Below are 43,166 nucleotides of genomic sequence, written 5' to 3' on the forward strand. Positions count from 1 at the left end.
ATTGGAGCGGGCGAAGAGATTCGAACTCTCGACCCTTACCTTGGCAAGGTAATGCTCTACCCCTGAGCTACGCCCGCATCCGTTGGGTGAGGCACGATGTATAAAGAAGGCCGCTGGGCTGCAAGAGGAAATTTGGGCGGATCCAGAGATTTTTCGGGCCGACGCTGGGGCAACCGTTTGGACGTTATCGCGTGGCGCGCCGGACCATGGCTTCGGTAACATCGCTGCGGTAGCAGAGCGGCGAGTGGCCCCCTGGGCGGCTGTAGGCGCTGCGCCTCCCGCATTTCCTTCCGGCGCGGTCACGGTTGTAGGGGCAGGGGCAGTTGCCGGGGTAACGCGCGATGCTGCGCTGGATCAGGGCGTCGCGAATGGCGTTAGGATTGGGGACAGAGGGTGCGGCCGTCGTCCTGGCCGAAGTCTGAAGCGCTTGGTAGGCCTTCGGAGTCGCAAGGTAATCGCGGTGGATCCAGACCTGATCTCCCAAGGGATGGGCAAGCTTCGCCCAGCGTCCCTCTGTGCCGATCACCTGCACCGTCATTCCCCGCCCGGCCTTGCCCAGGATGTTGGATTGCGTGTTCGGGCCGCTGCGTAAGCGCACACCTGAACCTGTGACGGTCATGGGCGTGGGGTTCGCAGGCGGATCAACGCGCGGTATCGACGGCCTCTTGACCGCAGCCGTAGATGGGGTGAGCACAGCGGCCTTGTCCGGCTCGACCATCTGTGACGGGGGCGGGGGCCTGTAAGGAGCCTTGGGGCGCGGTTCTGAAGAGGTATTTGCCCCTCGGGTGTCGTCGGTAGAGGTTCTATCCGGGGAAAAGGTCTCTCCGTCCGGAAGAAAGGCAACAATGATCAAGAGCGCGCCGATGCCCCAGATTAACTTTCCTCGCATGTGATGCTCCCCCCGGATCCCACGAACTCAAGGTTAACGCTTTTTGATCCTGTGGAAAGCAAAACTGCCGCCTCCAGGGCTGGAAGCGGCAGTGATATGGCTTAGTCTGATGGGGCGCTCAGACGCGGGAGAGGTGCACCTGGATATTGCCGCGCGTCGCGTTGGAGTAGGGGCAAACTTCATGCGCCTTCTCGATCAGCTTGTCGGCGGTCTCTGCCTCGACAGTGGGCAGATCGACCTTGAGCGTCACGGTCAGACCGAAGCCCTGGCCGTCCTTGCCGATGCCGACCTCTGCGGTCACGTTGGCGTCGTCGGACAGGTGGACCTTCTGCTTGCCGGCGATAAGGGTCAGGGCAGACAGGAAGCAGGCCGCATAGCCGGCTGCGAAAAGCTGCTCAGGGTTGGTACCTTCGCCGCCGGCTCCGCCCATTTCCTTCGGGGTGACCAGCTTGACGGAAAGCGCGTTGTCATCGGTGGAGGCCTGGCCATCGCGGCCTCCGGTAGCGGTGGCGCGGGCGGTGTAGATCGGTGAGATGGACATGGTCTTTCCCTTCTTATCGTGTGCGATTAGATCGTGTGCGATAAAATTGAGCGCGATTTGGGCCCACTTCAAGTCCACCAGCAGATGGAGTTGTAAAAAAATCGTGCGCGACCTATTTTCAACCCATGACAGAGACACCCCAGAAAATGCCCGCAGGTCTGCCCGATCGTCCCGTGCCCCCGGAGGGGCCTACGACAGAGGCCCTGATCTGCTTCAACCTTTATGCGGCTAGCCATGCCTTCATCCGGCTTTATTCACCGCATCTGGAGCGCCTTGGGCTGACCTATCCTCAGCTGCTCGTGCTGCTCTTGCTTCATCAGAAGGACGGCCAGAGGGTGGGAGAGCTTGGCGCAGCCCTGGCGATGGAGACGAATACGCTCTCGCCCTTGCTGAAGCGGTTGGCGGACACGGGTCTGCTGACGCGCGTGCGATCCGAAAAGGATGCGCGCAGCGTCGAGGTCAGGCTGACAACCGAGGGACAGATCAAGGCGGCTGCCGCAGCCGAAGTGCCCGCCTGTATCGCGCAGGAAAAGGGCATGACGGAAGACGGCTACCGCTGGTCGCTGAAGACACTTCAGGCGCTGCGCGGCTGGATCGAAGAGGCCGCCAGGGAAAGCGAGCGCTGAACCGGACAGTTACTGGTAGGGCGCCCGCCACCCGGCGCTCAGCGCTTCGGCCTCAGAGCAGAACCAGCGTTCCCCTTTTGAGGTTGTGATCCTGGTCGCCGCATAGCTGCGGGAATAGGGGGTATGGTAGATACGCTCACCCTTGCTGTTGATATTTCCCTTGATCGGGCAGTTCTCCGGCGTGGTTTGCGCGGCCGTGTTCCAGCGCTGCGCTCGGTAGTCCCATGGCATCTGCGGGGTGCCCTGCGCCCAGACGCCCCGCTTCGCGGCGCGCGCCTGGTCTTCGATCGGGACATAGGAGGTGGAGTATTTCCGGTAGGCGACGCCTAAACCGTTCGCCACGAGCGCGCCGCCGATGTCTTCCTTGTCGATGAAGCAATGGGCCAGCAGGCGGCCGTAGGCGTCGCGTTCTTCGCCCATGCAGTCGACGTCACGCCCGCCGATCATGCGCCCCACGAAATCCGCCGCCCATTTGCCGCAGGGCTGGCCCGTGCAGGTCTGCGCGCTTTCAAAGGCATCGACATCAAGCAGCCGAATGACCTCTCCGTGGATCTCCAGCGTGTCGCCGTCGACGACGCGGGCGCGGCCTTCGATGGTCTCGGCAGAGACAAGGGTTGGCAGCAGGGCGAGGCAAAGGAAAATAAGGTGAGTCATGGCGCCAACTTATCCGAACGTTAAGAAAGGTTAACGCCGAATGTGATGGCATGGTGAAGGACCGCCTTGCCGTGATCTACGGCGGTACGTCCTTGCAATAAAAAAGGGCGCGCCGGTTTCGGCGCGCCCTCTCTTCGATATAGGGAAAATCAATCCTCGTATTCGATCAGCAGGTCCTTGGCATCGATCTGCGCGGCAGGGGTCACATGGACCGCCTTGATGGTTCCGGCGCGATCCGCATGCATCCCGGTTTCCATCTTCATGGCTTCGATGGTCAGCAGCAGGTCGCCTTCCTTCACCTCCTGGCCGGCTTGAACCCCGATGGAGGCGACAACCCCCGGCATCGGCGCTGCAAGGTGGTTGGGGTTTGTCGGATCGGCCTTAGGACGCGCGGCGGAGCTGCCGGTGATCGAACGATCGGGTACCCGGATGACCCGGGGCTGGCCGTTCAGTTCGAAGAAGACGCGCACATCGCCATCCTCTCGGGTTTCCCCAAGCGCCTGTAGACGGATTTCCAGGGTCTTGCCCGGGTCGATCTCGACCGAGATCTGCTCGCCCTCATCCATGCCGTAGAAGAACGTCTTTGTCGGCAGGGCGCGGACCGGACCGTAAATGGCGTGGCGGGTCGCGTAATCGGTGAAGACCTTGGGGTACATGATGTAGGAATTCAGATCCTCATCGTCGATCTCCATCCCGTCCAGCGCGTCCGAGGCTTCCTTGCGCGTGGCCTCCAGGTCGATAGGGGGCAGGTGTTTGCCCGGGCGCTCTGTATTGGGTTTCTCACCCTTCAGGACCTTGTTCACCAACGCCTTGGGGAAGCCGCCCGGGGGCTGGCCCAGGTTGCCGCGCATCATGTCGATGACCGAATCCGGGAAGGAGATATCACGCTTGGGATCTTCGACCTCTTCACGGGTCAGGCCCTGGCTGACCATCATCAGCGCCATGTCCCCGACCACCTTGGAAGAGGGGGTCACCTTCACGATATCGCCGAACATCTGGTTCACCTGGGCATAGGTATGGGCCACCTCGTGCCAGCGTTCCTCCAGCCCCATGCTGCGCGCCTGGGCCTTGAGGTTGGTGAACTGGCCGCCGGGCATCTCGTGCAGGTAGACCTCGGATGCCGGAGCCTGCATACCGCTTTCAAAGGCAACGTATTGGCTACGCACGGTCTCCCAGTAATCCGACATCTGGCGGATCTGCTCGATATCCAGACCGGTGTCGCGATCCGTGTGCCGCAGCGCCTCGACGATGGAGCCAAGGGTGGGCTGGGAGGTATTCCCGGATAGCGCATCCATCGCGGCATCCGCAGCATCCACGCCCATTTCGGCCGCGGCCAGGATTGTTGCCCCGGCGATGCCGGAGGTGTCGTGGGTGTGGAAGTGGATCGGGATGGAGATCTCTTCCTTCAGCGCCTTGATCAGGACCCGCGCGGCGGAAGGTTTCAGCAGGCCCGCCATGTCCTTGAGGCCAAGGATATGCGCGCCGGCGGCTTCCAGATCCTTCGCCATGGCGACGTAATACTTGATGTCGTACTTGGCGCGGTCGGGGTTCAGGATATCGCCGGTGTAGCAGACCGTGCCTTCACAGATCTTGCCGGTTTCCACCACCGCATCCATGGCAACACGCATGTTCTCGACCCAGTTGAGGCTGTCGAAGACGCGGAAGACATCCATCCCCGTCAGCGCGGCCTGTTTCACGAAGCTCTGCACCGCGTTGTCGGGGTAGTTGGTGTAGCCCACGCCGTTGGACCCGCGCAGCAGCATCTGGGTCATGATGTTGGGGCATGCGGCGCGGATGTCGCGCAGGCGCTGCCAGGGATCTTCCTGCAGGAAGCGGAAGGCCACGTCGAAGGTGGCGCCACCCCAGCATTCCAGGCTGAACAGCTGCGGCAGGTTCGTGGAATAGACCGGGGCCGCGCGGATCATGTCGATGGACCGCATGCGGGTGGCCAGCAGGGATTGGTGCCCGTCCCGCATGGTCGTGTCGGTGATCAGAAGCTGCTTCTGCTCCAGCATCCAGTCCGCCACGGCCTTGGGGCCTTTTTCGTCCAGCAGCGTCTTGGTGCCTGCCGGCCCCTCCTCAGCCAGCTGGGCGGGCGGCTTGGGGGGCTTGAACCCTTCCGGCAGGGTCGCGCGGCCCTTGGTCTCCGGATGGCCGTTGACGGTGATGTCGGCGATATAGGTCAGCACCTTGGTGCCGCGGTCCTGCGCCATCTTGAAATCGAACAGCTCAGGCGTCGTGTCGATGAACTTGGTCGAATACTGGTTGGACAGAAACGTCGGGTGCTTCAGCAGGTTCTGCACGAAGGCGATGTTTGTGCTGACGCCCCGGATACGGAATTCGCGCAGCGCCCGGTCCATACGGGCGATGGCCTTTTCCGGCGTCTGAGCCTTTGCCGTGACCTTGACCAGCAGCGAGTCGTAATAGCGAGTGATCACCCCGCCGCCATAGGCCGTGCCCCCGTCAAGACGGATGCCCATGCCGGTGGCGGTCCGATAGGCCGTGATGCGGCCGTAATCGGGGATGAAGTTGTTCTGCGGATCTTCTGTGGTGATCCGGGTTTGCAGCGCATGGCCCGTCAGGCGCACATCGTACTGGCTGGCCTTGCCGGTGGCCTCTGCCAGGGACTTGCCCTCTGCAATCATGATCTGGGCCTGCACGATGTCGATGCCGGTGACCTCTTCTGTCACCGTGTGTTCCACCTGCACGCGGGGGTTCACCTCGATGAAGTAGAAGGACCCGGTGTCCATATCCATCAGGAACTCGACGGTGCCGGCGCATTCATAGTTCACGTGCTGGCAGATCTTCTTGCCCAACTCGCAGATCTCTTCGCGTTGCGCTTCGGAGAGATAGGGGGCAGGGGCGCGCTCAACCACCTTCTGGTTGCGCCGCTGGACAGAGCAGTCGCGCTCAAACAGGTGATAGATCGTGCCCTGCTGGTCGCCCAGGATCTGTACCTCGACGTGGCGGGCGCGGGTGATCATCTTTTCCAGGTAGCCTTCGCCGTTGCCAAAGGCGGCCTCGGCCTCGCGTCGGCCTTCCAGCACCTTTTCCTTCAGCTCTTCGGGGCCGTTGATCGGGCGCATGCCGCGTCCGCCGCCGCCCCAGCTGGCCTTGAGCATCAGCGGATAGCCGATTTCCTCGGCCTCCTTGGCGATGGCGTCGAAATCTTCGCCCAGGACCTCGGTCGCGGGAATCACCGGCACGCCGGCTTCGATCGCAACCTTCCGGGCGCTGGCCTTGTCACCAAGGGCGCGCATGGTGGCCGCTTTCGGTCCGATGAAGGTGATGCCCGCCGCGTCACAGGCATCGACGAATTCGGGGTTCTCCGACAACAGGCCGTAGCCGGGGTGGATCGCATCCGCGCCGGACATCTTCGTCACCCGGATGATTTCCGGAATGCTCAGGTAGGCAGCCACGGGCCCAAGGCCTTCGCCGATCTTGTAGGCTTCGTCCGCCTTGAAGCGGTGCAGGCCCAGCTTGTCCTCCTCGGCGTAGACGGCGACGGTCTTTTTCCCCATTTCATTGGCGGCGCGCATGATGCGGATGGCAATCTCGCCTCGGTTCGCGATGAGGATCTTTTGGAATTCGGACATCGGGACCTCGAATGACTTCTGTGATCCGTCAAGGAAACTCTATGCCGCGTCGCAGCGCAAGGGGCGTTTTGCAAAGTCAGGTTGAGCGGCGGTCCCTGAGGTGGCGAGGAAGTTGACGCATAGTCGCCTCAATTATCGTTCTGAAAAATAGGTGATTTCGCTAGGTTCCCCGCGCCGTCTTCTGTCGCGATGCGTGTGTGCTGGGCGCGCGCCCTGTGCCGTGGTGCAGCGAAAACCGTGCTTCCGGCAGGAAAGGATGGGCGACACTCAGGCAGGAACGGGCGTGTTCGCAGCCGCATCGGCAGATTTCGCGCGATAGCGTAGAGGGGTGAACACATAGTGAACGTCGCTCTTTCCCTTTTTCCGGCAAGCGGGTACTCTGCGCGGATGAGCAGCTATTCCGAAGATGACGCCTTCGAAGCGGCCGTGCCGCTGTCGCAACGGGCCATGCAGGCGCGCCCCGCGCCTTATCTTGACGAGTTGAACCCCGCGCAGCGCGAGGCCGTGGAGGCACTCGACGGCCCGGTCCTGATGCTGGCGGGTGCCGGCACCGGCAAGACAAAGGCGCTGACCGCGCGGATCGTCCACCTGCTGAACACGAACCGCGCCCGCCCGAACGAGATCCTTGCGGTGACCTTCACCAACAAGGCCGCGCGCGAGATGAAGACCCGCATCGGCCGGATGCTTGGCGAAACGGTAGAGGGGATGCCCTGGCTGGGCACCTTTCACTCAGTCTGCGTCAAGCTGCTGCGCCGCCATGCAGAGCTTGTGGGGCTGAAGTCGAACTTCACCATCCTTGATACCGATGACCAGATCCGGCTTCTCAAGCAGCTGATCCGCGCCAACAATATCGATGATAAGCGCTGGCCCGCACGGCAGCTGGCCGGGCTGATTGACAACTGGAAGAACCGCGCCTGGACACCGGAAAAGGTCCCCGCGTCAGAGGCTTCGGCCTACAACAACCGCGGGACGGAAATCTATGATCAGTACCAGCGCCGCCTGCGCGAACTGAACGCCGTCGATTTCGGTGACCTGCTTCTGCATGTCGTGACGATCTTCCAGACCCATGAAGATGTCCTGGACCGCTACCAGCGCTGGTTCCGCTACATCTTGGTCGACGAATACCAGGATACCAACGTGGCCCAGTACATGTGGCTGCGCCTTCTGGCAGGCGGGCACAAGAACATCTGCTGCGTCGGCGATGACGACCAGTCGATCTACGGCTGGCGCGGTGCCGAAGTGGGCAACATCCTGCGTTTCGAAAAGGATTTTCCCGGTGCCAAGGTGGTCCGGCTTGAACAGAACTACCGCTCCACCCCGCATATCCTTGCCGCGGCCTCTTCCGTCATTCGCGGCAACGAAGGCCGCCTGGGCAAGGAGCTCTGGACCGAATCTCAGGACGGCGAGAAACTGCGCCTGATCGGTCACTGGGACGGAGAGGAAGAGGCACGCTGGATCGGTGAAGAGATCGAGGCAATGGGGCAGGGCACCCGGGGCATGCGTGCCTTCGGGCTGGACCAGATCGCGATTCTCGTCCGGGCCTCGCACCAGATGCGCGCTTTCGAGGATCGCTTCCTGACCATCGGCCTGCCGTACCGCGTGATCGGCGGCCCACGCTTCTACGAGCGGCTCGAGATTCGCGATGCCATGGCCTATTTCCGACTCGTGGTGTCTCCGGCGGATGACCTTGCCTTTGAGCGGATCGTGAACACCCCCAAGCGGGGTCTTGGCGACAAGGCGCAGCAGAAGATCCAGGTCACGGCGCGGGAAAACGGCGTTTCGCTGCTGGATGGCGCGCGCATCCTGTTGCAACAGGGGGGAATCACCGGCAAGGGCGCGGCCCGGCTGGGGCTTTTCGTCGAACAGATCGACAGGTGGCATGAAATCGCGCGCTGGCACGGTCTGAATCAACCGGCGATCAACGACGATGCAGTGGTGCTGGATGACCGCCCAACGCCGCCAAAGGGGCTACTCAGCCATATCGAGCTGGCCGAGGTCATGCTGGACGAATCCGGCTACACGGAGATGTGGCAGAACGACAAGACGCCAGAGGCGCCCGGTCGCCTGGAGAATCTCAAGGAACTGGTCAAGGCGCTGGAAAGCTTCGAGAACCTGCAAGGTTTCCTAGAGCATGTCAGCCTGATCATGGACAACGAGAAGGAGCAGGAGGGAGAGAAAGTCTCCATCATGACGCTCCATGCGGCCAAGGGGCTGGAATTCCCCGCCGTTTTCCTGCCGGGCTGGGAAGACGGGCTTTTCCCGAGCCAGCGCAGCATGGACGAATCGGGCCGCAAGGGTCTGGAGGAAGAGCGCCGCCTGGCCTACGTGGGCATCACCCGGGCGGAAGAGCTTTGCACGATCTCTTTTGCCGGCAATCGCCGTGTCTTCGGGCAGTGGCAAAGCCAGCTTCCCTCGCGCTTCATCGATGAGCTTTCGGATGAGGACGTGGATGTGCTGACGCCCCCGGGCCTGTACGGCGGGGGATTCGGGGCGGCTTCCGGCGGTGTGCAAAGCACCGTGGACACCCGTGCCTCCGAGGCGAACGTCTACAATTCCCCCGGTTGGAAGCGGATGCAGGCCCGGGTAAGTCAGCGCCCGATGTCCCAGCCCCGCGAGTCGCGGCAATCGGTGATCGACGCAGAGGCCATCAGTGCCTTTGGCGTGGGCGACCGGGTCTTCAACCAGAAGTACGGGTACGGAGAGGTCATCGGGATGGAAGGCAACAAGCTGGAAGTGGCCTTTGACAAGGCGGGCACCAAGAAGGTCGTCTCCAGCTTCGTCTCTGCGCCGAACGATATTCCCTTCTGACGCCTGGTCGAGCGGCCTGCGCACCGGACAGATCGACAGGGCTGGGGCCATGCCCCGGCCCTTTTTGCATGCGCTGGCCCTGTTCGGACCGGGATTTCAATCTGCCGAGACTCCTCCGGGCGACCCGAGGCCCCTCGGGGCAGACTTTCCATTTCCTGAAAACAAAAAAACCGCGGTGCCAGGGAGGAGGAGAGGCACCGCGGTTCATTTCACGATCACCCAGGGAGGAGGAGAGGGTGACCGATCTGAGGCCAGTGTCCGGCAGGGCCAGGGAGGAGGAGAGGCCCTGCCGGTCTTGGCATCACCGCTCAGGGAGGAGGAGAGAGCGGCGAATATATGGGAGTGGGGTCCTGATGGACCGAACTCCGGGAATAGGCCCGGTGGTGCCAGGGAGGAGGAGAGGCACCACCGGAAAACACGACCGCTCAGGGAGGAGGAGAGAGCGACCGATCTTTTGCCAGTGTCCGACAGGGCCAAGGAGGAGGAGAGGCCCTGTCGGTCTTGGCATCACCGCTCAGGGAGGAGGAGAGAGCGGCGAATTCTTTGCGAAGCGTGACCCTGCTTCGGGGATAGGTGCGACGATGCCAGGGAGGAGGAGAGGCATCGTCGCTAGTCTCAGTGGCCCTGGGAGGAGGAGCGGGCCGACTGATCTCTTTGTTTCTTACGCCGCGTTGCGGTAGGCTTCCTGGTGTGCAACGTGGCGGATCTCGCCACGGCTCAGGCCCAGGTCGCGCAGTTCGCGGTTGCTCAGGTTCTGCAGTTCTTCCAGGCAGTTGCGGTACACGCGGTAGCGTGCGACGCGGAAAGCCAGGTTGGAAACGAAGCGCGCGAACGGGTTGTTCTGGTGGGCCACTTGGCCGTGAAGTTCGGTTGCCATCGTCATTGCTTCGACCTTTCGTCTCGTATCTCTTGGCGAGCTCGCCTTCGGGGCCTTCCCGTCTGGGCTGGTCAGTCTCGGTGCCGACCGTGTCGCTGTTGTTGAAGCCAATTTAGCCAATTGCTGCGTTTGCACAACGGACGGTTCAGCAACGCCGCTATGCAGAAAGTGCATAAGAAGTGTTGACCTATGATTAACGATTTTCCGGTCCGCCCTGCTCGGGGTCGCATCACGCCGGGCGGAGCGACCCTGCCTTTCCCGGCTGTCAGCCTTGCTCCCGGCGGGAAAAATGCGCACCTATGCCCGGTAACAGAAGGAGAGCGACGTGACCGTGACGCGAGAAGAGATCCTGTCGGAACTGAAACGCCTCAGCCTGCCGGGCGGTGGCGACCTTGTCTCTGCGGACATGATCCGGGCGCTGGCCGTGGATGGCGGGCAGGTGCGTTTCGTGATCGAGGCGCCGGACCCGGATACCGCCCGCAAGATGGAGGGCATCCGCTCTGCCGCGGAGGAACTGGTGGCCGCGCTTTCCGGGGTCACGAAGGTGAATGTCGCCCTGACCGCCCATGGCCCCTCTGCACCCGCCCCGCGCAAGTCGCCTGGCCCCGCCGCGGGAGAGGCGCCCTCTCTCAAGGTCGGTGGACATCCCAAGCCGCAGACCGAACCGATGAAGCCCGCTGGTGTCAGCCGCATCATCGCTATTGCCTCCGGTAAGGGTGGGGTGGGGAAATCCACCGTCTCTGCCAACCTGGCCGTTGCCCTTGCAAAAGAGGGCAAGAAGGTCGGGCTGTTGGATGCCGATATATATGGCCCCTCCCAGGCGCGCATGATGGGCGCGACCAAGCGTGCGGCTTCCGAAGACGGCACGCGCATCGATCCGCTGCATCTTCATGGGGTCACGGTCATGTCGCTCGGCATGATGCTGGAAGAGGACAAGGCCGTCATCTGGCGTGGCCCGATGCTGATGGGCGCTTTGCAGCAGCTGCTGACTCAGGTGAACTGGGGTGAGCTCGATGTGCTCGTCGTCGACCTGCCGCCGGGTACAGGGGACGTGCAGTTGACGCTTTGCCAGCGCTCGGCCTTGTCCGGCGCCATCGTGGTCTCCACGCCGCAGGACGTGGCGCTGCTGGATGCGCGCAAGGCGATCGACATGTTCAACACCCTCAAGACGCCGATCTTCGGGCTGATTGAGAACATGTCGACCTACGTCTGCCCCCATTGTGGCGAAACAAGCCATCCCTTCGGCCATGGCGGCGTGGCTGCCGAGGCGACGAAGATGGGTGTGCCGCTGCTTGGCACCCTGCCGCTGGACCTGGAGACACGGCTTTCCGGTGACAGCGGCGCGCCGGTGGCGCTTGGCGACGGGCCCCAGGCCCAGGCGTTCACGCAACTTGCGCAGGGTCTCATTCAGGGCGGCATCGTCTGATAACGCACGGATACGTGGGGTTGAGGCAGGAATATCACGGTTCGGGGGATTCTGCTCCGGCCGTGGTGCCTCTGCGCCGGTGTCCGGCTAACAAGATCTGGTGGCTGGCCTCCTGTCCCCGGGCGGGGTGAAACAGTCCTTTTCGGCCCTGAACGTTCTGAAGGCAGGATTTCAGAAAGGTTCACACGCCGGATCACGGGCGAATCACTTCTCTGTTTTCGTCGGGAACCGGCGGGAAATGGATCGGAAGGCGCCTCGAAGGGCCTTCGCGCGGCCCGAAAATTCCATCGCTGAAAATTTTTTGGGAAAGCCTGGTCCGTCGTGGGACGGGCCGGCCCAAAGTCCCTGAATCACAAGATATGGTGGCCTACCGTTGCCTTTTCGCAAGGTGAGGTGGGGTATTTTCTTTATCCCCCTTGATCCCAACCCCGCTATCGGACTCGGAATGCGACTCGTCCCACCGCTTCCCGCGAATTAACAGTTGATCCCCATCCAGTCCCATGCCATCCAAGGCTTACTGATGAGGACAGGAAGCCCGAGGCGCTAAGACCTCAAAACAAAAGGCTTTCCTGGCAGTGGTTCATACAGGCACCGCTCTCCTCGAACGAAGAGATCCGGCGTGCGGGGCGAGCAGACATCCCCCCAGGTGGCCGCGCGCAGTCGGACATACCCGGAGACGGGACGAGGGCGGCGGATAGGGCAGTGGCAGCAGCTCCTATCCGCCGTTTTCCGTTTCGGGGGTCGCGAGGGGACTAGATGAGGTAACGGGGCAAAAGGAGCTGGCGTTAGAGTGCGGATCCAGCGGTTCAGAGGCGAAGAAGAGCTCAAGCTCGATAGCAAGGCCAGGATGTCCATCCCGGTCGGCTTTCGCCGTGTGCTGGAAGCCCAGGATCCCGACTCCCGCGACACCCCCAAGGCAACACCCACCGTCATCGTCGTCTACGGCGGCCATCTGGATGGCTACCTGGAATGCTACTCGGTCGAGACCATGTCGGAGGTCGAGGCGATGATCGACGACATGGAGGATGCCGATCCGCGCAAGGATGTCATGATCGACATGTTCCTGACCTGCTCCGTCGACCTGACGGTTGATGACACGGGCCGCATCGTCCTGCCGGCCAAGCTGCGCGACAAGCTGGGGCTGGGACAGCAAAGCCCGGCCTATTGCCTGGGCAAGGGCAAGACCTTCCAGCTCTGGAACCTTTCCGAGTACGAGGAACGCTTCGGCCCGCGGGATGCGGTCAAGTCCGAGCCCGCCTTCAATCCGAAAGCCGTCTTCGACGAAATGCGCAGCAAGCGCAAAACAGAGCAGGGGGCCTGAGCCATGGCTGAAGCCGGGCGGGCGCCCCATATCCCGGTCCTCCTCGGGCCGCTGCTGCGCGCAGTGGAGCCGGTGCAGGGCACCTGGCTCGACGGCACCTTCGGGGCCGGTGGCTATACACGCGGCCTGCTGGAAGCTGGGGCCGACAAGGTCATCGGCGTGGATCGTGACCCCCTGGCCATCGAGATGGCGCAAAGCTGGGCCGGTGATTTCGGCGACCGGCTTGAGATCGTGCAGCAGAACTTCTCCAACATGGATGAGGTCGCCACGGATCTTGACGGCATCGTGCTGGACCTTGGTGTCAGCTCCATGCAGCTCGACATGGCCGAACGGGGCTTTTCCTTCCTGCGCGACGGGCCGCTCGACATGCGGATGAGCCAGGATGGCCCCTCTGCCGCCGACCTCGTGAACGACAGCGAAGAGGCCGAGCTGGCGGATATCCTGTACCTTTACGGGGAAGAACGCGCTTCCCGCCGGATCGCACGGGCGATCGTTAGGGCGCGTGAAGAGGCCCCGATCGAGACCACCTTGAGGCTTGCCTCCATCGTGGAGGGCTGCCTGCCACGCTCCAAACCCGGCCAGTCCCACCCCGCCACGCGCAGCTTCCAGGGGCTGCGGATTGCCGTGAACGACGAATACGGCGCCCTGGCCGAAGGGCTGATGGCAGCAGAGCGCGCGCTCAAGCCCGGTGGTGCCTTGGCCGTGGTGACCTTCCATTCGATCGAGGATCGGATGGTGAAACGTTTCTTCCAGATGCGTTCGGGGGGCACGGGCCGTGCCAACCGCTACGCGCCCGAAGCCGAAGCAGAGATCCCCGCCTTCACGCAGAAGACGCGCAAGGGGATCAGCGCCGACAAAGATGAACTGGCCATGAACCCCCGCTCGCGCTCCGCACGGCTGCGGGTGGGGTTCCGCACAAAGGCCCCAGCAGAAGAGGTGGATCGCGCCGCTCTCGGAATGCCAGGGGCGAGGACCAGGAAAGGAAAGTAGGGATGAGATCGGTTCTGTTCGTGGTCAGCGCCATTGCGCTTATCGGACTTGCCTTCTGGGCCTACCGTGAGAATTACGACACCAAGGCCGCGATCAACCAGGCTGAGGACCTTCAGGATGAAATCGCCGCCGCACGCGCGCGTCTCTCCATGCTTCGGGCCGAATGGGCCTACCTGAACCGCCCTGATCGTTTGCGCGCCCTGGCAGAGGCCAATTTCGGCCCTCTGGGTCTGCAGCCGCTGGACGCCGCCCAGTTCGGTGTCGTGGCACAGGTTCGTTTCCCGCCCGCAGAAACTCTGCGGGCCATCAATCGTTCGATTGAGGTGTCGTCGCTGAACCAGCGGGCCCTGCTTGAAGCGCTGAATTCGGAGGTGGGCCAATGACCCGCACGCCGCTGCGTCCGCTGGCCCGGATCCTGGATGCTCGCAGCCGGGGCGTGAACCCCGACGAGATCGAAAAGGAAAACCTGCGCCTTCGCCACGAGGAGATGCGCGACAAGTCCCGCGCCAGGGCGGAAGGGCGTCTGCTTGTGCTGGGCGCGGTCTTCTTCTGTGCCTTCGGGCTGGTGGGAACGCGCATGGGTGTCATGGCCAGCTCCGTACCCGAGGAACCCCGTGCCTCTGCCAGCGGGGCAGGGATCGCGGCGCAGCGCGGTGACATCACGGACCGGGACGGGCGGCTTCTGGCCACCAACATGGAGACCTATGCGCTCTATGCCCACCCGCACCAGATGGTCTACCCAGAGGTCGCAGCACGCGAACTGGCCAAGATCTTTCCGGAGCTGGACGAGGCCGCGCTGAAGCGCCGCTTCACCGGCAATGGCAAGTTTTACTGGATCCGTCGCACCATGTCGCCGGAGCAGCGCCAGGCGGTGCATGATATCGGTGACCCCGGTCTGCTGTTCGGCCCGCGCGACATGCGGCTTTATCCCAACGGTCCCATCGCCTCTCACATCCTGGGGGGCACGTCCTACGGCACGCAGGATGTCCGCTGGGCAGAGATCAAGGGCTCTGCCGGGATCGAGCACTACTTCGATGCCGATCTGCGCGACCCGGCCAATGGCGGTAAGCCGTTGCAACTGTCGCTCGACCTGACCGTTCAGGCCGCGCTTGAACAGGTGCTTGACGGCGGCATGAAGCTGATGAATTCAAAGGGCGCGGCGGCCGTGCTCATGGATGTACACACGGGCGAGATCATCTCCATGGTCTCGCTGCCGGACTTCGATCCCAACAACCGCCCCCACCTGCCGACCTCGGGCCACCCCGATGACAGCCCGCTGTTCGACCGCTCCGTGCAGGGCGTCTACGAGCTTGGCTCGGTCTTCAAGCCCTTCACGGTCGCGCAGTCCCTTGAACTGGGCCTGGTCTCTCCCGACAGCATGATCGACATCCGCGGTCCCATCACCTGGGGCCGGTTCCGCATTCGGGATGACCACTACCTGGGCACCAGCGCCGACGTGACGAAGATTCTCGTGGAAAGCTCCAACATCGGCACCGCCCGGATTAGCCAGATGATCGGCGCGGCGCGGCAGCAGGAGTTCCTGAAGTCGCTGGGCTTCTTCGTGCCCTCGCCGCTGGAGCTGTCCGAAGCCTCCGTGACCCAGCCGAAGTACCAGTCCAACTGGTCCGAACTGACCACGATGACGGTCTCCTACGGTCACGGGATCTCCATCTCTCCGGTGATGCTGGCCTCGGCCTACGCGGCGATCGCCAATGGCGGGCGGCTGGTCAAGCCGACGCTGCTCAAGCAGACCCACGCCCAGCAGGGGGAGCGCGTGATGTCGGAAAACACCGCCGCCACCGTGCGCCGGATGCTGCGCCTTGTGGTGACAGAAGGCACGGCCTCCTTCGCGGATGTGCCGGGCTATGACGTGGGCGGCAAGACGGGCACCGCGAACAAGCTCAAGCCCACCGGTGGCTATTACGAGGACAAGACCATCGGCACCTTCGCCTCCATCTTCCCGATCCGGGATCCGAAGTACGCGCTGATCGTCATGCTGGACGAACCCTCTACCCATATCTACGGCAAGGATCGCCGTACCGCCGGCTGGACGGCCGTTCCCGTCGCGGCAGAGGTCGTGCGCCGGATCGGCCCGCTGCTGGGGCTTCGGCCCTACATTGAACCCGCAAGCGGGACTGCTATAACTCCTGCATCCCATTGAGGTGACATGAGAGGGCGGCAGGCCCCGGAAAGGCGCGGCGATGACGAAGCGGACTCAGGCTTCGGAAATACCCCCGAAATCGCTGGCGGAGCTGGGGCTTACGGCTCGGGGCGGGCGCCAGGCGACGGTGACCGGCCTGGCCGTGGACAGCCGCGAGGTCGAAGAGGGATTCCTTTTCGCGGCCATGCCCGGAAGCCGGATGCACGGGGCGGAATTCAGCGAAACGGCGATCAAGAACGGCGCCTCGGCGATCCTGACCGATTCCGACGGGGCGCGCATCGCGGCCCCCCTGCTTGAGAACAGCGACATCGCGGTCATCGTTGCGGCGGATCCCCGCCAGGCGCTGGCCTGCGCGGCGGCGCTCTGGTTCGGTGGCCAGCCGCGCGTCGTGGCGGCGGTCACGGGCACCAATGGCAAGACCTCCGTTGCAACCTTTCTGCGCCAGATCTGGCAGGTGCTGGGCCAGAAGGCCATCAACCTGGGCACCACCGGGGTAGAGGGCGATTTCGCCTGGCCTCTGCACCACACCACGCCGGAACCGATCACCCTGCACCGCGTGCTGGCCGAAGCGGCCCGCGCCGGGATTACCCATTGCGCGATGGAGGCTTCTTCACACGGGTTGGCGCAGCGCCGCCTTGACGGTGTCGTCCTGGCCGCCGGGGGCTTTACCAACCTCACCCAAGATCACCTGGATTATCACGCCGACTTCGAGGACTACTTCAAGGCCAAGGCTGGGCTCTTCACCCGCGTCCTGCCGCCCGAAGGCCATGCCGTCATCAACCTGGATGGCGAAAAGGGCCATGAGATGGTGGCAGAGGCAGAGGCGCGCGGTCTTGACGTGATGACCGTCGGCTCTTCTCCGGATGCAGAGATGCACGTGCTGGCCCGCCGGTTCGAACCGCGTGGCCAGGTGTTGCGCATCGCCTTCAACTCGGATGAACACCAGGTCACCCTGCCGCTCATCGGGGATTTCCAGGGAGAGAACGTCCTGGTGGCGGCGGGTCTTGCCCTGTTGACCGGCCATCCCCCGGAAGAGGTCTTCCCGGCGCTGGAACGGCTGACTGGCGTGCGCGGGCGGATGCAGTTGGCGGCCTCGCGCGCCAACGGCGCCTCCGTCTTTGTCGACTACGCCCATACGCCGGATGCCGTTGCCACCGCGCTGCGCTCCTTGCGGCCCCATGTCATGGGACGCATCATTGCCGTTGTCGGCGCCGGCGGGGATCGTGACCGGACCAAGCGCCCGCTGATGGGGCAGGCAGCGGCGGAGAACGCCCATCTGGTCTTCGTGACGGATGACAACCCGCGCACCGAGGATCCCACCGCCATTCGCCAGGCTGTCATGCTCGGCTGCCCGGAGGCGACGGAGATCGCCGATCGCGCAGAGGCCATCCTGCGTGCGGTCGATGCGCTTGGCCCCGGCGATGCGCTGCTGATCTGCGGCAAGGGGCATGAGACGGGCCAGATCGTGGGCGATACCGTCTTTCCCTTCGATGATGTCGAACAGGCCTCGGTCGCCGTGGCGGCCCTTGACGGGAGACTTGCATGAGCGAGACCCTCTGGACCTCTGCCGCCGCCGCCCGTGCGACCGGCGGCGAGGTCACCCAAAGCTTTACCGTAACCGGCATTTCCATCGACACGCGCACCCTGGAACCGGGCGATCTGTTCGTGGCGCTGAAGGATGTGCGTGACGGCCATGACTTCGTGGCCCAGGCGCTGGAAAAAGGGGCCGCCGCCGCCCTTGTCAGCCGCGTGCCCGAGGGCCTTCCTGCCGATGCGCCGCTCCTGATCGTCCCGGATGTGCTGGAAGGGCTGCAGGCAATGGCCGCGGCGTCGCGCCGGCGCATGCATGGGCATGTGGTAGCCGTCACCGGCTCTGCCGGCAAGACCTCCACCAAGGAAATGCTGCGCGACGTGCTTGGCGCACAGCGCAAGACCCACGTCGCCGAAGCCAGCTACAACAACCATTGGGGCGTGCCCCTGACTCTGGCCCGGATGCCACGCGATACCGAAGTCGCGGTGATCGAGATCGGCATGAACCACCCGGGAGAGATCCTGCCGCTGGCAAAGCTGGCCCGGCCCCATGTCGCGGTCATCACCACCATCGCCCCCGCCCACCTTGAGGCCTTCCCTTCGATCGAGGCGATCGCGGAAGAAAAGGCCTCCATCTTCGAAGGGCTGGTGCGGGGCGGCGTGGCCGTTATCAACGGCGATGTCTCCACCACCCCGCTGATGGTGGAAAAGGCGCGGGTCGAACGGGCGCGCGTGCTGCGCTTCGGGGAAAGCCGGCACTGTCACCACCGGCTGACAGAGGTCACGCTGACCGAAAGCTGCCTGGTCTGCCATGCCCGTGCCTGGCGCACGCCGATCACTTTCAAGGTCAACGCCACGGGGCGCCATTTCGCCATGAACGCGCTGGCGGTGCTGGCCGTGGCGCATGTGCTGGGGCTGGATCGGGCGCTTGCGCTGTCGGCCGTGGGCCGCTGGACCCCGCCTGCCGGGCGCGGGTTGCGGCAATGGCGGGTGCTTGATCCGCTTGACCGGGCGCTCAGCTTCGAACTGATCGACGATGCCTTCAACGCCAACCCGGTCTCTATGGCCGCGGCAATCGACGTGCTCGCGGCCTCCAGTCCGCGCGACAACCTTGGCCGCTATTCCGACGGCCGCCGCATCGCCGTGCTGGGCGAGATGCTGGAACTGGGCACCGATGAGCTTGAGATGCACCGCGCCATCGCGGAGCTGCCCGCCATGCAGGACATCGACATGGTGCATTGCGTGGGTCGCCGTATGAAACCGCTTTACGAGGCACTGCCGGATCACATGCGCGGCCGGTACGAGGAAAAGGCCGAACCGCTCGTCCGCGATGCGATGCGCCTGGTGGATGCCGGCGATGTCGTGCTCATAAAGGGCTCAAAGGGCTCCAGGGTCTCCCTGGTGGTTGACGCCCTGCGCAAACTGAGCCATCCGGCCGAGGATTGATCGGGTCGGCAATAAAGGAAGGATCCACAGATGCTCTATTGGCTGACCAGCCTCTCGGACGGAGGGGATGTCTTCAACCTCTTCCGCTACATCACCTTCCGCGCCGGCGGTGCCTTCCTGACCGCGCTTGTCTTCGGCTTCCTGTTCGGGCGGCCGCTGATCGACGTGCTACGGCGCACCCAGGGCAAGGGCCAGCCGATCCGCAATGACGGTCCCGAAGGTCACCTGATGAAGGCCGGGACGCCCACCATGGGTGGCTTGTTGATCGTGGGCGCGCTGGTCACCTCGACCCTGCTCTGGGCGCGGCTGGACACGGCCTATGTCTGGCTGCTGCTCTTCGTGACCATCTCCTTCGGGCTGATCGGCTTTGCCGATGACTACGCCAAGGTCTCCAAGCAGAACACCGCAGGGGTCTCGGGCAAGCTGCGTCTGGCCATCGGCTTCGCCGTTGCCCTGATCGCCACGCTCTGGGCCACCTGGTATCACCCGGCAGAGCTTCAGTACGAACTGGCCTTCCCGGTCTTCAAGGACGTGCTGCTGAACCTGGGCTGGTTCTTCGTGCCCTTCGCCATGTTCGTCATCGTCGGTGCCGCCAACGCGGTTAACCTGACAGACGGTCTAGACGGTCTGGCCATCATGCCGGTCATGATCGCCTCTGTCGCGCTTGGCCTCATCGCCTATTTCGTCGGGCGGGCGGATTATTCCGAATACCTTGGCCTGCATTACGTTCCCGGCACAGGTGAGATCATCATCTTCGTCGCGGGTCTTGTCGGCGGCGGCCTTGGCTTCCTGTGGTACAACGCCCCGCCTGCGGCCGTCTTCATGGGCGACACGGGCTCCCTTGCGCTTGGCGGCGCCCTTGGCGCGATCGCCGTGGTCACCAAGCATGAAATCGTGCTGGCCATCGTCGGCGGTCTCTTCGTGGTAGAGGCGCTGTCTGTGATCATCCAGGTCGCCTATTTCAAGCGCACGGGCAAACGTGTCTTCCTGATGGCACCGATCCACCATCACTACGAGAAGAAGGGCTGGGCTGAGCCCCAGATCGTGATCCGTTTCTGGATCATCTCGCTCATCCTCGCCATGATCGGCCTGGCCACGCTGAAACTGCGCTGACCCTGGCGGGCCTTGCCCCTCGCTGGCAGGGCCATTCCGGCAGGGCAGGGGGGCGCAGGTCCCCCTGATGGCTTGAAGCCCGGCCCTTGCCGGGCAACCCTCGCGCTTGACCTTTTAGGGAGACGACAATGATTCCGGTTTCGGGTTTCACAGGCCACCGTGTCGCAGTGCTGGGTCTTGGCCGTTCAGGGGTTGCCACCCTGCGCGCCTTGCGGGCAGGCGGTGCGATCCCGCTGGCCTGGGATGACGGCCCCAAGGCCGCTGAGACGGCCGAAGCCGAAGGCGTTGAGCTGCGCGACCTCACGCGCCCCGGTGCCTTTGAGGATGTCGCCTGCCTTGTCACATCTCCGGGGATTGCGCACCTCTATCCCCGCCCGCATCCGGCCATCGCCGCCGCGCTTGAAGCCGGCGTGCCGGTGGACAACGACATCGGCCTGTTCTTCCGCTCGCTGGGGGGGCAGGACTGGGGCAGCTTCGAACGCCCGCCGCGCGTTGTCGCCGTGACCGGGTCCAACGGGAAATCCACCACCTCTGCGCTGATCGCCCATGTGCTGACAGAGGCCGGAAAGGACTTGCAGCTGGCCGGGAACATCGGGCGCGGCGTGCTGGATATCGATCCGCCCGGCGATGGCGGCATCGTGGTGCTTGAGCTGTCCTCCTACCAGACCGACCTCGCCCGCGCGCTGACGCCGGACGTGGCCGTCTTCACCAACCTTTCCCCCGATCACCTGGATCGCCATGGCGGGCTCGGGGGCTATTTCGCGGCCAAGCGCCGGCTCTTTGCCGAGGGCGGGCCGGATCGCTGCATCATCGGAGTGGATGAGAACGAAGGGCTGTTCCTGGCCGGCCAGCTGTCCGAAGGGCCTGCCGATGACCGCGTGATCCGCATCTCTTCCGGGCGCAAACTGGGCGGGCCGGGCTGGGCGGTCTTCGCGCGCAAGGGCTTCCTGTCGGAATACCGCAAGGGGCGGCAGATCGCCTCTGTCGACCTGCGCGAGATCCCGGGCCTTCCGGGGGCGCATAACCACCAGAATGCCTGCGCCGCCTTCGCCGTCGCGCGCACCCTTGGCCTTGGTCCGCGCCAGATCGAGGACGCCTTCCATAGCTTCCAGGGTCTGCCGCACCGCAGTCAGCTGATCGGGGAAGCGGGTGGCGTGCGCTTCGTGAACGACAGCAAGGCCACCAATATCGATTCCGCCAAGCAGGCCCTGCGGGCCTTCCGCAAGATCCGCTGGATCTGTGGTGGACTTCAGAAGGAAGGCGGCATCGACCCCCTGCTGGAGGCCACGGGCGAGGTCATCAAGGCCTATGTCATCGGCCGCGAGGCCGGGAATTTCGCCATGCAGCTCAAAGGCACAGAAGCCGAGGTCTGCGGTGACATGGCCACCGCCGTGGCGCGCGCCGCTGCAGAGGCAGAGCCGGGCGATACCGTGCTTCTGGCACCGGCGACGGCAAGCTTCGATCAATACGACAGCTTCGAGCGACGCGGAGAGCACTTTGCCACAGAGGTCGAAAAGATCCTCGTCGCAGGGAGCGCAGACCAGGACAGCTGACTCGGCCCCGCCCCGCTCTCTGCCCCGCTCAGGCGGCGGCGATTGCGCGGGCGGCAGCCATGGCCGATGACCAGGCCCATTGGAAGTTGTAGCCGCCCAGCCAGCCGGTCACGTCAACGCATTCGCCGATGAAATAGAGACCCGGGTGATCCTTGGCCTCCATGCTGCGCGAGGACAGCGCATCGGTCGAAATCCCGCCCAGCGTCACCTCTGCGGTCCGGTAGCCTTCGCTACCCGCCGGCAAAAGGTGCCAGTCCGTCAGCCGCTCGCTCAGGGCTTCCAGCGCCTTGTCGGATTGGTCCGCCAAGTTGCCGGTCAGCTTCCATTCGATCGCCAGGTGATCCGAAAGCCGCGCAGGCAGAAGCGCATCAAGGCTGCGGGTCAGGCTGCGCTTGCCCGCCGTCGCCCGCGCTGCGCGCAACAGTGGGAAGGGGGCCTGGCCGGGCAACAGGTTCAGGCGGATCTCCTCTCCCTCCCGCCAGTAGGAGGAGGTTTGCAGGATCGCCGGACCCGAAAGGCCGCGATGGGTGAACAGCAGCGCTTCGTCAAAGCTGACCGCGCCAGTGCCGACACGCGCGGGCAGGGCGACGCCGGACAGGCCGGGAAAACGCTCCGGCGCGAAGGTCAGCGGGACCAGCCCGGGCCGCGTCTCTGTCACCGGGATGTCCCATCCGCGCGCAAGCTCATGGGCAAAGGCGGTTGCCCCCATCTTCGGGATCGACTTGCCGCCGGTGGCCAGCACCAGGGTGCGGGTGGTGACGCGCTGGCGATCCTTGCCACGCAGAAGGGTCAGGGCATACCCGCCCTCTGTCCGGGTGATCTCCTCGGCGGCGGTGGAAAGGGACAGCTCCGCCCCCGCGCTTTCGGCAAGGCCAACCAGCATGTCCACGATCTGGCGGGCGCTGTCATCGCAGAACAGTTGGCCCAGCGTCTTCTCATGCCAGGCGATCCCATGCTCCGACACCAGAGAGATGAAATCCCACTGAGTGTAGCGGGCCAGCGCGCTCTTGCAGAAATGTGGATTGGCGGACAGGAAATTCGCCGGCGTGGTGCCCGTGTTGGTGAAGTTGCAGCGCCCGCCGCCAGAGATGCGGATCTTCTCGCCGGGCTTCTTTGCGTGATCCACCAGCAGGGTGCGCCCGCCGCAATGGGCCGCACACATGAGGCCCGCGGCCCCGGCGCCAAGGATGATCGTATCGTAATTCATGGCGCGTGACTTGCGGGATTAGCTGCCTCGGCGCAAGCGGTTTGCGCGGGACCCCGGGCGTGTGCCGACACAGGGCAGACACGAATCCCCTGCCGCAGGGCGGCGCCGGCGAACAGGCGGGCCCGCTTGACCTGCGAAAGCCGAAGGGGGATCGCTGCGCGGATTACTGCGCGGATTACTGCGCGGATTACTGCGCGGCGTAAAGCGCTTCCATCTGCTCGGCCAGCCCGGACTCCAGCGCCGCATCGCGGGTCGCGCTGTCGGGGTACCACAGCTCCATGGTCATCAGCGTGCCGCCGTCCTCGTGGGAGATCATCAGCATGGTGCTCAGCACGTCGATATTGCCGAAGGTGCGGTTGTACACGATGCGACCGGGGGCCTGCATCTCCTGGATCTTGCAGTCCGGGCCGGAGGTGTCGGCGGTGAGAGCGGCAAAAAGCGGCTCACGCGGGCCGTCGAAGCGGCGATAGATGCGGATGCGGTTGCCGCTGAAGGCAGACACCATGCAGGGGCCGTGGCCGTGGTCGATAGGGGCTGCGTCGCCTGCGCCCGGCGCAACGCCGGAAATCATCATTGTCATGGTCAAATCCTTGGGAACAAGGTTGCATAAAATAAGCTGGCCCGGAAAAAGAGGGCCGAAGGTCGGGGCCGCCGAAAAATTACGTGGCGGGCAAGTCCCTGCCCAATCCCTAGGAAACCCGCCGATCCGGGTCAAGCCGGGGTGGCGCAAGGGGGGCATTGGGACTGGTCCTGAGACGGTAAAAAGGTTACAGTTTCGGCAGATCCCGCAAAGGGACAACCGGCGGCCGGGCAGCCGCCCCGATGAGGCACAGGCGAGTCATGACAGAGATGGTCCATGGCACCGTTCCCAAGCGGGATGGTGAACCGATAATTCCCAAGTGGTGGCGCACGATCGACAAGCTCACCCTGGGCTGCATTCTTGGCCTTTGCGCCATCGGTCTTCTGCTGGGATTCGCGGCCTCTCCGCCGCTCGCGGAACGCAACGGCCTGCCCCCCTTCTACTACGTGTCGCGTCAGGCCTTCTTCGGGATCCTGGCGCTTGGCGCGATGGCGGTCACCTCCATGCTATCGCCGGGCACGGTGCGGCGGATGTCCGTCGTGGGCTTTGCCGGTGCCTTCGTGGCTCTGGCCCTGCTACCGGTCCTGGGGACCGATTTCGGCAAGGGCGCGGTGCGCTGGTATTCGCTGGGCTTCGCCTCTGTGCAGCCCTCCGAATTCCTCAAGCCCGTCTTCGTCGTCGTGGCCGCCTGGCTCATGGCCGCCGCGCAAGAGATCAATGGCCCGCCGGGGCGCTCGCTGTCCTTCGCGGTCATGCTGACGATCCTTGCGATGCTGGTCGCCCAGCCCGATTTCGGCCAGGCAAGCCTGGTGCTTTTCAGCTGGGCCGTGATGTACTTCGTCGCCGGCGCGCCGCTGCTGCTGCTGATCGGGATTGCCGGGCTTGTCGTCGTGGGCGGCACCTTTGCCTATTCCAACTCCGAGCACTTCGCGCGCCGCATTGACGGCTTCCTCAGCCAGGAGGTCGATCCGAACACCCAGCTGGGCTACGCCGAAAACGCCATCCGCGAGGGCGGCTTCTTCGGCGTCGGCGTGGGCGAGGGGCAGGTCAAGATGTCCCTGCCGGATGCCCATACCGATTTCATCATCGCCGTCGCCGCAGAGGAATACGGGCTGGTGCTGGTGCTGATCATCATCGCGCTCTATTCCATCATCGTGCTGCGCAGTTTCTCGCGCCTGATGCGGGAACGCGATCCCTTCACCCGCCTGGCCGGGACCGGCCTTGCCGCGATCTTCGGTGTCCAGGCGATCATCAACATGGGCGTCGCCGTGCGCCTGCTGCCCGCCAAGGGGATGACGCTGCCCTTCGTCAGCTACGGTGGCTCTTCGCTGATCGCGGGTGGCCTGGCCGTGGGGATGCTGCTGGCCTTCACCCGGACCCGGCCCCAGGGCGAGATCGGAGATTTCCTCTCCGGACGCGGCAAAGGTTAAGGAAGACGAATGCCACTGCTCATCATCGCCGCCGGGGGCACCGGCGGCCACATGTTCCCCGCACAAAGCCTTGCAGAGCAGATGCTGGCCCGTGGCTGGCAGGTCAAGCTGGCGACCGATCCGCGTGGCGCACGCTACGCTGGCGGGTTCCCCGATGCGGTCGAGATTGAGGAACTCTCCTCTGCCACTTTCGCGCGGGGCGGGCTGCTGGCCAAGCTGGCGGTGCCGCTGCGCATCGCCGCCGGAGCGATCGGCGCGACCTTCCGCATGATGAAGGAAAAGCCCGATGCGGTCGTCGGTTTCGGCGGCTACCCGGCGATCCCGGCCACGGCGGCGGCAACGCTGCTGCGCATTCCCCGGATGATCCATGAACAGAACGGGATCCTGGGCAAGGTGAACCGCGTTTTCGCGCCCCGCGTCGATGCGGTGGCCTGCGGCACCTGGCCCACCGACCTGCCGGAGGGGATCGAGGGGATCTATACCGGCAACCCGGTGCGCTCGGCCGTCTATGCCCGCGCCGGCGCGCCCTATATCCCGCCCGGCGATTACCCGATGTCGGTCCTTGTCATGGGCGGCAGCCAGGGCGCACGGATCCTGTCGGACGTGGTGCCAGAGGCCCTCGCGTCCCTGCCGGAGAAACTGCGCGGCTTCATCCGTGTCAGCCACCAGGCCCGCCCGGAGGACCTGGATCGCGTCGTGGCCTTCTACGCGGAAGCCGGCATTCATGCAGAGGTGAAAAGCTTCTTCGACGATGTCCCCGATCGCCTGTCAGAGGCGCAGCTGGTCATCACCCGGTCCGGCGCCTCGACCGTGGCCGATATCTCGGTCATCGGGCGGCCGTCGATTCTGGTGCCCTTCGCGGCGGCCGCGGGCGATCACCAGACCGCCAATGCGCGCGGCCTGGCAGAGGCCGGGGCGGCCATCATGATCCCCGAAAGCAAGCTGGACGCAGCGACGCTGGCCGGGCAGGTGGCGCTGGTGCTGGACAACCCGCAGGGCGCGGTGCAGATGGCCCATGCCGCGCTGGCCCATGGCAAGCCCGACGCCGCGACGGAGCTGGCCGACATGGTCGAACACCTGGCCGCTGGCAATGCGATTCCCGCGCACTAGCTAGCCGGAACAGTCAAGAACACAGGCCGGCACCAAGACCGGCCAGGATTAAAGGACAGGCACAGATGAACGCAGCAGCAACCAAGCTTCCCGGGGATGTCGGCCCGATCCATTTCGTCGGCATCGGCGGTATCGGCATGTCCGGCATCGCGGAGGTGCTGCTGAACCACGGCTACACCGTGCAGGGCTCTGACCTGAAGCGCTCCAAGATCACCGAGCGGCTCGAAGGGCTGGGCGCGCTGGTCTTCGAAGGGCAGCGGGCAGAGAACCTGGAGAAGGCGCAGGTGGTCGTGATCTCTTCGGCCATCAAGCCCGGCAACCCGGAGCTGGACGAAGCCCGCCTGCGCGGCCTGCCGGTGGTGCGCCGGGCAGAGATGCTGGCAGAGCTGATGCGCCTGAAGTCGAATATCGCGGTCGCCGGCACCCACGGCAAGACGACCGCCACCACCATGGTGGCCACGTTGCTGGACGCCGGTGGGCTGGACCCGACGGTGATCAACGGCGGCATCATCCACGCCTATGGCTCCAACGCGCGCGTCGGCCTGGGCGAATGGATGGTGGTGGAGGCCGACGAAAGCGACGGCACCTTCAACCGCCTGCCTGCCACCATCGCCATCGTCACCAATATCGACCCCGAGCACATGGATCACTGGGGCGATTTCGATACGCTGCGACAGGGCTTCCTGGACTTCGTGTCGAACATTCCCTTCTACGGTGTCGCCATCTGCTGCACCGACCACCCGGAAGTGCAGGCGCTGGTCGGCAAGATCTCCGACCGTCGGGTGCTGACCTTCGGCTTCAACGCCCAGGCGGACGTGCGCGCGGTGAACCTGACCTACAAGGCCGGCGTGGCGCATTTCGACATCGCGCTGCAATCCGAAGACAAGGTGATCGAAGGCTGCACGCTGCCGATGCCCGGTGATCACAACGTCTCCAACGCGCTTTCGGGCGTGGCTGTGGCTCGTCACCTGGGCATGAAGGCGGATGAGATCCGCCAGGCCCTGGCGAACTTCGGCGGTGTGAACCGCCGGTTCACCCGCGTGGGCGAAGTGAACGGCGTGGCCATCATCGATGACTACGGCCACCACCCGGTTGAGATCGCCGCGGTCCTGAAAGCCGCGCGCCAGGCCTGTGAAGGCCGGGTGATCGCCGTCCACCAGCCGCACCGCTATTCGCGCCTGCACACCCTGTTCGAGGATTTCTGCGCCTGCTTCAACGAAGCCGACGTCGTCGCCATCGCAGAGGTCTATGCCGCCGGTGAGGACCCGATCCCCGGCGCTTCCCGCGATGACCTTGTTGCCGGGCTGATCCGCCACGGCCATCGCCATGCCCGCGCCATCAACTCCGAAGATGAGCTTGTGCGGCTGGTCCGCGAACAGGCGCACCCGGGCGACATGGTGGTCTGCCTTGGCGCTGGTACGATCTCGACCTGGGCCAACGCGCTTCCCGAGCGCCTGAAAGAGCCCGCCTGAACGCACCGCCTGACGCCCGGACAACGGGGGTGGAGCGCCATCAAACTGTCACCTCGCCCTGTCAGAAGGGCGGGGAGGGATGGTTTGTTCCGCTGCGTCCGGAAACGCCGGATTTTCACGCTGAATCGCCATGTTTTCGCGCCATGCGGGTAGAATATCCTTGTCCCCACAGCAACTTGTGCGTACTTTGTGTAAAACCGCAACAGTCGGCAAAAAAATATGAGGCTCGGGGGGAATCGTGGCAGTGTTGTTCCCCGGCACCAGAATATCGGTGAGAGGTGACGAACCATGAGTGAATCCATATTCCTCCTCAGTCTTTGGGTCCTGGGCGTTTGCCTCATCGGGTTTGTCGTCTGTCCAAAGGTCACCTCCAGGCAGTCCGGATCGCGCCGCGTCCTGCGTTGCCTCGCGGTGCTGGCGGGGGTCGGAATTCCAGTTCTGGGGCTTGTCACCATGCAGCATGGTCCCTGGGTGGGGCTGCTGTCGCTGGTTGGCGGCTTTGCCCTGCTGGTCATGTCCATGGCGCGGACCGCACCGCAGCCAGACACCTCTCCCAGCTGAAGGGCGGGTCCGGTGTCCGTCGATCTGCTGCTGCCCTATCTTCCCATCATCGTCGCGCTCTTCCTTGGTCGGCTCAGCTACGGGCTGGTGCGGGGCGGGGTCGGTCTGCTTTCCGTCTCCCTGCCGTTGCTGGGCATCGCCATCCTTGTGCTGGCGAACCTGGCCGGGCAAAGCCTGCCGGGTGACGCCGTGCTGATGACCGCCTCTGTCGGGGCGGTGCTTGGCTCCATCTCCGGCAGTCTTGTCGCCCTGGTCGTCGGCATCTTCGTTCACGCCCGCTGAGGCTTGCCTCACCCACGCCCTGACGCTACTTCGGCCATCAACCCGAAGGAGAGACCATGCCACGTCCAGAAGAGATCCAGATCAAAGGTCGCCTGACCCCGCAGCGGGACCTCTCCGCGCTGACCTGGCTGCGCGTGGGCGGTCCTGCGGACTATCTTTTCCAGCCGGCCGATACAGCGGACCTGGCGGATTTCCTGCGCCAGCTTGATGCCGATGTGCCGGTCTTCGTCATGGGCGTGGGCTCCAACCTGATCGTGCGGGATGGCGGCATCCGTGGCGTGGTGATCCGCCTGGGGCGCGGCTTCAACGGGATCGAGGTGGCCGGGCAGGTGGTCACCGCCGGGGCCGCCATGCTGGATGCCCATGTGGCCAAGCGGGCTGCCGAAGCCGGTGTCGACCTGACCTTCCTGCGTACGATTCCCGGTGCCATCGGCGGGGCGGGGCGCCTGAAAGCGGGCTGCTACCGCTCCTACACCGCGGGTGTGGTCCCATCCGCGACGGCCGGCCCGCGCAGCGGGGGGATAGAGACGCTTGGCGCGACGGAGCTGGGCTTCGCCTATCGCCATTCCGACCTGCCCGAAGGCTGCGTGATCACGGAGGTGACGCTGACCGGACCGGCGGGCGATCCCGATGAACTGGCCGCGCGCATGGCCGATCAACTGGCCAAGCGCGACGCGACCCAACCCACGAAGGAGCGCAGCGCCGGCTCCACCTTCCGCAACCCGGCGGGCTTTTCCTCTACCGGACGGGCGGATGACGTGCATGACCTCAAGGCCTGGAAGCTGATCGACGATGCGGGCTTGCGCGGGCACCGCCACGGCGGCGCAAAAATGAGCGAGAAGCACTCCAACTTCATGATCAACGCGGGCGGGGCCACCGGCGCCGATCTGGAAGAACTGGGCGAGGAAGTCCGAAAAAAGGTTTTTCAAGACCGGGGAATAGAGCTAGAGTGGGAAATCATGCGGGTAGGTGATCCGGCGCCGGAATAGGCGGCCGTGTCACAGGTCCTCGCAGGATTTCCGGCCAAAGACATCGGGTGATTTCAATCACATCCATTTTACGGTAAGGCCGGTATCAGGAACGAAGAGCCCCAAGGGCCGGTTCCGGGGATCCAAAGGATCCCGTATAGAAACAGGGCCAAAAAGGCCCGGTACATTGAGGCACGAACGTGGGTTTGTCGAGCAGGGCGACCCCGAAAGTGGCGGTTCTCATGGGCGGACTCTCGGCTGAGCGCGAGGTGTCCCTGTCTACGGGTCGGGAATGCGCAGCCGCTTTGCGGGATGAAGGTTTCGAAGTGCAGGAGCTGGTGGCCAAGGCCGACCTGCCCGCGATTCTGGCCGACGAAAAACCGGATGTCGTCTTCAACGCGCTCCATGGTCGATGGGGCGAAGACGGCTGCGTCCAGGGTATCCTGGAATGGCTGAAGATCCCCTATACCCACTCCGGCGTGCTGGCCTCTTCCCTGGCGATGGACAAGGAGCGCACCAAGGCCGCCTATACGCGCGCTGGCCTGCCGGTTGTCGAAAGCCTGCTGGCCACCAAGCCGCAGATCATGGCCGCGCATGTGATGGAGCCGCCCTACGTGGTGAAGCCCTTCAACGAAGGCTCCTCTGTAGGTGTCTACATCGTGCAGGACGGCAGCAACACGCCGCCCCAGCTGTCCGAAGACATGCCGGATTGCCTGATGGTGGAGAAATTCGTGCCGGGCCGTGAGCTGACGGTTTCGGTTCTTGGCGGCAAGGCGCTCTGCGTGACAGAGATCGTGACCGAAGGCTGGTATGACTATGCGGCCAAGTACCAGCCCGGCGGCTCGCATCATGTCTGCCCGGCGGAGCTGCCCGAAGAGATCACCCAGGCCTGCCTTGATTACGCCTGCCGCGCCCATGACGTCCTGGGCTGCCGCGGCGTGTCGCGCACCGACTTCCGCTGGGATGACAGCAAGGGCCTCGCAGGCCTCGTCCTGCTGGAGACCAACACCCAGCCGGGCATGACGCCCACCTCGCTGACCCCCGAACAGGCCCAGGCCTGTGACATGAGCTTCGGCGCGCTTTGCCGCTGGCTGGTGGAGGATGCCTCATGCGAGAGGTGAAGATCTATCACCCCGCCCACGGCGGCCCGAAGGCGCCGCGCAAGACGCCGCGCGCGCAGCGCCAGGAAGGCCGCCGCGCCGATCCCGCGCCCTCGCGCTGGTCCTACCGCAAGGAACGCCTGATGCTGACGCCGGGCTTCCGGCTGCTGGTCAAGGGCGTGCTGCCGACCGTTGTGATCCTGGGGGCGGGGATGCTTTACCTCAACAGCGAGGACCGGCGCGAAGAGCTCTTCGGCACCGTCCAGGGCTGGGTCCAGGAATTCCAGGACCGCCCGCAGTTCATGGTCGCCCGGATGGAGGTCTCCGGCGCCTCCCGTGATACCGAATCCGCCATCCGCTCGATGCTCTCGGGCCTCTTGCCGCTGTCCTCCTTCGACCTGGAGCTGCCCATGCTCAAGGAGCAGGTGCAGGCCATGCCCGCCGTGGCAGAGGCCTCTCTTCAGGTGCGCACCGGCGGCGTGCTCTATGTCGGCGTGGTGGAGCGTGTCCCGCAGGTGATCTGGCGCAAGCCCGACGGCATGGTGATGCTGGACAGTGCCGGCGAGGTGACGGGGCCGCTCGAAAATCGCCTGGACCGTCCCGGCCTGCCGATGATCGCCGGTCTTGGGGCAGAGAAACACGTGCCCGAGGCGCTGGACCTGCTTGCCGCCGCAGAGCCGGTCGAAGACCGCGTGCGGGGCCTCGAACGCATCGGGCAGCGCCGCTGGGATCTGGTCCTGGATCGTGACCAGCGCATCATGCTGCCCGAGGCCAATGCCGTGACCGCGCTTGAGCAGGTGCTCGCGCTGCACAAGGCACAGGAACTACTGGACCGGGACGTTGCCGCCGTCGACATGCGGCTGGCGGCCCGTCCCACCGTGCGCCTCACCGCCGACGCGGCGGAAGAATGGCGCGGAATCCGAGGCATTGTGATCGAGACAGGAAACTAGGCGATGGAGCTCTACGAATCCCAGCGGGCGATGCGGAACATGCGCAAGGCGGCGATGCAAAGAGGCGTCGTCGCGGTGCTTGATGTCGGCACCAGCAAGATCGCCTGCCTTGTCCTGAAGTTCGACGGCGACGTGCGCCAGGATGCCGAAGGGGATGGCGTTGGCTCCCTGGCCGGTCAGGCCGGCTTCCGGGTGATCGGCGCGGCCACCACCCGGTCGCGCGGTGTCCGCTTCGGAGAGATCACCTCCATGTCTGAGACCGAGCGCGCCATTCGCACCGAAGGGAAGGAGGCCAAGAAGATGGCACAGGTTCGGGTCGATCACGTCATCGCCTGTTTCTCCGGGGCAGAGCCGCGCAGTTACGGGCTGACCGGGCGCGTCGAACTGGCGGGCCAGCAGGTCAGCGAACAGGATGTCAGCCGCGTCCTGGCCGCCTGCGACATGCCCGATTACGGAGAGGGCAGGGAGGTGCTTCATGCCCAGCCCGTGAACTTCGCGCTCGACCACCGCTCGGGTCTGTCCGACCCTCGCGGCCAGATCGGCTATTCGCTGGCCACCGACCTGCACATGCTGACCGTGGAAGCGACCGCCGTGCAGAACCTGCTGCATTGCGTCAAGCGCTGCGACCTTGAACTCGCCGGCGTGGCCTCTTCTGCCTACATGTCCGGCATCTCCACCCTGGTGGAGGATGAACAGGAACTGGGCGCGGCCTGCATCGACATGGGCGGCGGCACCACGACGATCTCCATCTTCCTGAAGAAGCACATGATCTACGCCGACGCCGTGCGCATGGGCGGCGATCACGTGACCAGCGATATCTCCATGGCGCTGCAGATCCCCACCGCCAATGCCGAACGGCTCAAGACCTTCTACGGCGGTGTCGTGGCCACCGGCATGGATGACCGCGAACGGATCGAGATCGGCGGAGAGACAGGCGATTACGAATTCGACCGCCGCACCGTCACCCGGGCAGAGCTGATCGGCATCATGCGCCCCCGGGTCGAGGAAATCCTGGAAGAGGTCCGCCATTGCCTGGATGCGGCGGGCTTCGATCACCTGCCCAACCAGCAGATCGTGCTGACCGGCGGGGCCAGCCAGATCCCCGGCCTTGACGGGCTTGCCTCCAAGATCCTGGGCTCCCAGCTGCGTCTTGGACGCCCCCTGCGCGTGCACGGGCTGCCCCAGGCCGCGACCGGCCCCGGCTTTGCCTCGGCCGTGGGCATGTGCCTCTTTGCGGCCCATCCGCAGGACGAATGGTGGGACTTCGATCTGCCCCTGGATCGCTACCCGGCCCGGTCCCTGAAGCGCGCGGTGCGCTGGTTCAGGGACAACTGGTAACCGCAAGATGCGGTGCCTTGGTTGAAATCCTGCGGTTCTCGGCAAGAATCTTCCCAAGTTTGGCGTTTTCTAGGGAAAACAGGGTGACGCAGGGCGTGAAAATAGCTAAGATTTAGGCCAATAGGCAGAAAAACCCCCCGCGAAAGGGGGCCTAGCAGGCGGATAAAGCAATGACATTGAACCTGAGCATGCCCGGACAGGGAGAAGAGCTTAAACCTCGCATCACCGTCTTCGGTGTCGGTGGGGCTGGCGGCAACGCCGTCAACAACATGATCGAGAAAGAGCTCGAGGGCGTCGATTTCGTTGTGGCAAACACCGACGCGCAGGCCCTGCAGCAAAGCAAGGCCGAACAGCGCGTCCAGCTGGGCATCAAGGTGACCGAAGGCCTTGGCGCGGGGGCGAAGCCCTCTGTCGGCATGGCCGCTGCCGAGGAAAGCATCGAGACGATCGTCGATCACCTGGCCGGCGCGCACATGTGCTTCATCACCGCGGGCATGGGCGGTGGCACCGGCACCGGCGCGGCCCCGATCATTGCACAGGCCGCCCGCGAAATGGGCGTGCTGACCGTCGGCGTGGTGACCAAGCCCTTCCAGTTCGAAGGCTCCAAGCGGATGCGCCAGGCTGAAGAAGGCGTCGAAGCCCTTCAGAAGATGGTCGATACGCTGATCATCATCCCGAACCAGAACCTGTTCCGCCTTGCCAACGAAAAGACCACCTTCACCCAGGCCTTCGCTATGGCCGATGACGTGCTCTACCAGGGCGTCAAGGGTGTGACCGACCTGATGGTGCGCCCGGGCCTGATCAACCTCGACTTCGCGGACGTCCGCGCCGTGATGGACGAGATGGGCAAGGCCATGATGGGCACCGGCGAAGCCGAGGGCGAAAACCGCGCCATCCAGGCCGCCGAGAAAGCCATCGCCAACCCGCTGCTGGACGAGATCTCGCTGCGCGGTGCGAAGGGTGTGCTGATCAACATCACCGGCGCCCACGACCTGACCCTGTTCGAGCTCGACGAAGCGGCCAACCGCATTCGCGAAGAGGTCGACCCGGATGCCAACATCATCGTCGGCTCCACGCTGGACGAAAGCATGGAAGGCCGGATGCGTGTCTCCGTCGTCGCCACCGGCATCGACGTGACCGAAGCCATGGTCGACGAAGGCCCCAACCAGCGCCGCTCCATGGCGGAACCGCTGCGCACCCCGCGTGCCGCTGAACCCCAGCCGGCGCCCGTCGCCGCTCAGCAACCCGCAGCGGCGCCGCAGCCCGTGGCAGAGCAGCAGCCGGCCCCGGAAGAGGCCGCGCCGCTTGAAAGCGCGCCCGAACCGGCCGAGGAATTCTTCGCCAGCCGCAACCAGCCGCCGATCCAGACCTCGTCCTACGGCGCCTCCGCGCCTGCTCCGCAAGGCGATGTCCCCCCGCCGGCCTACCGCCCGCGCCCGGCAGAGCAATACGCTGAGCCCGTCCACCAGGAGCCCGCGCCGCAACCCCGTCGCGCCGGTCAGCCGAGCGCTGAAACCATGGCCCGCCTGCAGGCAGCCGTGACCCATGCGCCCGCCGGTGGCCAGGCCCCGCGCCAGCAACCTGCGCCGCAGCCCGCGCCCCAGCAGTCCCGTCAGCAACCGGCGCCGCAGCAGCCCGCCGCGCGTCCGCAGCAACCCGCGCCTGCCGAAAAGCCGCGCTTCGGGATCAACTCGCTGATCAACCGCATGACCGGCCACGCAGAATCCGAGGCCCCGCGCCAGCAGCCTGCCATGCAGGAACCGTCCCCCCGCGTCGTGCCGCAGCCCGCACCGCGCCCCGCCGCCCAGGGTGGTCACGGTGGCCAGGCTGCACAGCGCCAGCCGCGCATGGACGAGGAAGAGCAGGACCGGATCGAAATCCCCGCCTTCCTGCGCCGCCAGGCGAACTGATCGGGAAAGGGACTGACCGGGAACGGGCAGGGCATGTTGCAAAACCTGTGATTCCAGCCCGAACCGAATCAATTTCCCCGGCTGTATGAGCAAAAGAAAGGTCGCCCACGGGCGGCCTTTTCTAATGAATTCAGCCTATTGTTTCCAATTCTTTCAAGTCATGCGGGATTTCGCGCAAACTCGTTTGGGTTATTACAATACGTTGCAAAGAGTGAGTTGAGGTCCGGAGGGGCACCTACTACCTAAGATATCGTAAATTGCTGCAAGACAGCATGAGAATGCGAATACCTTGGGGAACAGCGTGCAACATACCCTCAAATCACCGGTGACCTTCACCGGCTTCGGCCTTCACTCGGGACGTCCCGCGAACCTGACCATCCGTCCTGCTGCCGCGGACCATGGCATCGTGTTCCGGCGGACGGACATCGTGTTGGGTGATGCGATGATTCCCGCGCTGTGGAACGTGGTGGAGCGTACCGCGCTCTGCACCCGCCTGGTCAACCGCTCCGGTGCCAGCCTCTCGACCGTCGAACATGTCATGGCGGCGCTGGCCGGCTGCGGCATCAACAATGCCATGATCGACATCGACGGCCCAGAGGTTCCGATCCTCGATGGCTCCGCCGCCCCCTTCGTGCGCGGTATCCTGGCCCGTGGCCTGCTGGCCCAGAACGCCCTGTCCCAGGCGGTCGAAGTCCTGCGCCCGGTCGAAGTCAGCCATGGTCAGGCCGTTGCACGCCTGCTGCCGAATCCCCTGATGGAAATCGCCTTCCAGATCGACTTTGACGTGCCGGCCATCGGCCACCAGCAGAAATCCCTGGTGATGGAGAACGGCTCTTTCGTGCGCGAACTCTGCGACAGCCGGACCTTCTGCCGCCAGGAAGACGTGGACAACATGAACGCTCACGGCCTGGCCCTGGGCGGCACGCTGGAGAACGCGGTCGTCTTCGATGGCGACAAGGTGCTCAGCCCCGGCGGGCTGCGCCACGCAGACGAACCCGTGCGCCACAAGATGCTGGATGCCCTTGGTGACCTGACCCTGGCCGGTGCGCCGATTCTCGGTCGGTACGAAGGCATCCGCGCCGGTCACTCGCTGACCAACACCCTTCTGCGGGCCCTTTTCGCGGACAAGTCCAACTATCGCCTTGTGACCTGCAACGAGAGCACGGCCGCCCGTCTTCCCGGTGCAGGTGTGACCTGGCAGGAAATCCCGGCCGTCGCCTGACCGCATTCCCGCCAATGGGGACGTAAAGGCGTTTTGCCCCGGAATTTTCTATGCTAGGAGCAGGGTGCGCGGGGTGTTTTCGGCTCTGCGCCACTAAACGTCGAGAGGGTCGAGTACGCATGACAGGCGGCGGTTTCGGATCGAGGCTGGCGAGCGCAGCGCTCCTTGCACTTTTGTTGAGCAGCTGCGGCGACGGTCTCCCGGAGATTGGCGATACCAATGTCCCGATGGAGTCCTTCACCGCGCAGCAGATCTTTGAGCGTGGCGAATTTGAACTGGACCGGGGACGGTTCGAGGATTCGGCAGAATATTTCTCCGAGGTAGAGCGACTCTATCCCTACTCGGAATGGGCCAAGCGCGCGCTCATCATGAATGCCTTCGCCCAGCACCGGGCGCAGAATTATGATGAAAGCCGTGCGGCGGCACAGCGTTACGTGGATTTCTATCCCACGGATGAGGATGCCGCCTATGCGCAGTATCTTCTGGCGCTTTCCTATTATGACCAGATCGACGAGATCGGTCGCGACCAGGGCCTGACCTTCCAGGCGCTTCAGGCGCTGCGCGCCGTGATCGAGCGCTACCCGGACAGCGAATATGCCCGCTCCGCGATCCTGAAGTTCGACCTGGCCTTCGACCACCTTGCTGCCAAGGAAATGGAAGTCGGGCGCTACTACCTGCGCCGGGATCATTTCAGCGCCGCGATCAATCGCTTCCGTATCGTGGTGGAGGAATTCCAGACCACCTCGCATACGCCCGAAGCCCTGCATCGCCTGGTCGAAGCCTACCTGTCCCTTGGTCTCACGGATGAGGCCCAGACGGCAGCGGCGATCCTTGGCTACAACTTCCAGTCCTCCGAATGGTATGCGGAAAGCTACCACCTGCTCACGGGCCGGGGCCTGGAGCCGGAAGTGCGCGGGGACAACTGGCTTGCGGCGGTCTATCGCCAGACGATCCAGGGTAAATGGTTGTAAGCGCTTCGGCCCCTCGGGGCCGGGCACCCGTCCTGCATCCGCGGGGCGGTCTGGGGGAGTGACACGGGGATGCTGCGCGGGCTCGATATTCGGGACCTCTTGATCATAGATCGGCTGGAACTTGATTTTCAGCCAGGTCTCAATGTGCTGACCGGTGAGACCGGTGCCGGCAAATCCATTCTTCTCGATTCTCTCGGCTTCGTGCTGGGCTGGCGCGGTCGGGCGGACCTGGTTCGCAGCGGTGCCGCGCAGGGCGAGGTGACGGCGATCTTCGATCTGCCCCCCGGCCATGCCGCCCGCGCCGTGCTGGAAGAGGCCGGTCTGCCGGCCTCCGATGAGCTGATCCTGCGCCGCGTGAATACCTCCGAAGGTCGCAAGACCGCCTGGATCAATGACCGCCGCGCCTCTGGCGAAGTGCTGCGCCGGCTTTCCGAAACCCTGGTGGAGTTGCACGGCCAGCACGATGATCGCGGTCTGCTGAATGCCTCCGGCCACCGCGCCATCCTGGACCGTTTCGCCGGACATGACGCCCTGCGCGCCGCGACCCGCACCACCTGGCGCGCCCGTCAGGACGCGACCCGCGCGCTGGAGGCCGCCCGCGCCGCCCTGGCCGATGCCAAGGCGGAAGAGGATTTCCTGCGCCACGCCGTGGCCGAACTGGAAAAACTGTCCCCCGAACCCGGAGAGGACGCGCGCCTGGACGTGCTGCGCCGCCGGATGCAGGGGGCTGAGAAGGTCCGCGAAGACATCGCCCGCGCCTCTGCGATCCTGGGTCCCAACGGGGCAGAGGGGGCCATGGGTGACGCCCTGCGCTGGCTGGATGGTGCCGCCGAAGGCACCGAGGGCGGGCTGGATGATGCCATCGCTGCCCTCTCCCGCGCGCTGACCGAACTTGGCGAAGCCAGCGATGGTGTGACCCGCTGCCTTGAGGCGCTGGATTTCGACCCTTACGAACTGGAGCAGACCGAAGAGCGGCTCTTTGCCCTGCGCGGCCTTGCCCGCAAGCATGACGTCGCCCCCGATGACCTTGCGGACCTGGCAGAGGCTCTCTCGGCTCGCCTGCAGGCGCTCGACAGCGGGGTGGAGCGGATCGCGGACCTGGAACGCGACTTCAAGCAGGCCGATGCCGCTTATGAAAAAGCCGCCCAGGCGCTGACGGCCTCTCGGCAGGAGCATGCCGCCAAGCTCGATCGCGCGGTCGAGGCAGAGCTTGCGCCGCTCAAGATGGATCGCGCCCGTTTCGAGACCCGCTTCACCGATGGCGAGCCCGGCCCGGAAGGGCGGGACGAGGTCTCCTTCACCGTGGCGACCAACCCCGGCGCGCCCGCCGGACCGCTGGCCAAGATCGCCTCGGGCGGGGAACTCAGCCGCTTCCTGCTGGCGCTCAAGGTCTGCCTGACCGGTGGCGAGCCCGAGCTGACCATGATCTTCGACGAGATCGACCGCGGCGTCGGCGGGGCCACCGCGGATGCGGTGGGCCGCAGGCTGGCCGATCTGGCCAAGGGCGGTCAGGTGCTGGTCGTGACCCACTCGCCCCAGGTCGCTGCCCGCGCCGCGCATCACTGGCAGGTCGCCAAGAAGGTCGAGGACGAGGTGACGCTGTCCACCGTGACTCCGCTGACGGCGGATGCGCGGGTGGATGAACTGGCGCGGATGCTTTCCGGCGATGCGATCACGGAAGAGGCCCGCGCCGCCGCCCGCCGCCTGATCGGCGATGCCGCCTGAGCCTTTGGCCCAGGCTGATCCCGGGCGGGCCGCTTCTGCAAGGGGCTGCAAGGTGACCCGGGCCTGTCTTCGAACGCGAAGGGACCCGGGTCGGGTAACCAGTAAACCACTTACCGCTGCTTTCCTGTCATGGTTTCGCCAGCGCGGGCAGGGGGGATCGTACTGCACATTTGAAAAGACGTCTTTGCAGTTCATGATTTGACCCACTGGTAAGTGGGTTGGCCAAATCACTGGCGTTCAACTGAAACACGCCCCACGGGTGCCGCGCAGGACCGCATCAGTGCAGGATTGCCGCGCCGAGCGGGCTTCCCGCCGCCCATGTCAGGCCAGGTCTTTTGTCAGGGCGCGGGCTGGCTTATGACGAGGGTAGGCCGCTTGCGCCCGAAGCGAGTGGGCGGCGCGGCGATAGATGGAAGGGCTCCGATGGCCAAGAGGGCAGGATTCCGGCGGGGGTTGCGGTCGGTGGGCGTGGTCGCCCAGGCCGTCAACGGCATCGGGCGCATCCGGACCGAGGTTCCGGGCCAGCTCAAGCTCTGGTTTGCCGCCCTCGTCGTCGGGATCGTCGCGGGCTTTGCCGCGCTGGCCTTCCGCAAGGGCATCGCCTGGCTTCAGGAAATCGTCTACGGCTCAGAGGATGTGCACCTGCTGCACACCGCCGCCGGCCAGCTTCCCTGGTACCTGCTGCTGGTCATCCCCATTATCGGCGGGCTGATCGTGGGGCTGATCCTGCACATCTTCACCCCCGATGGTCGCGTGCGCTCCGTGGCGGACGTGATCGAGGGCGCGGCGATCAAGGATGGCCGCGTGGAACAGCGGGCGGGCCTGGCCTCTGCGCTGGCCTCGCTTATCACGCTGGGCACCGGCGGCTCCACGGGCCGCGAAGGGCCGGTGGTCCACCTGGCCGCGGTGATCTCCACCTGGCCGCTGCGCTGGATGAAGGCCGATGCCCAGACCGGGCGTGACCTTCTGGGCTGCGCGGTGGCTGCTGCTGTTTCTGCCTCCTTCAACGCGCCCATCGCCGGAGCGCTCTTCGCGCTGGAAGTGGTGCTACGCCATTTCGCCATCCATGCCTTTGCCCCCATCGTCATCGCCTCTGTCGCCGGCACGGTGCTGAACCGGCTGGAGTTCGGCGGCGCGGCGGAATTCGTCCTGTCAGATCCCTCCGCGCTGGAGTTCTACGAGGAACTCCCCGCCTTCCTGCTGCTGGGCACGATCTGCGGCATCGTCGCCGGGCTGCTCATGCTGGCCTTCTTCCTGGCCGAGGACGTGGCCGGCACGATCCAGGCCCGCCTGCGCATTCCCCGCTGGCTTCGCCCGGTCGGCTCCGGCGCGATCCTGGGGCTGATCGCCATCCAGTTCCCCCATATCATCGGCGTCGGCTACGAGACGACGGCGCGGGCGCTCTCGGGTGACCTGCTGCTGAAAGAGGCGATCCTGATGGCGGTCATCAAGGGGGTCGCGACGGCCGTCACCTATGGCGGGCGCATGGGCGGCGGGGTCTTTTCGCCCTCGCTCATGGTGGGGGCGCTGACCGGGCTGGCCTTCGGGCTGATCGCCACCTCCGTCTTCCCGGAGATGTCGGGCACGCCGCGCCTTTACGCGCTGGCCGGGCTGGGGGGCGTGGCCGCGGCGGTGCTGGGCGCGCCGATCTCCACCACGCTCATCGTCTTCGAGATGACCGGAGACTGGCAAACCGCGCTGGCGGTCATGGTCACCGTCTCCATCAGCACGGCCATCGGGTCGCGGATCGTGGACCGCTCCTTCTTCCTGACCCAGCTGGAACGGCGCGGCATCCATGTCTCTGCCGGTCCGCAGGAATACCTGCTGGAACTCTTCCAGGTCCGCGACATCATGCGCCCCATGGATCATGCCCGCCCCGCGCCCGAGGACCGCTGCCGCGAGATGATCGAGGCGGATGATTACCTGACCCTCAACGGCACGCTGGCCGGGGCCTTCCCCGCCTTCGACCGCACCGGAGAGGCCTTCTTGCCCGTGGTGCGCGTCAGGGATCCCGAACAGCCGCCCGAACTGGTCGGCGCGCTGTTCCACGTCGATGCGCTGCGCATCTACAACAAGGCGCTGGCCGCCATGGCCAAGGAAGAGCACGGCTAGGCCCGGCGGGCGAACCGTATGAGCAAATCGGCCCACTGAAAAGACCCCACGAAAAAAGGGCCGCGCGATTGCCGCACGGCCCCTCTTTCGTTCATGATCCCGTTAGAGATCGCGCAGATCAGATCTGTTCGATGGTCACGTAATCGGTCGCGTAGAAGGCGATGTGGTCCTTGATCTGCTCGGTCCCGGGCAGCGGATTTTCATAGGACCAGGCCGCGTCCTTCAGCGTCTGGCTTTTCGTCACGATAGAGAAATAGCTGGCGTCGCCCTTCTTCGGGCAGTGGCTCACGTGGTCGGATGTATCCAGGAAGGCCATGGCGATATCTTCCCGCGGGAAATAGATCACATCCGACATCCCGGTTTCGCTCAGAACCAGCGCATTGCGGCTCTCAACCAGAACTGCACCGCCGGCACGTACCGTCCACACGCCATCCGCGGCGCGAATTGTCACTTCATTCATGTCACGTCCCCCAATTCTCTTCCCTCCTGCCTGCCAGATGTAACAGGCGCGTGTCAGCACCTGTATCCGTCTTGGTTGCAAGGGAGGGTCAGAGTTTTTCCGTCGCGCGATCCAACCACATCCGGGCGGTCTCGTCCAGCAAGCCGGACAGCTTCTCACGGCACGTCGCATGGTAACTGTCGATCCAGTCACGTTCTTCGGCGCTCAGCATCTCCGTCAGGATCAGACGCCGCTCGATCGGCACCCATGTCAGGGTCTCGAAGGCATACATGTCGCGCGCATCGGCCCCGGCCAGCGCCTCGGCGTCCTGCACCACGATCAGGTTCTCGATCCGGATGCCGAAGGCCCCCTCGCGGTAATACCCCGGCTCGTTGGACAGGATCATGCCCGGCTCCAGCGGCACATCGCTGACACGGCTCAGGCGCTGCGGACCCTCGTGGACGCAAAGGTAGCTGCCCACGCCATGCCCGGTCCCGTGATCGTAATCCTGGCCCGCCAGCCACAGCGGGTAGCGCGCCAGCGCGTCCAGGTGCGACCCGGACAGCCCGCGCGGGAAGCGCAGGCGGGAAATGGCGATCATGCCCTTCAGGACGCGGGTAAAGGCCTCCATCTCGGCGGCACCGGTGTCATCGCCCACCAGAAGAGTGCGGGTGATATCCGTGGTGCCGTCCAGGTACTGCCCGCCGCTGTCCAGCACGACCAGCTGGCCGGATTCCAGCTGGCGGTTGCTGTCGGTGGTGACGCGGTAATGGGGCAGGGCGCCGTTGGGCCCCGCGCCCGCGATGGTGTCAAAGCTGATCTCCATCAGCGCGTTGGTCTCGCGCCGGAAGATCTCAAGCCGGGTGGCCAGGTCGATCTCTGTCAGCTTGTCCTGGTTGGCGGCATCGAACCAGGCCAGGAAGCGGCACATGGCAACCGCATCGCGCAGGTGGGCCTGGCGTGCGCCCTCGATCTCCACCGCGTTCTTGCAGGCCTTGGGCAGCACGCAGGGATCGCCGTCCCATTCCAGCGTCGCGCCCTCCAGCCGCTGTTCCACCCAGACCGGGCAGGAGCCGGCATCCAGCCGGATCACGTCGCCCTCGGCGGCCATGCCCTCCAGCGTCGGACCGAAGGCAGAGGGTTCCTCCACCTCCACATCCGGGCCAAGGTGTTCGATCAGCCTGTCATCCACCTTCTCGTAGCGGGCAAAGAGCGTGACCTGGCCGCTGGCGCGCAGGATGGCAAAGCAATGGGGCACCGGGTTGCGGGCGATGTCGCTGCCCCGGATGTTGAGCAGCCAGGCGATGGAATCGGGCAGGGTCAGCACCGCGGCGGCCTGGCCCTTGTCCTTCAGCATCTTGCCCAGCCGCGCGCATTTGGCGCTCAGCGTCTCGCCGGAGAAATCCAGCGGCTGCGGCACGATGCGGCCTTCCGGCGGGGCGGGCTGATCGGGCCAGACCGCGTCCAGCGGATTGTCCTCAAGCGGACGAAGGGTGATGCCGCTGTCACGCAGGGCGCGCTCCAGCCGGGTGATCTCCGCATGGGCATGCAGCCAGGGATCAAAGCCCAGCACGCCGCCCTGGGGCAGCACCCTGCGCAGCCAGGCCTCTGGCCTGGTCGCGGGCCAGTCCAGCTTTTCGACTTCCTCCGCCACCTGTTCGCGGGCCTGCACGGTGTAGCGGCCATCGACGAACAGCCCGGCGGTCTTTGCGGTCACGATGCAGAAGCCGGCAGAGCCGGTGAAGCCGGTCAGCCAGGACAGGCGCTCGTCATGGGGGGCAACGTATTCGCCCTGGTGCGCATCGGCGCGGGGCACAAGAAAGGCATCCACCCCGCGGGCGGCCAGGGCGGCGCGCAGATCGGCAAGCCGGGGCGGGCCCTGGTCCGGGGAGCTGGGGCTTTCGAAGGTCTGGAACATGTGGGGGGCTCCGGAAAATGTGAGGCCCGGACCGCCGGTCCGGGCAAAGAGGTCGGGCAGGGCAGGCAAGGGGCGACGGAGCGGCGGGCCGGGCCCGCCGCGACCCGGATCAGCCGGCCTTGCGGATGCCGACCATCCGCGCGCGGGCACGCGGATCGTTGTCGAACAGGCTGGCCAGCTGCTCGGTCATCGCGCCGGCCAGCTGGTCCACGTCGGTGATGGTCACCGCGCGCTCGTAATAGCGGGTGACGTCGTGGCCGATGCCGATCGCGATCAGCTCGACCATGCGCTTCTTCTCCACCATGGCGATCACGTCGCGCAGGTGTTTTTCCAGGAAGCT

General features: G+C 65.0%; 34 protein-coding genes, 1 tRNA gene and 1 pseudogene. 25 read left to right on the forward strand and 11 right to left on the reverse strand.

Features of this window, described 5'->3' with window-relative positions:
- Positions 1-2 precede the first annotated feature (2 nt).
- The 3 genes from HCZ97_RS17470 to HCZ97_RS17480 all read right to left on the reverse strand — a co-directional run bounded on the left by HCZ97_RS17470 (position 3) and on the right by HCZ97_RS17480 (position 1,430).
- A tRNA-Gly gene (locus tag HCZ97_RS17470) sits at positions 3-77 on the reverse strand.
- Between the two features lie 107 nt (positions 78-184).
- On the reverse strand, positions 185-619 hold the full coding sequence (locus HCZ97_RS17475; protein WP_217701817.1) for an SH3 domain-containing protein: 435 nt from the start codon (positions 617-619) through the stop codon (positions 185-187).
- Positions 620-1,007: 388 nt separating this feature from the next.
- A complete protein-coding gene (locus HCZ97_RS17480; protein WP_167690400.1) occupies positions 1,008-1,430 on the reverse strand; it encodes an organic hydroperoxide resistance protein in 423 nt (140 codons plus the stop codon).
- A 125-nt stretch (positions 1,431-1,555) separates the two neighbouring features.
- Here HCZ97_RS17480 and HCZ97_RS17485 point away from each other — a divergent pair, with 125 nt between their 5' ends.
- A complete protein-coding gene (locus HCZ97_RS17485; RefSeq protein ID WP_167690401.1) occupies positions 1,556-2,056 on the forward strand; it encodes a MarR family winged helix-turn-helix transcriptional regulator in 501 nt (166 codons plus the stop codon).
- Between the two features lie 9 nt (positions 2,057-2,065).
- Here the strand turns inward: HCZ97_RS17485 and HCZ97_RS17490 are convergent, their stop codons facing one another.
- Together HCZ97_RS17490 and HCZ97_RS17495 are read right to left on the reverse strand one after the other, a co-directional pair.
- Positions 2,066-2,710 (reverse strand): thermonuclease family protein, encoded by a 645-nt coding sequence (locus HCZ97_RS17490; RefSeq protein ID WP_167690402.1) that lies wholly within the window; start codon positions 2,708-2,710, stop codon positions 2,066-2,068.
- A gap of 149 nt (positions 2,711-2,859) precedes the next feature.
- On the reverse strand, positions 2,860-6,306 hold the full coding sequence (locus HCZ97_RS17495; protein ID WP_167690403.1) for a pyruvate carboxylase: 3,447 nt from the start codon (positions 6,304-6,306) through the stop codon (positions 2,860-2,862).
- 387 nt (positions 6,307-6,693) lie between these two features.
- On the opposite strand from HCZ97_RS17495, the gene HCZ97_RS17500 reads away from it, so the two are divergent.
- The gene (locus tag HCZ97_RS17500) at positions 6,694-9,114 is read left to right on the forward strand and encodes an ATP-dependent helicase (protein WP_167690404.1); all 2,421 of its coding nucleotides are present in this window, start codon (positions 6,694-6,696) and stop codon (positions 9,112-9,114) included.
- A 661-nt stretch (positions 9,115-9,775) separates the two neighbouring features.
- On the opposite strand, the gene HCZ97_RS17505 is transcribed toward HCZ97_RS17500, so the two are convergent.
- Complete coding sequence (locus HCZ97_RS17505; RefSeq protein WP_368484392.1) at positions 9,776-9,997, reverse strand: DUF1127 domain-containing protein; 222 nt, start codon at positions 9,995-9,997, stop codon at positions 9,776-9,778.
- Positions 9,998-10,316: 319 nt separating this feature from the next.
- On the opposite strand from HCZ97_RS17505, the gene HCZ97_RS17510 reads away from it, so the two are divergent.
- The 9 genes from HCZ97_RS17510 to murD all read left to right on the forward strand — a co-directional run bounded on the left by HCZ97_RS17510 (position 10,317) and on the right by murD (position 21,531).
- On the forward strand, positions 10,317-11,417 hold the full coding sequence (locus HCZ97_RS17510) for an Mrp/NBP35 family ATP-binding protein (RefSeq protein ID WP_167690405.1): 1,101 nt from the start codon (positions 10,317-10,319) through the stop codon (positions 11,415-11,417).
- A gap of 847 nt (positions 11,418-12,264) precedes the next feature.
- Positions 12,265-12,738 carry a division/cell wall cluster transcriptional repressor MraZ gene (locus tag HCZ97_RS17515; RefSeq protein ID WP_167690406.1) on the forward strand — a complete coding sequence of 158 codons (474 nt, stop codon included), beginning with the start codon at positions 12,265-12,267 and terminating at the stop codon, positions 12,736-12,738.
- Between the two features lie 3 nt (positions 12,739-12,741).
- Complete coding sequence (rsmH, locus tag HCZ97_RS17520) at positions 12,742-13,728, forward strand: 16S rRNA (cytosine(1402)-N(4))-methyltransferase RsmH (RefSeq protein ID WP_167690407.1); 987 nt, start codon at positions 12,742-12,744, stop codon at positions 13,726-13,728.
- 2 nt (positions 13,729-13,730) lie between these two features.
- Positions 13,731-14,111 (forward strand): cell division protein FtsL, encoded by a 381-nt coding sequence (locus HCZ97_RS17525; RefSeq protein ID WP_167690408.1) that lies wholly within the window; start codon positions 13,731-13,733, stop codon positions 14,109-14,111.
- Positions 14,108-15,889: a penicillin-binding protein 2 gene (locus HCZ97_RS17530; protein ID WP_167690409.1), complete on the forward strand. Its 1,782-nt coding sequence runs from the start codon at positions 14,108-14,110 to the stop codon at positions 15,887-15,889. Before HCZ97_RS17525 ends, HCZ97_RS17530 begins: the two co-directional genes overlap by 4 nt.
- 40 nt (positions 15,890-15,929) lie before the next feature.
- Positions 15,930-17,435, forward strand: coding sequence for a UDP-N-acetylmuramoyl-L-alanyl-D-glutamate--2,6-diaminopimelate ligase (locus HCZ97_RS17535; protein WP_167690410.1), 1,506 nt, complete (start codon positions 15,930-15,932; stop codon positions 17,433-17,435).
- The gene (gene murF / locus HCZ97_RS17540) at positions 17,432-18,865 is read left to right on the forward strand and encodes a UDP-N-acetylmuramoyl-tripeptide--D-alanyl-D-alanine ligase (RefSeq protein ID WP_167690411.1); all 1,434 of its coding nucleotides are present in this window, start codon (positions 17,432-17,434) and stop codon (positions 18,863-18,865) included. The genes HCZ97_RS17535 and murF overlap by 4 nt, the downstream gene beginning before the upstream one ends.
- 30 nt (positions 18,866-18,895) lie before the next feature.
- Complete coding sequence (mraY, locus tag HCZ97_RS17545) at positions 18,896-19,978, forward strand: phospho-N-acetylmuramoyl-pentapeptide-transferase (protein WP_167690412.1); 1,083 nt, start codon at positions 18,896-18,898, stop codon at positions 19,976-19,978.
- A 128-nt stretch (positions 19,979-20,106) separates the two neighbouring features.
- Positions 20,107-21,531: a UDP-N-acetylmuramoyl-L-alanine--D-glutamate ligase gene (gene murD / locus HCZ97_RS17550; RefSeq protein WP_167690413.1), complete on the forward strand. Its 1,425-nt coding sequence runs from the start codon at positions 20,107-20,109 to the stop codon at positions 21,529-21,531.
- A 28-nt stretch (positions 21,532-21,559) separates the two neighbouring features.
- On the opposite strand, the gene HCZ97_RS17555 is transcribed toward murD, so the two are convergent.
- Complete coding sequence (locus tag HCZ97_RS17555; RefSeq protein ID WP_167690414.1) at positions 21,560-22,738, reverse strand: NAD(P)/FAD-dependent oxidoreductase; 1,179 nt, start codon at positions 22,736-22,738, stop codon at positions 21,560-21,562.
- A 187-nt stretch (positions 22,739-22,925) separates the two neighbouring features.
- Positions 22,926-23,318 carry a hypothetical protein gene (locus HCZ97_RS17560; RefSeq protein WP_167690415.1) on the reverse strand — a complete coding sequence of 131 codons (393 nt, stop codon included), beginning with the start codon at positions 23,316-23,318 and terminating at the stop codon, positions 22,926-22,928.
- A gap of 260 nt (positions 23,319-23,578) precedes the next feature.
- Here HCZ97_RS17560 and ftsW point away from each other — a divergent pair, with 260 nt between their 5' ends.
- The 14 genes from ftsW (at position 23,579) to HCZ97_RS17630 (ending at position 40,469) form a co-directional block, all read left to right on the forward strand.
- Complete coding sequence (gene ftsW / locus HCZ97_RS17565; protein WP_167690416.1) at positions 23,579-24,748, forward strand: putative lipid II flippase FtsW; 1,170 nt, start codon at positions 23,579-23,581, stop codon at positions 24,746-24,748.
- Between the two features lie 9 nt (positions 24,749-24,757).
- Positions 24,758-25,858 (forward strand): undecaprenyldiphospho-muramoylpentapeptide beta-N-acetylglucosaminyltransferase, encoded by a 1,101-nt coding sequence (gene murG / locus HCZ97_RS17570; protein WP_167690417.1) that lies wholly within the window; start codon positions 24,758-24,760, stop codon positions 25,856-25,858.
- Between the two features lie 65 nt (positions 25,859-25,923).
- Complete coding sequence (gene murC, locus HCZ97_RS17575) at positions 25,924-27,330, forward strand: UDP-N-acetylmuramate--L-alanine ligase (protein ID WP_167690418.1); 1,407 nt, start codon at positions 25,924-25,926, stop codon at positions 27,328-27,330.
- A gap of 288 nt (positions 27,331-27,618) precedes the next feature.
- The gene (locus HCZ97_RS17580; protein WP_167690419.1) at positions 27,619-27,891 is read left to right on the forward strand and encodes a DUF2484 family protein; all 273 of its coding nucleotides are present in this window, start codon (positions 27,619-27,621) and stop codon (positions 27,889-27,891) included.
- Between the two features lie 12 nt (positions 27,892-27,903).
- Complete coding sequence (locus tag HCZ97_RS17585; protein ID WP_167690420.1) at positions 27,904-28,173, forward strand: hypothetical protein; 270 nt, start codon at positions 27,904-27,906, stop codon at positions 28,171-28,173.
- Positions 28,174-28,229: 56 nt separating this feature from the next.
- The gene (gene murB / locus HCZ97_RS17590; RefSeq protein ID WP_167690421.1) at positions 28,230-29,162 is read left to right on the forward strand and encodes a UDP-N-acetylmuramate dehydrogenase; all 933 of its coding nucleotides are present in this window, start codon (positions 28,230-28,232) and stop codon (positions 29,160-29,162) included.
- Positions 29,163-29,341: 179 nt separating this feature from the next.
- Positions 29,342-30,262, forward strand: coding sequence for a D-alanine--D-alanine ligase (locus tag HCZ97_RS17595; RefSeq protein ID WP_368484393.1), 921 nt, complete (start codon positions 29,342-29,344; stop codon positions 30,260-30,262).
- Positions 30,250-31,191: a cell division protein FtsQ/DivIB gene (locus tag HCZ97_RS17600; protein ID WP_167690423.1), complete on the forward strand. Its 942-nt coding sequence runs from the start codon at positions 30,250-30,252 to the stop codon at positions 31,189-31,191. The genes HCZ97_RS17595 and HCZ97_RS17600 overlap by 13 nt, the downstream gene beginning before the upstream one ends.
- Before the next feature lie 30 nt (positions 31,192-31,221).
- Positions 31,222-32,529: a cell division protein FtsA gene (gene ftsA / locus HCZ97_RS17605; RefSeq protein ID WP_167690432.1), complete on the forward strand. Its 1,308-nt coding sequence runs from the start codon at positions 31,222-31,224 to the stop codon at positions 32,527-32,529.
- Between the two features lie 170 nt (positions 32,530-32,699).
- The gene (gene ftsZ, locus HCZ97_RS17610) at positions 32,700-34,439 is read left to right on the forward strand and encodes a cell division protein FtsZ (RefSeq protein WP_167690424.1); all 1,740 of its coding nucleotides are present in this window, start codon (positions 32,700-32,702) and stop codon (positions 34,437-34,439) included.
- Between the two features lie 301 nt (positions 34,440-34,740).
- Positions 34,741-35,661, forward strand: coding sequence for a UDP-3-O-acyl-N-acetylglucosamine deacetylase (gene lpxC, locus HCZ97_RS17615; RefSeq protein WP_167690425.1), 921 nt, complete (start codon positions 34,741-34,743; stop codon positions 35,659-35,661).
- 119 nt (positions 35,662-35,780) lie between these two features.
- Positions 35,781-36,632, forward strand: coding sequence for an outer membrane protein assembly factor BamD (locus tag HCZ97_RS17620; RefSeq protein WP_167690426.1), 852 nt, complete (start codon positions 35,781-35,783; stop codon positions 36,630-36,632).
- Positions 36,633-36,701: 69 nt separating this feature from the next.
- The gene (recN, locus tag HCZ97_RS17625; protein ID WP_167690427.1) at positions 36,702-38,357 is read left to right on the forward strand and encodes a DNA repair protein RecN; all 1,656 of its coding nucleotides are present in this window, start codon (positions 36,702-36,704) and stop codon (positions 38,355-38,357) included.
- Between the two features lie 423 nt (positions 38,358-38,780).
- On the forward strand, positions 38,781-40,469 hold the full coding sequence (locus tag HCZ97_RS17630; RefSeq protein WP_167690428.1) for a chloride channel protein: 1,689 nt from the start codon (positions 38,781-38,783) through the stop codon (positions 40,467-40,469).
- 118 nt (positions 40,470-40,587) lie between these two features.
- Here HCZ97_RS17630 and HCZ97_RS17635 read toward each other — a convergent pair whose 3' ends face one another.
- The 3 genes and pseudogenes from HCZ97_RS17635 to HCZ97_RS17645 all read right to left on the reverse strand — a co-directional run.
- A complete protein-coding gene (locus tag HCZ97_RS17635; RefSeq protein WP_167690429.1) occupies positions 40,588-40,929 on the reverse strand; it encodes a DUF427 domain-containing protein in 342 nt (113 codons plus the stop codon).
- An 88-nt stretch (positions 40,930-41,017) separates the two neighbouring features.
- The gene (locus HCZ97_RS17640; RefSeq protein ID WP_167690430.1) at positions 41,018-42,826 is read right to left on the reverse strand and encodes an aminopeptidase P family protein; all 1,809 of its coding nucleotides are present in this window, start codon (positions 42,824-42,826) and stop codon (positions 41,018-41,020) included.
- 109 nt (positions 42,827-42,935) lie between these two features.
- A pseudogene (locus HCZ97_RS17645) lies at positions 42,936-43,166 on the reverse strand (cobaltochelatase subunit CobT); the annotation flags it as partial.

Origin of the sequence: Pseudooceanicola sp. HF7 (assembly GCF_011806405.1) — a bacterium.
Lineage (GTDB): Bacteria > Pseudomonadota > Alphaproteobacteria > Rhodobacterales > Rhodobacteraceae > Pseudooceanicola.

Excerpts from the sequence above, each read along its gene's own strand:
- HCZ97_RS17475 (WP_217701817.1), bottom strand. The coding sequence starts at position 619 with ATGACCGTCACAGGTTCAGGTGTGCGCTTACGCAGCGGCCCGAACACG.
- HCZ97_RS17480 (WP_167690400.1), bottom strand. The coding sequence starts at position 1,430 with ATGTCCATCTCACCGATCTACACCGCCCGCGCCACCGCTACCGGAGGC.
- HCZ97_RS17485 (WP_167690401.1), top strand. The coding sequence starts at position 1,556 with ATGACAGAGACACCCCAGAAAATGCCCGCAGGTCTGCCCGATCGTCCC.
- HCZ97_RS17490 (WP_167690402.1), bottom strand. The coding sequence starts at position 2,710 with ATGACTCACCTTATTTTCCTTTGCCTCGCCCTGCTGCCAACCCTTGTC.
- HCZ97_RS17495 (WP_167690403.1), bottom strand. The coding sequence starts at position 6,306 with ATGTCCGAATTCCAAAAGATCCTCATCGCGAACCGAGGCGAGATTGCC.
- HCZ97_RS17500 (WP_167690404.1), top strand. The coding sequence starts at position 6,694 with ATGAGCAGCTATTCCGAAGATGACGCCTTCGAAGCGGCCGTGCCGCTG.
- HCZ97_RS17505 (WP_368484392.1), bottom strand. The coding sequence starts at position 9,997 with ATGACGATGGCAACCGAACTTCACGGCCAAGTGGCCCACCAGAACAAC.
- HCZ97_RS17515 (WP_167690406.1), top strand. The coding sequence starts at position 12,265 with ATGTCCATCCCGGTCGGCTTTCGCCGTGTGCTGGAAGCCCAGGATCCC.
- rsmH (WP_167690407.1), top strand. The coding sequence starts at position 12,742 with ATGGCTGAAGCCGGGCGGGCGCCCCATATCCCGGTCCTCCTCGGGCCG.
- HCZ97_RS17525 (WP_167690408.1), top strand. The coding sequence starts at position 13,731 with ATGAGATCGGTTCTGTTCGTGGTCAGCGCCATTGCGCTTATCGGACTT.
- HCZ97_RS17530 (WP_167690409.1), top strand. The coding sequence starts at position 14,108 with ATGACCCGCACGCCGCTGCGTCCGCTGGCCCGGATCCTGGATGCTCGC.
- HCZ97_RS17535 (WP_167690410.1), top strand. The coding sequence starts at position 15,930 with ATGACGAAGCGGACTCAGGCTTCGGAAATACCCCCGAAATCGCTGGCG.
- murF (WP_167690411.1), top strand. The coding sequence starts at position 17,432 with ATGAGCGAGACCCTCTGGACCTCTGCCGCCGCCGCCCGTGCGACCGGC.
- mraY (WP_167690412.1), top strand. The coding sequence starts at position 18,896 with ATGCTCTATTGGCTGACCAGCCTCTCGGACGGAGGGGATGTCTTCAAC.
- murD (WP_167690413.1), top strand. The coding sequence starts at position 20,107 with ATGATTCCGGTTTCGGGTTTCACAGGCCACCGTGTCGCAGTGCTGGGT.
- HCZ97_RS17555 (WP_167690414.1), bottom strand. The coding sequence starts at position 22,738 with ATGAATTACGATACGATCATCCTTGGCGCCGGGGCCGCGGGCCTCATG.
- HCZ97_RS17560 (WP_167690415.1), bottom strand. The coding sequence starts at position 23,318 with ATGACAATGATGATTTCCGGCGTTGCGCCGGGCGCAGGCGACGCAGCC.
- ftsW (WP_167690416.1), top strand. The coding sequence starts at position 23,579 with ATGACAGAGATGGTCCATGGCACCGTTCCCAAGCGGGATGGTGAACCG.
- murG (WP_167690417.1), top strand. The coding sequence starts at position 24,758 with ATGCCACTGCTCATCATCGCCGCCGGGGGCACCGGCGGCCACATGTTC.
- murC (WP_167690418.1), top strand. The coding sequence starts at position 25,924 with ATGAACGCAGCAGCAACCAAGCTTCCCGGGGATGTCGGCCCGATCCAT.
- HCZ97_RS17580 (WP_167690419.1), top strand. The coding sequence starts at position 27,619 with ATGAGTGAATCCATATTCCTCCTCAGTCTTTGGGTCCTGGGCGTTTGC.
- murB (WP_167690421.1), top strand. The coding sequence starts at position 28,230 with ATGCCACGTCCAGAAGAGATCCAGATCAAAGGTCGCCTGACCCCGCAG.
- HCZ97_RS17600 (WP_167690423.1), top strand. The coding sequence starts at position 30,250 with ATGCGAGAGGTGAAGATCTATCACCCCGCCCACGGCGGCCCGAAGGCG.
- ftsA (WP_167690432.1), top strand. The coding sequence starts at position 31,222 with ATGCGGAACATGCGCAAGGCGGCGATGCAAAGAGGCGTCGTCGCGGTG.
- ftsZ (WP_167690424.1), top strand. The coding sequence starts at position 32,700 with ATGACATTGAACCTGAGCATGCCCGGACAGGGAGAAGAGCTTAAACCT.
- HCZ97_RS17620 (WP_167690426.1), top strand. The coding sequence starts at position 35,781 with ATGACAGGCGGCGGTTTCGGATCGAGGCTGGCGAGCGCAGCGCTCCTT.
- recN (WP_167690427.1), top strand. The coding sequence starts at position 36,702 with ATGCTGCGCGGGCTCGATATTCGGGACCTCTTGATCATAGATCGGCTG.
- HCZ97_RS17630 (WP_167690428.1), top strand. The coding sequence starts at position 38,781 with ATGGCCAAGAGGGCAGGATTCCGGCGGGGGTTGCGGTCGGTGGGCGTG.
- HCZ97_RS17635 (WP_167690429.1), bottom strand. The coding sequence starts at position 40,929 with ATGAATGAAGTGACAATTCGCGCCGCGGATGGCGTGTGGACGGTACGT.
- HCZ97_RS17640 (WP_167690430.1), bottom strand. The coding sequence starts at position 42,826 with ATGTTCCAGACCTTCGAAAGCCCCAGCTCCCCGGACCAGGGCCCGCCC.